Origin of the sequence: Ruegeria sp. (assembly GCF_965199275.1) — a bacterium.
In the GTDB taxonomy this organism is placed as follows: Bacteria; Pseudomonadota; Alphaproteobacteria; order Rhodobacterales; family Rhodobacteraceae; genus Ruegeria.
This window is the reverse complement of record NZ_CBDAQX010000002.1, coordinates 54,856-109,147: the sequence shown is the minus strand read 5'-3', so window position 1 is coordinate 109,147 and position 54,292 is coordinate 54,856. Positions and strand designations below refer to the sequence as shown.

The following is a 54,292-nucleotide window of genomic DNA, read 5'->3' as shown; positions in this document are numbered from 1 at the left end:
GATGAGGCACTGACGCAGTTCTTCTTCGAGGCCGAGACCTTCTTCCGGTTCCGCGACGCCTGCGAAAAAGCCGGGATCGACAAGCCGATCGTGCCGGGCATCCTGCCGATCGAAAATTGGAAAGGCGCGCGCGCCTTTGCCCAGCGCTGCGGTACACGGATACCCGATTGGGTCGATCACGCCTTTGAAAAAGCTATCCGCGATGACCGCGAGGATCTGCTGGCCACGGCCCTTTGCACCGAGCTTTGTTCGGACCTGCTGGAGGGCGGTGTGGACAAGCTGCACTTCTACACCCTGAACCGGCCCGAGCTGACCCGCGACGTGTGCTTCGCCCTTGGGATCACCCCGAAAGCCGAACTGCAGAACGTCGCCTGATCCCTCTCAACAAAGCCCAAATGCCCGCGCCATCCGAAAGCGCGGGCATTTTGCTTTGCCGCTGGAACAATGTCTGCACGGCCAGATCATTGTCCCCCGCAACTAGTTCAATCTTGAGAAGAATTTGACAAAATCCTGACCGTGCTCAAACTGGTCTTGTGTACGTTAGTGAGTGTTTTTGAGTATGAAACCTGTCGATAAGATCGCAGCGCGAAACAGCGCGCTGGCGGACCTTGGGTTGTCGCCCTCTGCCAGTTCCGACGAAATCCGCGAAGCTTGGCGTAATATTGCCTTCCGGGCGCATCCCGACCATATGCCAGGGGATTGCGAAGACTTCTCGCGCGCTAAGACTGCCTATGATTTTCTGCGCAAACAAGGGTTGGGCGCAAAAGGCGCATCGGGTCCGCAGATGCCGAAACGGCCACGCCTCAAAAAACGTGTGATCGAGTTGCCGTCCGAAGATATTGCCGCCTGCAAATCCATGCTGAACCCGACGCAAGCACTGCCGCATATGGCGGATTCGCCATCGCCTCAGGACGCAGATGTCGAACCGGCCGCGTCAGACCATGTGCCCGATGCCGTCGGATGCTACGGTCGTCACCTGACCTTTTTCGTGGCAACGCCGGTCACCGAAGGGGCGAACCGCATCGCCCTTCCGACCTCGGTGCTGAGCAACAGACGGCATGTCGAAACCGAGATTCTGAGTTTCAAGTCCAACAACGCCGGCCCGGGCGAGGTGGTGATTCCTGACACCATTTGCGAACGCAAATTTCCGGGGGCAAAGAGTGTCCGTATCCGTTTCGAAGCCAATCAGGACATGATCGACGAATTCTGGCTGGCTGGATAGTCAGCCAGAAAAAAGCCCGGCTCAGTGGGGGGAGCCGGGCTGGATTTTCTTCACGGCTGTGTCTGCGCGATCAGTTGCTGACAGGCCCTTCTGAAGTGAATTTCGGGATCACGCTTGTCGATGCGTCCGCGCTTTCGATACCGGGCCAGTTGCCTTCAGCCAGGTTGATGTTGCCGGGGATATCCTCTTCGAAGAATCCCACAACAACGTCAGTGATGTTCAGGTACAGCTTGTCATCAACGATGCGCCACAGGTTAGGGTTTGCCGGAACCTTGCCGCCTTTTGAGACGCCATAGGCGCAATGCCCGTCATATTGAGGCGCGTAGTAGGCCGGGTTTTCAAGAAACTTGTCGCGGTTCTCCTCCGATGTAAAAGCCCAAGTTGCGCCATTGTATTCCGCCGTGATGTCGGCATTGCCGCGTACACCTTCTGGCTGCGAGGTCCCCACCGGTGCCTGATCAAGGCCGCGGTAGGCGACAACATCATAGCCAGAGACCGCAAATCCGGTTCCGTCGACATATTGGGGGCCTGCAAAAGCCGGAATTGCCAGAGCCATGGCCGCAGCAAAAGACAGGGCAAAACGTTTCATGTGGTCATTCCTTTTTCGTGTATCGGGGGTGCCGTTTGGCTGACACCACAGACAATAAGCGATTCTGAGGCGCTTCGTAGGCCCGCTCGCGCCGGTGTGACCATCAACGAGATTTCGTGAGAGAATTATTACAGTTTCACGCGTCAAGCGGGGTTGGACTCGGGGATTTGCAACATTAGCTGTTAGCGCATCGGCTTTGCAGCCCTGCGATTGGCAAGAAAGGCATCAGATGAGCGATCAATCCACTTACACTCCCCCCAAAGTCTGGACCTGGGACAGCGAAAGCGGCGGGCGCTTCGCCAATATCAACCGCCCCATCGCCGGCGCAACCCATGACAAGGACCTGCCCATTGGCCGCCACCCCATGCAGCTTTATTCGCTGGCAACGCCCAATGGCGTCAAAGTGACAGTCATGCTCGAAGAGCTTTTGGCGTTGGGTCACGAAGAAGCCGAATACAATGCATGGCTAGTCAATATCGGCGAAGGGGATCAGTTCAGCTCGGGTTTTGTCGAGGCGAACCCGAACTCGAAAATCCCGGCGCTCTGGGATCGGTCGGGAGATGAACCAGTGCGTGTGTTCGAAAGCGCCTCAATCCTGTTCCATCTCGCTGAAAAGTTCGGAGCGTTCCTGCCCGCGTCAGGCCCTGAGCGGACGGAAGTTATGAATTGGGTGTTCTGGCAGATGGGCAGCGCGCCGTATCTGGGCGGCGGATTCGGCCATTTCTACGCCTATGCGCCCGAGAAATGGGAGTACCCGATCAACCGCTTCGCTATGGAGGCCAAGCGCCAACTGGACGTGCTGGACCGTCAACTGGCCGAAAACACCTTTATCGCAGGCGAGGATTACTCGATCGCGGATATGGCAATCTGGCCCTGGTATGGGCAGCTGGTTCTTGGGCGTCTCTATGATGCTGCCGAGTTCCTAGATGTGGAATCCTATGAAAACGTCATGCGTTGGGCCAAGGCGATTGACGCGCGTCCGGCCGTAAAGCGGGGCCGCATGGTCAACCGCGCGTTTGGCGAGCCGCACACGCAGCTTCATGAACGTCATGAGGCCAGCGATTTTGATACCCGCACGCAGGACAAGCTGGAAGCGGCGGCGGATTAATCTCTTCGAGGTTCCTTCGAAACATTTGGCGCGGTGCAAAAGACTGCACCGCGCTTATTTATTTAAGGATCGGCGGGTTTTCTGGATCGCTACCGGGCACAGGCCGCTTCAGGTCACGGGCCTCGGGTTGCGGCAGGTCGAACCGCAATCCAACCTTCGCCAAAGACGCGGCAGCGGGCGCTTCGGGCGCAAAGAACCCGACATCCATCGCTCCGGCCTCGATCCCCGAAAAGGTCAGCGCCTCGGACGCGGCCTTGGCCAGCGCCGATTGCGCCCCGTCCAACGCCCCGACAAAGCCCAGCAAGTGACCCGAAGCCCCGGTTTCGGATTTGGTGCCGACCAGATAGGCCGCCTGCGCCAGACCGACAGCAGTCGACAGCTTTGTATCCAACGCACGCAACAGGGTTTCCGGCAGGCCGGTCGGAGGCAAAAACTCGGCCAGTTTCTCTTCGACCTCGGCGGGCGCATGTTCCAGCGTTGACGCTAGCCAGCCCAGCGCCTCAGACGGGATCAGCATCGAGGATGGCGCGACCTCGAGGTTCAGGCCCAGACCGATCCCCTGCCCTGCCAGCATCGAAGACAGGATACGCCCCGAAAGCGCCGCATAAGGCACAGGTCGTCCGGCAAACTGCGCCAACCGATCCTCGCGATCAAAGGCCAGTACGAAGCGGCCATCGGCCACGTCGAACAGCTCGGGTAAGATATTCTCGCCCTGCGCTTCTTCGGTCAGCATCAGGAACAACTCACTATCGGCCAGCCGCTCAAAAAAGCGGAGCCGGGCGGCATCGTCTTGCGGAGCGGCTTCCATCGCGGAATGCGCTGTGTCCAGCGCCGTTGCTTCAGTCATATAGAACCTCTTGCACCCGTGCCCGCAAGGCCGGCAGCAGGTCGGTCTCGAACCACGGATTTTTCTTGATCCATGCCGTATTGCGCCAGGACGGATGAGGCAAGGCAAAGATGTACGGCGCGTGGTCCCGCCAATTGCGGACGGTTTCGGTGACTGAACTGCGCACTCCAAGATGGTACTTATGTGCGTGCCCCCCGACCAACACTGTCAGAGGGACCGGACCAAGCGCCTGAACGACCCGGTCATGCCAGGTTTTACGGCACAAGGCGGGCGGCGGAAGATCCGCTTTGCGGTCGTCATATCCAGGAAAGCAGAAGGCCATGGGCACAATGGACAGACGATCCCGATTGTAAAACACCCCCTCGTCGATCCCCAACCAATCCCGCAAGCGATCCCCCGACGGGTCTGTAAAAGGCCGCCCCGACTCATGTACCCGCGCGCCCGGAGCCTGCCCCGCAACCAGGATCGGAGTGCCAGCGCGGAACCAGACGACAGGACGCGGCGCGTGCTGCGTCGCGGTTTGCGCGAACGCATCCGCACACAGCCGACAGGCCGAGATTTCCTTTTGCAGATCACTCATAGCCGCTGTCTTGCCCCGAAATTGTGAGAATCAAAGGATGATAGCTACCCTCGAACTTGCCGCCAAAACATCTTTTCGTGTCGATGTTTGCCACGATGTGATCTGCACTTTGCGAAGGTGCATTGATCATTTGTTTCATAATTCGACATAATGTAGCCAACATGAGACGATAAAATTCGCATCCAAACGCTCACCAAAAAGAGCGATCAAACCAAAGGATTGAGCAGCAGGCCAAGCATGCTTGAGTTCGAGAATGTCAGTAAATCCTTCTGGACGGGGACGCGCCGCAAGGTGATCCTCGACCGGGCTTCGTTCCGGGTCGAACTCGGGACGTCGCTGGGTGTGCTTGCGCCGAACGGGACGGGAAAAACCACTCTGATCAATATGATGGCGGGTTTGGAAAAGCCCGATGAAGGGGTCATCCGGCGTGAGTGCAAGGTGTCTTTCCCGATGGGGTTTACCGGTGGTGTCTCCTCGAAGATGTCTGCATTGGAGAACGCACGCTATATCGCCAAAATCTACGGTATGGACCCCGACTATGTCGAAGCCTACTGCAGCTGGCTGTGCGGTCTCGGCGAGTATTTCAACCAGCCTATGGCCACCTATTCGTCAGGCATGAAGGCCAGATTCACCTTTGCGCTGATGCTTGCACTGGACTTCGACATGTATCTGATTGATGAGGGCATGCCCGCGTCTACGGATGTGGAATTCAACCATAAGGCCGGCGCGATCCTGCAGGAACGGTTGCGCACAACGACGCTGGTCATCGTATCGCATAGCCCCGCAACGCTGGAGAAGTTCGTGAAACAGGCGGCTGTTTTGGTCGACGGCCAGCTGCGCATGTTTGAAACCTTGGAAGAGGCAAAGCAGTTATATGACTACGAAACCCAAGGTTAGAAAATACAACTGGCGCCACAAGGCGCAATCAGGCACCTCGCCCGAGGCCCGCTCGGACGCGATGGCGCGCATCCGCAGCGCAACGCAGGCCTCGTCCGGCGAAACGCAGCCCGGGACCGAACTGGACGATATCAAGCGCGAAGGCCTGACCGGTCGGCAATTGCGTATTGCCCGGCGTCTGGCCAGCAAACACGGTCTGGCGGCGACTTCTGACTATGACGCGGTGCGCCTGCTACGCAAAAAAGGCATTGACCCATTCCGGCGCAGCAATCTGCTTGAGCTTGCCTCGGCCAACGCTTCGGCGAAAACGGATGGTGACGAAACCGCACCCGTCCAGTTGCCACAACCGGTGAGCGAGGCCCCTCAGACCCTGCCGGGACCAGAGATGAGCCCGGCCGAGCGGCGCGATCGCGAAATCGGTCAAATCCAGAAGGACATCGCCCTCCGCCGAAAAAAGAAACTGGCGGCGCTGTTCGCACGGCTTGCGGTGTTCGTCTTTCTGCCCACTTTTGTGGTTGGCTACTATTTCTATCGCGAAGCGACACCGATGTATGCCAGCGACTCGGCCTTTTCGATCCTGCAAGCTGACGGCGGCGGCGGAACGATTGGCGGCCTGTTGAGCGGAACCCAATATGCAACCGCTCAGGACTCGGTTTCCACCCAAGAGTTTCTCGAATCCAAGGACGCATTAGAGCGGTTGGAACGGGACATGGGCTTTTCTCAGATCTTCAAGCAGGAATGGATCGACCCGATCCAGAGGCTGCCTCAGGACGCCAGCCTGGAAGACACTCACAAGCTGTATAAACGTATGGTGACCATCGGATATGACCCAAGTGACGGGATTGTTCGGATGGAAGTCGCGGCCCCCGAACCTGAAATCGCTGTCGAACTGTCGCAACGCCTGATCTCTTACGCGGAAGAGCGGATCAACAGCCTGTCCGGCCTTAAGCGCGAGGATCAGATGCGCGACGCGCGCGAAGGCTTCGAGGCGGCCCAGTCAGAACGGCGCAAAGCTCAGGAGGCACTAATCGAGTTGCAGCTGCAAGGTGCTTTGCTGGACCCAGAAAACGTCATTGCCGGTCTTCGCGGTCGGATCAATGAGATCGAGGTCGCCATTCAGGATAAAGAGCTGGAACTGGCCGCCTTGCAAGACAACCGTCGCCCAAACCAAGCCAAGGTCGATGGCGTCAGTGCCGATATCGCCCGACTGGAGGTTGTCCTAGCCGAGTTGAACGCCGAAATGCTGGATGCATCCGCAGGCGAAAACTCGCTGGCGCGGTTGAGCGTCCGAATCCAGATGGCGCAGGCCGATCTGGCGGCACGCGATATGATGCTGCAAACGGCAATGCAACAAATGGAAACCACGCGGTCCGAGGCGAACCGCAAAGTGCGTTACCTAACGGTTTCGGTGAACCCGGTGGAGGCACAGGATCCGACCTATCCAAGGAAGTTCGAAAATACGATTTTGGCTTTCCTGTTGTTTGCTGGTATCTACCTGATGATCTCGCTTACCGCGTCGGTCCTTCGTGAACAGGTATCCTCGTAAGACATATGAAACATGTAAAAATCTCCGACCTTACGGTCGGCAACGACCTTCCGCTTACCATCATCGCCGGCCCCTGCCAGCTTGAGACGGCAGACCATGCCCAGATGATCGCGGGCGCCATGAAAGAAGCCTGCGACGCGGCTGGCGCGCAGTATGTATTCAAGGCGTCTTATGACAAGGCGAACCGAACCTCTTTGTCCGGCAAACGCGGCATGGGGATTGATGCAGGACTGAAGGTTCTGGATGACATCCGCAGCACCATGGGCATTCCGGTGCTGACCGATGTCCACACGGAAGCCCAATGCGCCATCGCGGCCGAGGCCGTCGATATTCTGCAGATCCCAGCTTTTCTGTGCCGCCAGACCGATATGCTTTTGGCGGCGGGCGCAACGGGTAAGGCTGTGAACGTCAAGAAAGGTCAGTTTCTCGCCCCCTGGGAAATGGGCAACATCGTCGACAAGATCGAAAGCACCGGGAACCAGAATATCCTCCTGACGGAACGTGGAACCTCGTTCGGGTACAATACTCTGGTGGCCGATATGCGGGGCCTGCCGCAAATGGCGAAGACGGGCTATCCGGTCGTGATGGACGCGACCCATTCGGTGCAACAGCCCGGTGGCAAGGGTGGCTCCTCGGGTGGGCAGCGCGAATTTGCGCCAGTGATGGCGCGCGCCGCCGTATCGCTGGGGATCGGAGCGGTGTTCATCGAAACGCATCAGGACCCCGACACAGCGCCGTCTGATGGCCCCAACATGATCCCTTTGGATCAGATGCCCCATCTTGTTGACACATTGATGCGTTTTGATGCGCTGGCCAAAGCGAACCCGATTCAGATTTAACGATTGAGACCAGTTATGAACAAACCCATTCCCGAGGTGACCCCAAACACCTGGAGCTTTCTGCGCGACCCGATGATCAAACCCACCGGGTTCCGCGAATATGATGCACGCTGGAAATACCCTGATGAGATCAACCTGCCGGGCATGACCGCCCTTGGCCTGGGGATCGGTACTCAGATGCACAAACGCGGCATCGCGCCGGTCATTGCAGTTGGCAATGACTATCGCGACTATTCTCTGGCCATCAAGAACGCGTTGATCCTTGGCCTGATGCAAGCCGGTATTCAGGTGAAGGACATCGGCCCTGCCCTCAGCCCGATGGCCTATTTCGCGCAGTTCCATCTGGATGTTCCGGCGGTGGCGATGGTTACCGCCAGCCACAACCCCAACGGCTGGACCGGGGTTAAAATGGGTTTCGACCGCCCGCTGACCCACGGCCCGGACGAGATGTCCGAACTGCGCGACATCGTGCTGGATGGCAAGACGGTGGCGCGTGAGGGCGGCTCGTATGAATTCGTCGATGGCGTTAAAGAAGCCTATATCGACGATCTGGTCGGTGATTTCAAAATGTCCCGCCCGCTTAAGGTGGTTTGCGCCACGGGTAATGGCACTGCCTCGGCATTTGCACCCGAGATTTTTGAGCGGATCGGTGTTGAGGTTGTGCCCAGCCACAACGAACTCGACTACACATTCCCGAACTACAACCCGAACCCCGAAGCCATGGAGATGTTGCATGACATGGCGGATGCGGTGAAATCCAGCGGTGCCGATCTGGCCTTGGGATTTGACGGTGACGGCGATCGCTGCGGTGTGGTCGATGACGAGGGCGAAGAGATCTTCGCCGACAAAGTCGGTGTCATCATGGCCCGCGATCTGGCCAAGCTGCATCCCGGCGCGACCTTCGTGGCCGACGTGAAATCCACTGGCCTGTTCGCCAGCGACCCGGAACTTCAGGCCCTTGGCGTCAAGGCGGACTATTGGAAAACCGGCCACAGCCATATGAAACGTCGGGTCAAAGAGATCGGAGCCCTCGCAGGGTTTGAGAAATCCGGTCACTACTTCCTCGCCGAACCTGTTGGGCGCGGATATGACTGCGGGATGCGCGTGGCGGTGGAAATCTGCAAATTGATGGACCGCAACCCGGATCAGAGCATGTCCGATTTGCGCAAAGCTCTGCCCAAGACATGGTCCACCCCGACCATGTCGCCCTACGCGGCGGATACCGAGAAATACGATATCCTTCAGCGTCTGGTGGACAAGCTGGTTGCCAAGGCCGACGTCGGCGATAGCTTTGCCGGACGCGCGATCAAAGAGGTCGTCACCGTCAACGGCGCGCGCGTCATTTTGGACAATGGCAGCTGGGGCCTAGTGCGAGCCTCGTCAAACACCCCAAATCTGGTGGTCGTCTGCGAAAGCAGCGAAAGCGAAGCAGAGATGCGGGCGATTTTTGCCGATATCGACGCTGTGATCCGGACCGAGCCCGGCGTCGGCGACTACGACCAAACAATCTAAATGAAAGGGGCGCCGATGTGCGCCCCGATCAATCCCCTCCGAACAGCTTGAGCAAGCCTTTCTTGGCTTCTTCCTCTAGCTTGTCCTTCAGCACATCTTCGATTTGATCAGTGTCTGTGATGGTCGTGTCCAGCTCTGATCCGACCTTTTCCAGAACCTTGGATTTAGCGTCGTTTTCCAGATCTTTCAGCTTTCCTTCCGCCGCTGCCTCGATGACCTTTGTCAGGTCCGGACGGATCGAAGGGTCACTCCACGGACCGACAATACGCACAGGCACAGCGATCCCTTCGCCTGAATTGGCGCGCAATGCGACCGGCGTGAACAGATAGTCGATATCGCGCGCACCGATCCCAACGCGCCCCGCGCCATCCGCCCTGAAATTATCCAGCGACATGAGCAGGTCGTTATTCGTCAGATTGCCGCCATCCATCGTGAAACTGGCCGTCAGGCTGTTGAACACCGTGGTCCCTCCGGACCCTTCGCCGCGCCCCATCAGCCGGTTCAGGTCGAAGCCGGAGATCACGCCTTTCCCGACCGCAATATCGCCCTTTCCAGACAGCGACCGCATGATCGCATCCTCTGTCTGTCCCACGCCCAGAAACTCCAGCGAGGCCGAGGCAGTACCTGTCAGCCTTTCAACTCCTCCGAGCGTCGACAGCGCCTGCTGCACATCAACCCCTTGAGCTTTGAAATTTCCACCGACGGACAGGCCGTTGCGATTGTTGGCCACCACTTGCCCGTTCAATTTCCCGGAAAACAGGGTCGCGGGTTGCATTTTCAGAACCGCACGCGATCGGTCGAGGATGAGCGTCAGGTCGCTTTGTCCAAGCGTCATGTCCGGCACGGCGATGGAGGACGCGGTGAGTCGAATCGAACCGTTTGCCAAGCCCAGCGCCGATGCGTCGATGGGCGTCGTCGACCACCCGTCACTGGCAGACGCCCCAGTGCCCCCGGAGCCTGTTTCGACGGTGTCTGCGAAGGTTGAAAAATTCAGATCCCCGGCCCGCAACCGGGCTGTGATCTGCGGAGGGTCTGAAATCACAATATCGGCCTCGCCATCGAACCGGTTGTGATCCAACACGGCGGTCATGTCTCGCAAAGAGATGCGACCGTCTCGAGTGTAGGTCATCTGCCCCGACACATCTGCCACGCGCCCAAGACCATTGGGCACCGCCACGCCCGCCTGCCCGAACGCGGCCAGCATGGCGTCGGTATTGCTGGTCTTGACCTCGGTCATGCCGTCCATCTCTCCTTCGATAGTGGCGCGCCCGTTGAAGGCGATACGCCCGCCCGGTGCTGTCATCGAAAGCTCTAGAGGTGCCGCGCCGCCCGAGGCAAAGGCTGGAAGATCAGGCAGTTTCAGATTCACCTGAACAGAGCCACCGGGCACGGCCATATTGGCCTCCATGATCATCGGGGCCGAGACATCCGGCCATTGCGCCGAGAGGCTGACGTCCCGGAAATTCCACTTGGTCGCTCCGTTTTCGATAAAGATCAGGCGCGCGTTACTCAGTTCCAGTCGGTCGAGTGTGATCGGTTGCGTCGCCTGAGGCGCGGGCGCTGTTCCTCCGCCGGTGCTGGCTGCAGAGGTGGGTGCGGTCAGTTCCCAATTGCCCCGGCCGTTGGCGTATTCCAGCCGCAGAACAGGGCTGTTAGCAAAGACCCGTTTGATCCGGATCTCGCCGCCCCACAGCGCCGCCGCATCCACACCGAATGACAGGCTTTCAGCGCTCAGCATCGGCTCAGACCCCGCCCAATCAGCATTGCCGAAGGTGACTGGCCCAGTTTCAAGGCCCAGAACTGGCCAGAATGAGATCGAAACATCGCCCGAGAAGGTCAGGTCACGCCCCGTTTCCGCCTTGACCTGTTCGGCCAGAAGCGCCCCCAGCTTGTCGCCGGGCATCAACAAAAGCGCGCCCACGACAAGGCCCACAACGGCCACCAAGATGAACAGGATACGTATCAGCCATTTCATCTAACTGCTCTCCGCCTTTTTTGGCTTGTGTTTGGGGTATCATTCAAACCCACGGCCGCATTTGCAAGGGGAACCAATCCAAACTATATGCGGCCACATGAGTAGCAATCCGCCAAACCTCCGCCCCGACCTAGCCCCGTCTGCCCGGATCACCGATACGCCGCGTTCAGGCCAGCCGACCATTGGTATGGTCTCATTGGGCTGCCCCAAAGCGCTGGTAGACAGCGAGCGCATCCTGACCCGGCTGCGCGCCGAAGGGTACGGCATTTCGCCCGATTATTCCGGGGCCGATGCCGTGATTGTGAACACTTGCGAGTTTCTGGACAGCGCCAAGGCCGAATCTCTGGACGCCATCGGCGAGGCACTGGTCGAAAACGGCAAGGTTATCGTGACCGGATGCTTGGGGGCAGAGCCGGACTATATCCGGGAACACCACCCGCGCATCATGGCCGTCACAGGCCCGCATCAATACGAGCAAGTTCTGGACGCGGTACATGTGGCGGTGCCGCCCGATCCGGACCCGTTCGTGGACCTGTTGCCAGCCAGCTCGGTGCAGCTGACACCGCGGCACTATAGCTATCTCAAGATTTCTGAGGGCTGTAACCACAAGTGCAAGTTCTGCATCATCCCCGACATGCGCGGCAAGCTTGCCAGCCGTCCGGCCCATGCGGTGCTGCGGGAGGCTGAAAAGCTGGTCGAAAACGGCGTGCGCGAGTTGCTCCTGACTTCCGACATTTTTTCGTATAAGTCATTGATATTATTATGCCTTGGTTGCCAAAAGGCACTACACGGACTTTTTTCGCCAGCGATTGTTTCGGAGTGTTGAGGGAGCTCAGGCTTTGGTCTGGCCAGTTTTTCGGGTGCGCCCGGGGGGTATCTTGAAAGGGGCTTCGTTCCAGGTCAGGCCGACGCAGGTGAGGATGCGTCTGGCATCGACCGTGGCATGGCTTGGCATGCCGTAGCGGTCAGGGGTGCCTTTGTGGCGCAGGATCGAGAGCTGCAATGCGTTCAACTCGTTGCGGATACGAGCCGGGCTCATCGGGTGTCCGAGCAGGTCCAGATGCTTGCGCAGGTGCTGCAGGCAGCAGAAGGCCATGTAGCAGATGGCGATATGGGCCCGGACCCGACGCGGCGACCAGTGATAGATGGGCCGGATTTTCAGATCGTGCTTGTTGGTGCGGAAGCAGGCTTCGATCTCCCACAACTGGTGATAGCGGGCAATGACGTCCTGTGCCTCCAGTTCGTCCGCACCATGAACAACAATGGCATGCAGCCCGTCCCATTGTGCCGCTGCCTTGATCTTTGCATCATCCAGCGTGACGTCCCCGCTGTCGGGGAAGGCCAGGAAGCGGCCATATCCCCGGCTGCTGAAGCTGCCGGGTTTGCGAGAGCGCTTGAGCTTCTTGTGCAGCTTTTCGATTGCCTTGTCGCGCTTGTGGGCATCATTGCGTGCCCGGGTGGGTGACCAGGTCACAATGACCCGCGCTCCCTCCTGGTCGATCACCTTGTACCAGCCCTTCTCGGTTGCCTCTTCAGAACCGTGTCCAGCCCAAGGCTGGCGTCCCTCCGGGCTCAAAATGTTCGCCTTCACGGCGGCCGGGGCGGACTTCATGCGATAGCCGAGGATGTAGGGCAGACCCTTGTTCTGCAACATCTGCTGGTTGTCCTTGCTGAGCATGGCGGCATCGGCCACGAACGTGACCCTGGCCACGTCGAAGCGTCCCTCCAACGCCTTCAGCGCAGCTTCCAGCGTATGACCTTCCCAGGTGTTTCCCGGGAAGAGTTCATAGCCCACAGGCAGCCCATCGGAGGTGACGATCAGCGCCAGCATGACCTGAGCGCGGTGATGCTTGCCATCCTTGCTGAAGCCCTTGGCCAGAAGATGATCCTGCTCGACCCCGTCCGCATCCTCGGCCGGGTCCTCGCGCTCGGTGTCAAAGGCCAGGGTCGTGCAATCGTAGAACAGCACGGTCACTGGCCCGCCCAGCAACTTCTCTGCCGCCGCGTGAGAGGTTTTGCAAATCCCGTCTATCACCGGCGTATTGATGTAATCCATGCTCCGATAGACCACGTCCAGATTGAGCGTGATGCCTGCCTGGTTCTCCAACGCCTCCACGGTCGCGCGCTTGCTCTCGGGCTGTGCGATCCGCGCCATAACCAGCTCTTTCACAATGCGATTGGCACTTTTACGCGCCGCCCCCAGAAGGGCCCCCCAACCCAGTTGGTCATACATCGTCCCCATGACATCCCGCAGACCCAGAGAGACCCGCGCCTCCTCACGGCACTCGGCAAGATCAACGCCAAGCTTGTCCGGCCGCGGAGCGCGGCGCACCAGCGCCTGCAGATCGGCATATTCCGTGGGCGTGAACAGTTCCATTTGCGGCGAGCGATCAATGCGTAATTGCTCCATCAAGCGGCCCGCCAGACGCTTGATATCCTCAATCTCGCTGTCGTTATGGGCCACACCCACATGGCGCAGGATCTTCTGGCGTACCTTGGAGCCGGTGCGGACGGATTCAACGATCTGGATCCGTGTGCGGTTGAGCTTTGCGTCATGTTTGGTGCGGATGAACATGGGCGAAGAGGTTAGCCATCTGAAGGCCCATGTCAATACTTTTTATAATAATGGGGCACTACAACGCGCCTCTGAGCAACCACACCTGAAAACAAACCAAAAACCCAGTCAGATCAACAAAAAGGTCGGAAGTCAGGAATACGAGCAAGTTCTGGACGCGGTACATGTGGCGGTGCCGCCCGATCCGGACCCGTTCGTGGACCTGTTGCCAGCCAGCTCGGTGCAGCTGACACCGCGGCACTATAGCTATCTCAAGATTTCTGAGGGCTGTAACCACAAGTGCAAGTTCTGCATCATCCCCGACATGCGCGGCAAGCTTGCCAGCCGTCCGGCCCATGCGGTGCTGCGGGAGGCTGAAAAGCTGGTCGAAAACGGCGTGCGCGAGTTGCTGGTGATCAGTCAGGATACCTCGGCCTATGGGTTGGACCGGAAATACGATGTGAACCCGTGGAAAGATCGCGAGGTGCGTAGCCACATTACCGATCTGGCGCGCGAATTGGGGCAGCTCGATGCCTGGGTCCGGCTGCACTATGTCTACCCCTACCCGCATGTACGTGAGTTGATCCCGCTGATGGCGGATGCGGGCTGCAATGTGCTGCCCTATCTGGATATCCCCTTTCAACACGCCCACCCGGACGTGCTCAAGCGCATGGCCCGTCCGGCGGCAGCCGCCAAAACACTCGATGAGATCAAGGCCTGGCGCGAGATCTGCCCGGACATCACTCTGCGCTCGACCTTCATTGTTGGATATCCGGGCGAGACCGAGGCCGAATTCCAGACCCTGCTGGACTGGATGGACGAGGCGCAATTGGATCGTGTTGGTTGTTTTCAGTACGAAAACGTCGATGGCGCGCGCTCGAACGATCTGCCCGATCATGTAGCCCCCGAGGTCAAGCAGGACCGATGGGACCGTTTCATGGAGAAAGCGCAGGCGATCTCTGAGGCCAAATTGGAAGCCAAGGTCGGTCAGACCCTTCAGGTCATCGTGGATGAGGTCGACGACGAGGCCGCCACCTGCAGAACCAAGGCCGACGCGCCCGAGATTGACGGCAACCTGTTCATTGATGATGGTTTCAAAACCCTCAAACCCGGTGACCTCGTTATGGTCGAGGTCGACGAAGCGGGTGAGTATGACTTGTGGGGCAAACGGGTTTGAACACCCTTAACCCTATGATCTGAAATCTACAAATCAGTTGAGGCAAGCGTGAGCCGAGTTTATTGGCGCTTGCCCGACAAAGCCGCGATGCTTAACTCGACACTGGTTGGAGGGTTTCATGTTTCGGTTTCCGACAATTTCATCGCATTTCAAAATGATGGCGGTGGCAGCCATGATGCTGGCGCCGCCGGCGGCGGCGCAGCACGTGCATGGCGGAGCGGTCAAGATCTTGTCAGTCGGTGGCAACAAGCTGGTGATTCACAAGCGCAGCAAGCATTTTGTACACCGGCATCAGGTGGCTCCGGTTATCAAACACAAGGTCAAACCGGCCAAGCGTGTCCTGCATCCGCATCGTAAACTGGTTCTCAAGCATCACAAGCCGCGGCATCTGAAACACGGATCATTTGGTCTGCGTCACAAGATACATCGCAAGTTTCGCTGAACGCTCTACAGCGTTTCGAGCACAACGTAACCCGGTCTAGATCAGGCCAATCAGCGCCACCGCCCAGGCAATCCCGGCGGCAATCGCGGTCAATGCAACGGCCGCGCTCGCAGCATCTTTGGCCTGCCCCGCCAGCGGGTGATGGTCGGTCGACGTATAATCAACCGCGCGTTCGATGGCCGTATTGAATAGCTCGGCCACAAGCACCAGAACACCCATGACAAGGATCAACGCACGCTCGGCCCCGCTGATCGGCAGCCACACAGCAAGCACCGCCGAGATCAGGTTGGCATAGCCCCAGACGCGAAAAGAATACTCATCCCGCCAGGTGGCGACCAATCCTTGCCAGCTCCATTTGGTGCGGTCCTTTAGGCGGGAAAAGAAATTGAGCATGGGTCCTCGGGCGATTGCTTTCGTGCCGTTCTGAAGGGTTGGCAAGCGCAGTGCAATGGGCAAGAAAAAACCGCCCCAAGGGCGGCATCCACTTCGTTTGATGTGCAGACGGCCCGCATTGGGGCCGCCTGCAAAACCTTTATTGTATCGGGTCACAGACAGTCTGGCCTGCTTCGGTTGTTGCCAGCTGATACCCGCCCGGGCAGCTTGGTGTGCCAGCTTTATCATAGCTCGGCTGAACGTATACTGGGGTCGGTTCTTCCTGCTGCGCACAAGCAGTCAGGATCAGAGCAAACGCACCAACGGCGGCAAACTTCAGTTTCATGTCCATCATTCCTTTATTACTTTGCTGATATTGCCCAATTTTCGGGGCCACGACCAGAATACGGGCTGACAAGCAATCTGGCAACAGAATTGTCGCTAACACGCGATATGTCCGGTGTATGTAACATGCGATCTGTCCGGTTCTATTCTGTCTCTGAGAGGAGGCGTTATGAACCGAGCAGAAGTGTTACAGGAAGTTCGACTGATGAAGTTTGAAGATGTGTATTCGCGGCGAAGCGCGAACAAGCTGACGCAAGAACAGGCGGCTGAGATACTGGGTGTATCCGTGCGCACCGTCAGGCGTTGGGAGGATCGATTTGAGGCGGATGGTGCAGAAGGTCTGTACGACCGTCGGCTTGGCAAACTGGCCAACAATCGTGTTGCCACGGATAAGGTCATGGAGATGCTTGAACTGTTTGATACCAAGTACTGGGATTACACGCCGAAGCATTTCCACGAGAAGCTGGTGGCCCACCATGGTTTCACACAGAGCTACAACTGGGTGCGGCTTACACTGCAGCGCCACGGCCGGGTTCAGGCAGCACCCCGACGAGGTGCCCATCGGCGCAAGCGGCCCCGCCGTCCGATGGTTGGCATGATGTTGCATCAGGACGGCTCCAGCCATGAATGGGTTCCGGGTCAGTGGTGGGATCTGATCGTCACCATGGACGATGCCACCAACCGGGTTTATTCGGCATTCTTTGTCGAGGAAGAAGGGACGATGAGCAGTTTTCAGGGGCTGACAGAGGTGATCGAGGCGCAAGGTCTGTTTTGCTCGCTCTATGCCGATCGGGGCTCTCATTACTGGCATACGCCCGAAGCGGGCGGCAAAGTGGACAAGGACAATCTGACCCAGGTCGGGCGCGCCTTGCAGCAACTCGGCATTGAGCTGATCCCGGCCTATTCACCGCAGGCCCGTGGACGGTCTGAACGCATGTTTGGCACGTTCCAGAACCGATTGCCGCAGGAACTGCGGTCCCATGGGATCACAACCATTGAAGAGGCCAATCAGTTCCTGAAAGAGGTCTATCTTCCCGAACACAATGCCCTGTTTGCAAGGGAGCCGGAGGATACGACCTCGGCCTTCGTGCCGTTTACAGGCAATGTGCGCGACACCCTGTGTGTGCAGGAAGACCGCGTCGTCGGCAACGACAATACGGTGCGCTACAAGGGCCTGGTCATGCAGATCGCGGCAGACAGGCACCGTCATCATTTCGTCAAGGCGAAGGTCAGGGTCCACGAATACCCCGATGGTCAACTGGTCATCTTCCACGGCCCGAGATGCATTGGCCGCTACCAGCCTGACGGATCACCCATCACACAGGAGGATAGCAAACACAAAGTCGCGTGACCCGCTTCGACGTGGCGCGAACGCGGTGGCCCAAATCTACGGTCGCCTACGGCTCCCTCCGAATTGGGCCACCGCGCAATCAACTGAACCGGACAGATCGCATGTTACCTACACCGGACAATTCAGAATGTTCTCGACACAGAATCAATCACAAAACCGTGAAACGCAGCGATTCCATGCCAGCATGACCGGCAATTTGCGACTTACTCGCCAAGACAGGCTACCTTTTTCGAAACATAACCCTAGACTTTTTTCAGACATCAGCCAAAGGACGGAGTAGCCAAATGTCTCAATCCCCGATCATCGCCCAAGACTCGCCCATTCCCGTCGAGGTCGAAGAAGGGAAAAGCTATTTCTGGTGCTCCTGCGGCCAGTCTAAGCGGCAACCTTTCTGCGATGGCTCCCACAAAGGCAGCACGTTCGAGCCAGTCAAATACACCGCTGAGGCCAGCAAAAAGGTGTTCTTCTGTGGGTGTAAACATACGTCCAAGCAACCCCTGTGCGACGGGTCGCATTCCAAGCTCTGAAAGGCATTTCAGGTCCTGAGACTTCAGGCCTGTTCTGTTTGCGCGGCCTTGAGCGCGGCAAATTTCGCCCGATTCGGACAGGTCTGCGGTGCGTCTGTGCCCGCGGCCTGCCGATCCATCCATTCGGGGCAATCCTGCGCAGATGAGCACCCCCGGCAGAACTGGATCATCTCGGCCCATTCCTCTTGGCTAAGCTTGCCGGACCGATGCGCATGAACAAGGTCTGCGCCGGTTGTCTGCCCCATGCGCAGGACCAGACGGAAGTGGGTCATGATGTTTCCCAGATGCGGCATCCTACTAACCCGCGCTAGGGCATCAGTTTATGCAGCAAGTCTTTGTTGCGGCAGTATTCAGGGGTCCGGCTTAGAGACGACGCTTGAGCCAGCAGCGTTTGGCAATTGTCAGGATTGGGGCAATCGGTGCAGCGCAGTACCGCCTCTGAAAGCTGGTCCATGGACACATCGCCTCGGATAGTGGCTTCCTCTAGATCGACATCCAGCATGTTTGCCATGTCGTCCACCAAACCGGCATGCAATCGCAGTGATTTCAGGCTGGGCATGTTGCGTCCTTTCCCTGTCGCGCTGGTAAACAGGGTAGCAAGCATGGGCCAAAGGACTTTGATTCAGGTCAAGTCGGGGCGCTGATCCGATCCAGATAGGCGCGCGTGGCGTCCTGAACGCGACGAAAGCGGTCTCCGCCCAGTTTCTTGCCGCCATACCAGCGGGTGACGATGATCACATGATTGCGCAGGCCTTCACGCTCCAACATACGCAGGATCACCATGCCAGCGCCGCTTTCGCCATCGTTCGCCTTCAACCCGCCGGTCGACAAAACCGCCGCCCATGTATTATGCGTGGCCTTGGCATAGCTTTTGTCCGAACGCAGCGCGTCCAGCACCGCATCAATCTCGGCCCGCGATTCGACATGCGCGCCCGAGACCGCGTATTTCGAGCCCCGATCCGTCAGGACGACCCCCATCCGAAACACGCCCGTCATTGGGTCAATCCAAGCTGCCGGGCCGTTTCCTGAACGATCTGCACGCGCTGCGCGTTGGGCGGATGTGTGCTGAGGAACTTGTCCGCGGGATCCGGAATGCGGTCGAAATACTTGGCACCGACCAGAGGGTTATAACCGGCATTATAGGTAATGATGGTACCCAGTTGATCGGCCTCAAGCTCGAAGGTCTGGACATAGGCCTGCACGCCCACTTTGGCGCCCAGTTTCTGCGCCTCTTCAATCTCTGCATCGGTGCCGCCACGCAGCCGCGCAAGATCTCCGAATTTCGCGGCACTGGCGCTAGCGTTTTCGCTTTGGCGGGCGATATGACTCAGAACGTGATGCGCCGCCTCATGGCCCATGACAAAGGCCAGCTCATCCGCGTTCTGGGCAGATTGAATCATCGAGCGGGTAAAAATGATAACCGGCTGCTTTTTGTCGTCCAGTGTCTGAAACGCATTGGCCGGAGCCTTGGGATTCAAGTCTACCAAAATCCGGAAGTCGCAGTTCTGGCCCCTGGAGGCGCGCAGACACTGCGCGCGTGCTTCGTCACCGATTGCCTAGCTCACCTCACGGAAGGTCTCAACCGTCACGGGCGCGTCCGAGGCCTCCCACTCGGCGACGGATTGCTCACGCAGGGTTTCTGCGCTGCATGCCGCCAGAAACAGTGCAATCACCAGAAGAATGAGTCGACGCATCACGTTTCCTTCAAGCGGTCAGGCCTTAAGGGGAACATAGCGCGCGCGTGACGACACGACCATACCCGGATCGCGCCCAAACGACTTGCATTGCGAGGCGGTCGCGCGCACTCTGAACTCATGTTTTCGATTGAGCATGAATTCGACTCGACGGTGATTACTCTGGTGGATGAAGGCGACAAGCCTTTGAACGAGGACGTTGTCATCAACAGCTTCGCGGAATGTGTAACGTTGGAGCAATTCGATCCCCGCACCGGTGAGGTCCAGAAAATAACACTGTCGCCTGAACAGGTACGTGATCTGGCAGCCGCGCTGGATCTGCCCGAAGGCGTCTATCAAATTCGCGAAACGCAGGATTAAGGCCCTCAAAGAGCGCGCATGGACGGCGACACACCCATGCCTTAGATATCCCAAATGTAGCCATTCAAACCCCTTTTCCGTAGGCCCCACCGTCCGGCCAGAAAAGACCCAGCGAACTTGACCTGCCCCTTGAAACCCAAGCCGTGGCAACCAAATTACAAACCGCTGATGTAAAGGAAGTTAACATATGTCGCTGAAAAACCCCGCCGCGCTGGAATTTCTGCAGGTGCGCCGTTCTCGTCCGGCGAAAACGCTGATCGCGCCGGCTCCGACGCGGGATGAGTTGGTTCCGCTGCTGACCGCAGCCGCACGCAGCCCTGATCATGGCAAGCTTGAGCCTTGGCGGTTCATCGTGCTGGAAAAAGGCGCCATGGTGCGCCTGGCTAGCCTGACCGAGGAATGCGGCATCGCTTTGGGCAAAAGCCCCGAAGACATCGCAAAGGCGCGCAGCCAGTTCGATTTGGGACATCTGGCCGTGGCCGTGATTGAGGTTCAGAAGCCGTCCGAGAAAATCCCCGCCATCGAACAGACCTATTCGGCGGGCGCGGTCTGTCTGGCGCTGTTGAACGCGGCATTGGCCGCCGGATGGGGGGCCAACTGGCTGTCCGGTTGGCAGACCCATGACCGTACCTTCTGTCAGAAGGCATTTGGGCTGGCCGACAATGAAAGCGTCGCAGGCCTGATTCACATAGCCACCGAAGGCAGCGCCCCGCCCGAGCGCCCACGGCCTGATGTTGCCGCCCTGACGGAATGGGTCGCGGAATGATCATCCTCAACGCGTTTTTTGCAGCGCTGGGTCAGATCGGAGACCCAAAATTCCGCTCTGTCCTGTTTCGGGGCATCGGGCTGACGGTTCTTTTGCTGATCCTTGCCTGCGCAGGCGCGATCTGGTTCATCAATTCGCTATCCGGCAACGAGATTTCACTGCCATTTGTTGGCACGGTTTCCTGGTTGAACGACGTGCTGAATTACTCGGGCATTTTTCTGGTGCTGGTGTTGCCGGTGTTCTTAATGGTGCCGGTCGCCTCGGCCATCACCTCGATCTTTCTCGAAGACGTGGCGCAGGCCGTCGAGGACAAGCATTATCCAACCCTGCCCAAAGCCCCAAGGATACCGGTATCCGAGGCTGTCATGGATGGGTTGGGCTTTTTGGGCGTTCTGATCCTGGCTAATATTTTGGCGCTGATCCTCTACGCGATCTTCCCACCCTTCGCGCCCTTCATTTTCTGGGCGATGAACGGGTTTCTGCTGGGTAGAGAGTACTTTACGCTGGCAGCGATGCGCCGTTTGGGCCGTGACGGGGCACGCAAGCTACGCGCCAAACACGTCACCACAATCTGGGCTGCAGGAACGCTGATGGCGATCCCGCTCTCCGTTCCATTGGTGAACCTGGTGATCCCGATCCTCGGGGCGGCCACGTTCACCCATATCTACCACAAGCTTTCGGACACCTGAGGTTAGCGCGGCTCCAACTGGTTCAACCAGTCGAAGTCGCGCACCGAAATCGCGCCCGACAGAATGATCCCGGCAATGATCGCCCAAAGAACGATCGAGATACCGGTGGTGATCCACATCTTCTTTTTCATGTGATGCTCTTCCGGCGCACCCGCGTGGGTGCCCGGAACGATATCCCCCAGATCGCCCTGCGTCTTGATACGAATAGGCAAAACGATCAGCAGCGTCATGAACCAGATAACGGCAAACAGAACCAAAGCGGCAGTGATAGTCATGTCAGGCCCTCCGGGCTGGCGTTACACCTGTTCCAACTCGACAAGGCAACCGTTGAAATCTTTGGGGTGAAGGAACAGCACCGGTTTGCCATGGGCACCGATCTTGGGCTCGCCGGAGCCTAGCACGCGCGCGCCGGTTTCCTTCAGGTGGTCACGCGCGGCGATGATATCGTCGACCTCATAACAAACGTGGTGGATGCCTCCAGCGGGGTTCTTTTCCAGAAACCCGTTGATCGGGCTGTCATCACCCAGCGGGTACAGAAGCTCGATCTTCGTGTTGGGCAGTTCGATGAAGACAACCGTCACACCATGATCGGGTTCATCCTGAGGCGCGCCCACCTTGGCCCCCAGCGCATTGCGGTATTGATCCGATGCGGCCTCAAGGTCCGGAACGGCGATGGCGACGTGGTTCAGGCGTCCAATCATGATAGTCTCCTCTGTCCTGCGTTGCTTGGGTTATGGGGGCTGCCCGGTCAAAGAACAAGTGCGCCAAATTGCCCGTTAACCCTGTGTTAGCCAGAAGTTCCTAGCGTGAGGCATCTGCTGGATAGGAGAGCTGCCATGGACGATTCGGGACCATTGACCACCATTGCCACACCCACCGCGACCCGGCCTTTGCGGGGACAGACCATTCTGGTTGTCGAAGACAGTCGATACTCTTGCGACGTGATCCGCCTGATGTGCCTGCATAGCGGCGCGCGGATCCGGCGTGCCGATTGCCTGAAATCGGCACGGCGTCACCTGCAGATCTATCGCCCCTCGATCATCGTCGTGGATATGGGGCTGCCGGATGGCTCGGGCGCCGATCTGATTGCCGAACTGACGCAGGCCACCCCTCGGATCGGCGTAATCCTGGGCATGTCCGGCGATGACTGCACCCGCGAACAGGCGATGCAGGCTGGTGCAGATGGATTTCTGGACAAGCCAATCAAATCCATGGCCTTCTTTCAAAGAACCATTCTCGAACTGCTGCCCGAAGACCGCCGCCCCAGCGAGCTGCACGCGGTCCGGGATGAGCAGATCCACCCCGACCCCCTCGCCTATCAGGATGATATGGCCCATATCGCCGACGTGCTGGCCGGTCCGAATGATCACCGCACGCTGGACTATGCAGCCCAGTTTCTCGGCAGCGTCGCGCGTGAGGCCAATGATCTGGTCCTGATCAAGGCCGCAAAGGACCTTGCCGCATCGCGATCCGAGGGTACGCCGATCACGGCCCGCGCCGCGCAAGTTGCCGGGATCGTTCAAGACAGATTGCAGCAGAAAGAGGCTATCTGAATTGATCACCGCCTATTTCCTGACTTCCGACCTTTTTGTTGATCTGACTGGGTTTTTGGTTTGTTTTCAGGTGTGGTTGCTCAGAGGCGCGTTGTAGTGCCCCATTATTATAAAAAGTATTGACATGGGCCTTCAGATGGCTAACCTCTTCGCCCATGTTCATCCGCACCAAACATGACGCAAAGCTCAACCGCACACGGATCCAGATCGTTGAATCCGTCCGCACCGGCTCCAAGGTACGCCAGAAGATCCTGCGCCATGTGGGTGTGGCCCATAACGACAGCGAGATTGAGGATATCAAGCGTCTGGCGGGCCGCTTGATGGAGCAATTACGCATTGATCGCTCGCCGCAAATGGAACTGTTCACGCCCACGGAATATGCCGATCTGCAGGCGCTGGTGCGCCGCGCTCCGCGGCCGGACAAGCTTGGCGTTGATCTTGCCGAGTGCCGTGAGGAGGCGCGGGTCTCTCTGGGTCTGCGGGATGTCATGGGGACGATGTATGACCAACTGGGTTGGGGGGCCCTTCTGGGGGCGGCGCGTAAAAGTGCCAATCGCATTGTGAAAGAGCTGGTTATGGCGCGGATCGCACAGCCCGAGAGCAAGCGCGCGACCGTGGAGGCGTTGGAGAACCAGGCAGGCATCACGCTCAATCTGGACGTGGTCTATCGGAGCATGGATTACATCAATACGCCGGTGATAGACGGGATTTGCAAAACCTCTCACGCGGCGGCAGAGAAGTTGCTGGGCGGGCCAGTGACCGTGCTGTTCTACGATTGCACGACCCTGGCCTTTGACACCGAGCGCGAGGACCCGGCCGAGGATGCGGACGGGGTCGAGCAGGATCATCTTCTGGCCAAGGGCTTCAGCAAGGATGGCAAGCATCACCGCGCTCAGGTCATGCTGGCGCTGATCGTCACCTCCGATGGGCTGCCTGTGGGCTATGAACTCTTCCCGGGAAACACCTGGGAAGGTCATACGCTGGAAGCTGCGCTGAAGGCGTTGGAGGGACGCTTCGACGTGGCCAGGGTCACGTTCGTGGCCGATGCCGCCATGCTCAGCAAGGACAACCAGCAGATGTTGCAGAACAAGGGTCTGCCCTACATCCTCGGCTATCGCATGAAGTCCGCCCCGGCCGCCGTGAAGGCGAACATTTTGAGCCCGGAGGGACGCCAGCCTTGGGCTGGACACGGTTCTGAAGAGGCAACCGAGAAGGGCTGGTACAAGGTGATCGACCAGGAGGGAGCGCGGGTCATTGTGACCTGGTCACCCACCCGGGCACGCAATGATGCCCACAAGCGCGACAAGGCAATCGAAAAGCTGCACAAGAAGCTCAAGCGCTCTCGCAAACCCGGCAGCTTCAGCAGCCGGGGATATGGCCGCTTCCTGGCCTTCCCCGACAGCGGGGACGTCACGCTGGATGATGCAAAGATCAAGGCAGCGGCACAATGGGACGGGCTGCATGCCATTGTTGTTCATGGTGCGGACGAACTGGAGGCACAGGACGTCATTGCCCGCTATCACCAGTTGTGGGAGATCGAAGCCTGCTTCCGCACCAACAAGCACGATCTGAAAATCCGGCCCATCTATCACTGGTCGCCGCGTCGGGTCCGGGCCCATATCGCCATCTGCTACATGGCCTTCTGCTGCCTGCAGCACCTGCGCAAGCATCTGGACCTGCTCGGACACCCGATGAGCCCGGCTCGTATCCGCAACGAGTTGAACGCATTGCAGCTCTCGATCCTGCGCCACAAAGGCACCCCTGACCGCTACGGCATGCCAAGCCATGCCACGGTCGATGCCAGACGCATCCTCACCTGCGTCGGCCTGACCTGGAACGAAGCCCCTTTCAAGATACCCCCCGGGCGCACCCGAAAAACTGGCCAGACCAAAGCCTGAGCTCCCTCAACACTCCGAAACAATCGCTGGCGAAAAAAGTCCGTGTAGTGCCTTTTGGCAACCAAGGCATAATAATATCAATGACTTATACGAAAAAATGTCGGAAGTCAGGATTCTGGTTGTCGAAGACAGTCGATACTCTTGCGACGTGATCCGCCTGATGTGCCTGCATAGCGGCGCGCGGATCCGGCGTGCCGATTGCCTGAAATCGGCACGGCGTCACCTGCAGATCTATCGCCCCTCGATCATCGTCGTGGATATGGGGCTGCCGGATGGCTCGGGCGCCGATCTGATTGCCGAACTGACGCAGGCCACCCCTCGGATCGGCGTAATCCTGGGCATGTCCGGCGATGACTGCACCCGCGAACAGGCGATGCAGGCTGGTGCAGATGGATTTCTGGACAAGCCAATCAAATCCATGGCCTTCTTTCAAAGAACCATTCTCGAACTGCTGCCCGAAGACCGCCGCCCCAGCGAGCTGCACGCGGTCCGGGATGAGCAGATCCACCCCGACCCCCTCGCCTATCAGGATGATATGGCCCATATCGCCGACGTGCTGGCCGGTCCGAATGATCACCGCACGCTGGACTATGCAGCCCAGTTTCTCGGCAGCGTCGCGCGTGAGGCCAATGATCTGGTCCTGATCAAGGCCGCAAAGGACCTTGCCGCATCGCGATCCGAGGGTACGCCGATCACGGCCCGCGCCGCGCAAGTTGCCGGGATCGTTCAAGACAGATTGCAGCAGAAAGAGGCTATCTGAATTGATCACCGCCTATTTCATCACCGCATCTTTGTTGTGTCTGTGGATATACCTACAAGCCCGCAGCTCGGCTCGAGCCATCCGCACGAAACGGATCGGGGTGGCCAATCCTCTGGACTAAAGCGTTTCGCGTTTCACCTGAATCATCAAGTGACACGAATGTCCCGAGAACGCTGAAAGCGTGGCAGGGTATTCGTTTCACAGTTTTAACCCGAAGCGATCTAGTTCAGGTTTGCTTGAAGCATTGAGCGGCACCACCGTCCCGAGAACGTCACAGGCATATCCTGGGATTGAGGTGGCGAGACAAAACGGAAATACACACGCATTCTCGCCTCCAGTGATCGGCCCGATCAGGTGATACGCAGTAATTGCTTGGTTTCGCCCCCTCAAAAGCAAACCGCCCGCTTGAAGCGGGCGGTTGTTGTCTAGTCCTGCGGGATGATACGAAGCCCCAGCTCCATCAATTGATCCGAGCTTGGATCGGATGGCGCATCCATCATCAAATCTTCGGCGCGTTGGTTCATCGGGAACATCATGACCTCGCGAATGTTGGCTTCATCCGCCAGCAGCATCACGATCCGGTCGATGCCCGCAGCACAACCACCGTGTGGCGGCGCGCCGTAGTGGAACGCGTTGAACAGGGCACCAAAGCGGGATTTCACTTCGTCCTCACCATAGCCTGCCAGCTCAAAAGCTTTCAGCATGATTTCCGGTTTGTGGTTCCGGATCGCGCCCGAGACCAGCTCATACCCGTTACAAGCAAGATCGTACTGATAGCCGCGCACGTCCAGAGGATCGCCGTTCAGCGCCTCCATACCGCCCTGCGGCATTGAGAACGGGTTGTGTTCAAAGTCGATCGCGCCGGTTTCCTCGTCCTGCTCGTAGATCGGGAAATCCACAATCCAGGCAAAGGCAAAACGATCTTTCTCGGTCAGGCCCAACTCATCGCCAATCACATCGCGCGCCTTGCCCGCGACCTTTTCAAAGGCCTTCGGCTTACCACCCAGGAAGAACGCGGCATCGCCGACGCCCAGACCCAGTTGCTGACGGATCGCCTCGGTGCGCTCGGGACCGATGTTCTTGGCAAGCGGGCCAGCGGCCTCCATCCCTTCGCCCTGATCGCGCCAGAAGATGTAACCCATCCCCGGCAGACCCTCTTTCTGCGCAAAGGCGTTCATACGGTCACAGAACTTGCGGCTACCGCCCGTCGGCGCTGGGATGGCGCGGATTTCAGTGCCGTCCTGCTCCAACAGCTTCGCGAAAATCGCAAAGCCAGACCCGCGGAAGTGGTCGGAGACCACTTGCATTTTAATAGGGTTCCTCAGATCGGGCTTGTCGCTACCGTACCACAGGGCCGCATCCTTATAGGAAATCTGCGGCCAGTCCTGATCCACCTTACGGCCGCCACCGAACTCCTCGAACACGCCAGTCAGAACGGGCTGGATCGTGTCGAACACGTCCTGCTGTTCAACAAAGGACATCTCGAGGTCGAGCTGGTAGAAATCGGTGGGCGAGCGATCAGCGCGTGGGTCTTCGTCGCGGAAGCACGGCGCGATCTGGAAATACCTGTCGAAGCCCGACACCATGATCAGCTGTTTGAACTGCTGAGGCGCCTGAGGCAACGCGTAGAATTTGCCCGGATGCAGACGCGAGGGCACCAGAAAGTCACGCGCGCCCTCAGGCGACGAGGCGGTGATGATCGGTGTCTGATATTCACGGAAGCCCTGATCCCACATGCGGCGCCGCATCGAGGCCACCACATCCGACCGCAAGGTCATGTTCTGCTGCATCGCCTCGCGGCGCAGGTCCAGATAGCGATAGCGCAGGCGGGTTTCCTCAGGGTATTCCTGATCGCCGAATACCATCAGGGGCAGCTCATCGGCGGCCCCCAGAACCTCAAGCTCACGCACGTAAACCTCGATCTCACCGGTGGGCAGTTTCGGGTTCACCAGATCGGCGTCACGCGCTTTGACGGTACCGTCGATGCGGATACACCATTCCGAGCGCACTTTTTCAAGCTCGGCAAAAGCCGCGCTGTCGCCATCGCAGAGAACTTGTGTCACACCGAAATGGTCGCGCAGGTCGATGAACAGCACGCCGCCATGATCTCGGACCCGATGCACCCAACCGGACAGGCGGACGGTTTCACCGACATTGGCGGCGGTCAGAGCGGCGCAGGTGTGGCTGCGATAGGCGTGCATGGAATATCCCTTCGGGCGCAGAATTCGTCGCGCCGATACACCCTGTCAGGCTTGGAAAGTCAAGGCGGGTCGCGCCGTCAAAACGGCCTTTGAACGTTGCCGGAATAGAAATACACGCCCAGGCCCACGGCAAAAATGATATTCCCCGCAATCGCGTGCAACAACACCGCGTAGAAGAAGGACCCTCGTTTGCGATAGGCCCAGCTAAACAGCAGGCCGCCAACAAAAGTCATGACGGCGACGATCCAGCTCCAGTACATCAGATGGGCGAAGGAAAAGATGGCCGCGTTCAGGAGGTCGGCCTTGTGGCCGTCAGGTAGGATCCCATGGTAGCGGCGGTAAAACAGCGGGCGGAACAACAGCTCTTGCGGTAGCGCAGACAGTAGCGGATAGCCGACCCAGATAAACGCCAGCATCTCGGGCCGGTGCATCAAAAGGAAAAAGGCGGCGTCCGGGCGGGTTAGGTAGATCAGCGCCGTGCAGAACAGTGCTGTAGCAGCCGTGAAAGCGGCCAGTTCGCGGACCGACCAGTTTGCCCAATTGTAGCGAAGTTCGGCCCATTGGAAGCCTGGTGTGGCATGCAAGAGGACAATGCCCAGTCCAGTGAATGCGAACAAGGCCGGGAACATCCAGTTGGGCGGAAACAGGACTGCAATCAGCAGAGGGACCGCAACAAAGAACGCACCGAATTCAAGCCGCAGACGCCCAATCGCCACCGGGCGGTGGTCCAATGCGCTGTCGTTGCTCATAGCGCCACCATATTTGCGGGGATTAGACCGCGCAGAGAGTTGCCCATATAAATCGCCTTGGCGGAACTCAGATCATTCATGGTTAGAACGGCCTCGGCCCAACCCTCCTCCAAAAGCTGTTCGCGCAGAATGCCCGGCAAAAGACCGCAGGACACAGGAGGCGTAAGCCTGCGCCCGTCCGGCCTTTCAATGAACAGATTGGTGATGGTTCCTTCGCACAGCTCTTCCCGCTCGTTGAAGAACAGCAGCTCGTCAATGCCATCCGGCAGGGAGGCTCGGGCAGTATCATAAACCACGCGGCGCGTGGTTTTGTGCTGCAACCATATGTCGTCCGAGTTCAGCCGGGTCTGAGAAATCCCCAACCGCCAGATCTCAGGGTTGCCAGCTAACGCGGCCGCGGTCAGGTCAAAGCCTCCGTGGACATCCATGGTCAACCGACACCGCAAGGGGGCATCGCTGGTAACGCCGGAAAATATCGCAAGCGCCGCATTGCGGTCGAAGGACAGCGCCAAGTCCTTTGCCGTGCGCGCCATGCGGTCAAGGTGCCGATCACGCCGCACGAAGCCCTGATCGGGTTGAAAGCCAAGGGTTTCGATTAGGCGGAAATCAGGCTCAACTGGTGGGCGAAGCGGGCTTTCCATAGGGCCTCCTCGTATTCAGATGGGGCTGTGCTGTCCCAAACCACGCCGCCGCCGACATTCAGGGTGGCGTTTCCATCGTCCAACATCAGTGTGCGGATGGCGACGTTGAATTCCGACCGGCCATCCGGCGCGGCCCAGCCGATGGTTCCGCAATAGATATCACGCGCCCAGGGCTCCAGCTCGGACAGGATCTCCATCGCACGGATCTTGGGCGCGCCGGTGATGGAACCACAAGGGAACAGAGCCGTGATGATGTCGGACAGCCCGGCCCCGACCTGCAGCTGCGCCCGCACCAGCGAGACCATCTGATGCACCGTGGCATAGGTTTCGACCTTGAACAACTCGGGCACATGAACAGAACCGGGGAGCGCCACGCGGCTGATATCATTGCGCAGCAGGTCAACGATCATCAGGTTCTCGGCTCGGTTCTTCTCATCCCAGGACAGGAAGTTGCGACGGCGGGCGTCCTCGGCCATGTCCTCGCAACGCGGTTGGGTGCCCTTCATAGGCCGCGTTTCGATTCGACCGGTTTCATCCGTGCGGAAGAAAAGCTCGGGCGAGCGACTAAGAAGGTCCGGCAGACCGTCCTGTTGAACCAGCGCTCCATGGCCGACCGGTTGGCCGGATGTCAGCGCCGCGTAGAGCGCCGCGCTTTCTCCATCGACCGTCAGATCAATCGGGAAGGTCAGGTTCGCCTGATAGATATCCCCTGCCCCGATGGCATCATGCACTGCCCTGAAGGCCTGACTGTAGCGGGTCTCATCCCAACGCGGCTGAAACGTGGATACGCCGCCATCGGCTTTGGGTAGCGCGCTTTGATCCGGTGCGTCATAGACGCCGAAACACAGCAGCGGCAGTTTGCGGTCATTCGGCAGCAGTCCAAGCAGTTTAGGTTCCAGCACATAGCCCAGTTCATAACTGGCGTAGCCCGCCAGCCAGCTGCCCGCCGCGCGCGCGTTGTCGAGGGCCGCCAACGCCTGTGGCACCTCGTCCGCGGCATCCGCCCGGATGATGTGGGATGGCCGGTCGAACCGGGTTCCCGGACCGGCAGGTCCCTGATCAAAACGAATACGCAAGTGCATCCTCATAAGCCGTGATGCGCGATATAGAGAATACTCTGCCAAGGGAAAGGGGGGAAAGCGGCAATTTCACCTCTGTTCCCGATACCTCTTGCACCTTTTCGCGCGGTCCCTATAACGCAGGACAATTTGGGCGCTGGGGCGGTGCCCTGACTCGCTGACAATCGAAGGAACAAGGCCATGCCGAGAAGAACCGACATCCAGTCGATCATGATCATTGGGGCGGGCCCCATTGTTATCGGACAAGCCTGCGAGTTTGACTATTCCGGAGCTCAGGCCTGTAAGGCGCTGCGCGAGGAAGGGTACCGGGTCATCCTGGTGAACTCGAACCCCGCGACGATCATGACCGACCCGGGTCTGGCCGATGCGACTTATATTGAGCCGATCACCCCCGAAGTGGTCGCCAAGATCATCGAGAAAGAGCGCCCCGATGCCCTGCTGCCCACCATGGGTGGCCAAACGGGCCTGAACACCTCGCTCGCGTTGGAAGAGATGGGTGTGCTGGACAAGTTCGGCGTCGAGATGATTGGCGCCAAGCGCGACGCCATCGAAATGGCCGAAGACCGAGCCCTGTTCCGCGAGGCGATGGACCGTCTGGGTCTTGAAAACCCCAAGGCGACCATTGTGACCGCCCCCAAGCGCGAAGACGGCTCCACCGATCTGGACGCCGGTGTGCAAATGGCGCTGGATGAGCTGGAAGAGATCGGCCTGCCCGCCATCATCCGCCCTGCATTTACCTTGGGCGGCACAGGCGGCGGTGTAGCCTATAACCGTGAGGATTATATCCATTTCTGCCGCTCGGGCATGGATGCCTCGCCGGTAAACCAGATCCTCGTCGATGAAAGCCTGCTGGGCTGGAAAGAATACGAGATGGAGGTGGTGCGCGACACTGCCGACAACGCCATCATCGTCTGCTCCATCGAAAACGTCGATCCGATGGGCGTACACACCGGTGACTCGATCACCGTGGCCCCTGCCCTGACGCTGAAGGACAAGGAATATCAGATCATGCGCAACGGCTCGATTGCCGTTCTGCGCGAGATCGGGGTTGAGACCGGTGGCTCGAACGTACAGTGGGCGATCAACCCTGAAGATGGCCGCATGGTCGTCATCGAGATGAACCCTCGGGTTTCCCGGTCGTCCGCGCTGGCATCAAAAGCGACCGGTTTTCCGATTGCCAAGATCGCCGCGAAGCTGGCCGTCGGCTACACGCTGGACGAGCTGGACAATGACATCACCAAGGTCACCCCCGCCTCGTTCGAGCCGACCATCGACTATGTCGTCACCAAGATCCCGAAATTCGCCTTCGAGAAATTCCCAGGCTCCGAGCCCTACCTGACCACCGCGATGAAGTCGGTGGGTGAGGCGATGTCCATCGGCCGCACCATCCACGAATCGATGCAGAAGGCTCTGGCCTCGATGGAATCGGGCCTGACCGGCTTTGATGAGATCGAAATCTCCGGCCTGAACGTCGGCGTTTGGGAGGAAGCGGACGACAAGGCTGCCGTGATCAAAGCAATCAGTAAGCAGACTCCCGACCGTCTGCGCACGATTGCGCAAGCAATGCGTCACGGTCTTTCCGATGATGAGATTTTCGGCGTCACCAAATTCGATCCTTGGTTCCTGGCCCGCATCCGCGAGATCATCGAGGCCGAACGCCCGGTCCGCAAAGACGGCCTGCCGGTCACCGAGGCCGGCATCCGAAAACTGAAAATGCTGGGCTTCACCGACGCACGTCTGGGCAACCTGACTGGCCGTGACGAAGACAACGTCCGCCGCGCCCGCCGCAATCTGGGCGTAAAGGCCGTGTTCAAACGCATTGACACCTGCGCCGCCGAATTCGAAGCGCAGACACCTTATATGTACTCGACCTACGAAGCTCCGATGATGGGTGAAGTCGAGTGTGAGGCGCGTCCAAGCGACCGCAAAAAGGTCGTCATCCTCGGCGGTGGTCCGAACCGGATCGGTCAGGGCATCGAGTTCGACTATTGCTGCTGTCACGCCTGCTTCGCACTGACCGATACGGGTTATGAGACCATCATGGTCAACTGCAACCCCGAGACGGTCTCGACCGACTATGACACCTCGGATCGTCTGTATTTTGAGCCGCTGACTTTTGAGCACGTGATGGAAATCCTGACGAAAGAGCAGGAAAACGGCACCTTGCACGGCGTCATCGTCCAGTTCGGCGGCCAGACTCCGCTGAAACTGGCGAACGCGCTTGAGGCCGAAGGCATTCCGATCCTCGGCACCACGCCAGACGCGATCGACCTGGCCGAAGACCGGGAACGCTTCCAGGCGCTGGTCAACGAGCTGGGCCTGAAGCAGCCGAAAAACGGCATCGCTTCGACCGATGAACAGGCGCTTGAGATCGCCGAAGAGATCGGCTTCCCGCTGGTGATCCGCCCTTCTTACGTTCTGGGTGGCCGCGCGATGGAGATCGTGCGCGATATGGATCAGCTCCGGCGCTACATCAACGAGGCTGTTGTGGTCTCGGGCGACAGCCCGGTTCTGCTGGACAGCTATCTGGCCGGTGCGGTTGAGCTGGACGTGGACGCTCTGTGCGATGGCACCGACGTTCACGTTGCAGGCATCATGCAGCATATTGAAGAGGCCGGCGTTCACTCGGGCGACTCGGCCTGTTCACTGCCGCCCTATTCGCTTTCGAAAGAGATCATCGAGCAGATCAAAGAACAGGCGTTCAAACTGGCCAAGGCTTTGAACGTGGTCGGCCTGATGAACGTTCAGTTCGCGATCAAGGATGGTGAGATCTATCTGATCGAAGTAAACCCGCGCGCCTCGCGTACCGTTCCCTTCGTCGCCAAAGCCACAGACAGCGCGATTGCGTCCATCGCAGCGCGGGTCATGGCGGGTGAGAAACTGGCGGACTTCCCGAAACGCCCGCCCTACAAGACAGTGGACGACAGCAAGATCGCCGACCAGATGACACTGGCTGACCCGGACATGCCGTGGTTCTCGGTGAAAGAGGCAGTGTTGCCCTTCGCCCGCTTTCCCGGCGTCGATACCATTCTGGGCCCGGAAATGCGCTCTACTGGTGAGGTCATGGGCTGGGATCGCGACTTCCCACGCGCCTTCCTGAAGGCACAGATAGGCGCTGGCATGGTGCTGCCCTCATCCGGCCGCGCATTCATCTCGATCAAGGATGCCGACAAAGGGCCGGACATGTTGGAGGCCGCGCGCGTTCTGGTCGATCAGGGCTTTGAACTGGTCGCCACACGCGGCACGCAAACCTGGTTGGACACGCAGGGCGTACCTTGCGAAGTGGTCAACAAGGTATATGAAGGACGCCCCGATGTGACTGACCTGATGAAAGACGGCGGTGTTCAGCTGGTGATGAACTCAACCGAAGGCGCACAGGCGGTGGAAGACAGCCGCTCGATCCGCTCAATCGCTCTGTATGACAAGATCCCCTATTTCACCACCGCCGCAGCCAGCCATGCGGCAGCGTTGGCAATTAAGGCGCAGGCCGAAGGCGACGTCGAGGTGAAATCGCTGCAGGGCTGACGTGCAGCACCAAGGAAAAAGCAAAACCCCCGGTCTTTGACCGGGGGTTTTTCATTCAAGCGGTAACCGCTTGTCGTTTCTCATCTCGCTGAAAAAACAGCATATAGAAGACCGGGGCCGCGACCATGGTCAGGACCGTGGCAAAAGCCAACCCGCCCATGATGGTGACTGCCATCGAGACAAAGAACGCGTCGGTCAGCAGCGGGGCCATCCCAAGGATCGTTGTAATCGCCGCCAGCATCACCGGTCGCAGACGCGAGACGGATGCTTCGATGATCGACTCCTGTAGCGGTTTGCCCGCTGCGCGGACCAGATCAATCTCTTCGACCAAAACGATACCATTCTTGATCAGCATCCCCGACAGGCTGAGCAAACCCAGAAGCGCCGTAAAGGTGAACGGCAGCCTGGTGCCCAGCAAACCGATGACCACACCGTTCACCGACATGGGCACCAACAGCCAGATGATGACCGGCTGGCGGATCGCATTGAACAAAAGGACCGAGATCAGCACCATGATCAACAGGCTCAGTGGCAATTGCCTACCAAGGCTTTCCTGGGCATCGCCCGAGTCCTCGAACTCACCGCCCCATTCCATACGATAGCCGGGTGGCAGATCCATCTCTTCGATGGTTGCGCGTACCTCGGAATGCACCTGAGCGGCGGTCACGTCCGGCGGGATATCTGCGCCAACGGTGATGGTAAGCACTCGGTTGCGCCGGTGGACCTCGGTGTTGAGCAGCTGGTATTCGAACCCATCCACCATCTGTTCGATGGGTACGAATTGACCTGACTGATCGGAATACACGACCTGATCGACAATCGAATAGTCACCCTCTGCAGGGCGGCGCAGAATAATCGGGATCAGGCGGTCGCGCTCGCGCAGGACGCCACCGGTGATGCCGTCGGTCGAGAATTGCAGCGTGGCCGCAATATCTTCACGCGAAACACCGGCTGTCTGCGCGCGTTCGGTTGCGTAGATCGGTTGAACCGCCAGTTCTTTTTCGCGCCAGTCATGATGGACGTTGAGTGCGTTCGGCGTAGCAGCCGCCATGCGTTGAACTGCTTCGTCCGCCAACTGCCGCAGCACGGCTGGGTCGCTACCCGAGAAGCGGGCTTGGATCGGGGTGCCTCCACCCGGACCAAAAACCAGACGTTTGGTGCGAAACTCGCTTTCAGGGAACTGAGCCACCCCAAAGGCCTAAAGCTCGGCCTGCAGCACTGGGATATCCTCAAGCGTTTCCGTCCGAATGATCATATGACCGTAGCTTGGGTTCGGGTCCTCCGCGCTGTAGGTCAGCATGAAACGAGTCGCGCCTTGCCCGACAAATGTGGTGACGGACACCACATCGTCACGTTCCGCCAGCCAATCCTCGACCACGGCCATATCCGCGGAGGTACGTGAGATTGGAGTACCCTGAGGCAGTTTGTAGTGGACAAAGAACAGCGGCGTATTCGAGTCCGGGAAGAACTGCTGCTTCATCAGGCCAAAGCCCGCATAACAGGCCACCGTCACAGCGATCAGCCCGGCCACAACGAGCCAGCGGAACCGCAACGCCCAGCGCAGGATCGCGCTGTAAACGCGGAACAGAAGGCTGCCATAGGCGTCAACCTCACTCTCTTTTCCCTGCTTGAAGAAGTAGTGCGCCAACATTGGGGTTACGGTGATTGCCAGAACCCAGCTGAGCAGCAACGAGATCCCGATAACTGCAAAAAGCGAGAACAGAAACTCTCCAGTCGCGCCAGGGCTGAGACCGATGCCCGCAAAGGCCATGATGCCGATGACAGTCGCGCCCAGCAGCGGGATCTGCGTTTTCGAAGCCACCTCATCCGCCGCATCGCGCGAGGACTTGCCGCGCAGCATCGCGATCTGCATGCCCTCGGCCACTACGATGGCATTGTCCACCAACATCCCCATCGCAATGATCAGGGCACCCAGCGAGATGCGCTCCATCTCAATCGAGAAAAGCGCCATAAACAGCAGCGTGCCAACCACGGTCAGCAGCAACGTCGACCCGACCACTATGGCGGCGCGCCATCCCATGAAAATGCCCAGAACAGCGACCACAATGATCACCGACATGGCCAGGTTCACAAGAAAGTCGTTCGAGGCTTGCTCGACCACCACGTGTTGCTGGTAGATGGGCAGAATTTCCACGCCAAAGGGGATTTGCGTATCCAGTTCCGCAAATTTGGCATCCGCGCGTTTGCCGACTTCGACGATGTTCTCGGCGGCCAACCCGGCAATGCCCAGCGTAAAGGCCTCGGTCCCATCGAAACGGATCATGATATCAGGGTCGGTCTGACGGGCGCGGTAAACGTTGGACATGTCAAACAGGTTGATGACCTGCCCTTGCGAGCCGACCGACAATCCGGCGATGGCCGATACGCTATCCGACCCTTCGGCTGTCAAAATGGTGGTGCGGTCGTTCTCGGACCGAACCGAGCCGGAGGAGTTGACCGAATCCGCGTTGGCAATTGCCTCGTTTATGGCTTGGATGGGGACATTCTGGTTCACCGAGATGGACAGATCCGGTTCGATGAAGATCGCCTCTTGCGGTAAACCCTGAACTTCGACATCGGCAACGCCGTCGACCGTTAACAGCTCACGCCGCAGAAACGTCGCCAATTCGTGCTTTTCGGCGTCCGAGAACCCCTCGGCCGTGACTGCGTAGAATAAGCCGAACACGTCGCCGAAACCGTCATTGACGAAGGGCTGGTTTACACCGGATGGCAGGCCCCGCGCCGCGTCACGCACCTTGGCGCGCAAGCGGGTCCAGATGGCGGGCAATTCGCTGCCGTCATATGTGGATTTGATCTCCTGACTTCCGACATTTTTTCGTATAAGTCATTGATATTATTATGCCTTGGTTGCCAAAAGGCACTACACGGACTTTTTTCGCCAGCGATTGTTTCGGAGTGTTGAGGGAGCTCAGGCTTTGGTCTGGCCAGTTTTTCGGGTGCGCCCGGGGGGTATCTTGAAAGGGGCTTCGTTCCAGGTCAGGCCGACGCAGGTGAGGATGCGTCTGGCATCGACCGTGGCATGGCTTGGCATGCCGTAGCGGTCAGGGGTGCCTTTGTGGCGCAGGATCGAGAGCTGCAATGCGTTCAACTCGTTGCGGATACGAGCCGGGCTCATCGGGTGTCCGAGCAGGTCCAGATGCTTGCGCAGGTGCTGCAGGCAGCAGAAGGCCATGTAGCAGATGGCGATATGGGCCCGGACCCGACGCGGCGACCAGTGATAGATGGGCCGGATTTTCAGATCGTGCTTGTTGGTGCGGAAGCAGGCTTCGATCTCCCACAACTGGTGATAGCGGGCAATGACGTCCTGTGCCTCCAGTTCGTCCGCACCATGAACAACAATGGCATGCAGCCCGTCCCATTGTGCCGCTGCCTTGATCTTTGCATCATCCAGCGTGACGTCCCCGCTGTCGGGGAAGGCCAGGAAGCGGCCATATCCCCGGCTGCTGAAGCTGCCGGGTTTGCGAGAGCGCTTGAGCTTCTTGTGCAGCTTTTCGATTGCCTTGTCGCGCTTGTGGGCATCATTGCGTGCCCGGGTGGGTGACCAGGTCACAATGACCCGCGCTCCCTCCTGGTCGATCACCTTGTACCAGCCCTTCTCGGTTGCCTCTTCAGAACCGTGTCCAGCCCAAGGCTGGCGTCCCTCCGGGCTCAAAATGTTCGCCTTCACGGCGGCCGGGGCGGACTTCATGCGATAGCCGAGGATGTAGGGCAGACCCTTGTTCTGCAACATCTGCTGGTTGTCCTTGCTGAGCATGGCGGCATCGGCCACGAACGTGACCCTGGCCACGTCGAAGCGTCCCTCCAACGCCTTCAGCGCAGCTTCCAGCGTATGACCTTCCCAGGTGTTTCCCGGGAAGAGTTCATAGCCCACAGGCAGCCCATCGGAGGTGACGATCAGCGCCAGCATGACCTGAGCGCGGTGATGCTTGCCATCCTTGCTGAAGCCCTTGGCCAGAAGATGATCCTGCTCGACCCCGTCCGCATCCTCGGCCGGGTCCTCGCGCTCGGTGTCAAAGGCCAGGGTCGTGCAATCGTAGAACAGCACGGTCACTGGCCCGCCCAGCAACTTCTCTGCCGCCGCGTGAGAGGTTTTGCAAATCCCGTCTATCACCGGCGTATTGATGTAATCCATGCTCCGATAGACCACGTCCAGATTGAGCGTGATGCCTGCCTGGTTCTCCAACGCCTCCACGGTCGCGCGCTTGCTCTCGGGCTGTGCGATCCGCGCCATAACCAGCTCTTTCACAATGCGATTGGCACTTTTACGCGCCGCCCCCAGAAGGGCCCCCCAACCCAGTTGGTCATACATCGTCCCCATGACATCCCGCAGACCCAGAGAGACCCGCGCCTCCTCACGGCACTCGGCAAGATCAACGCCAAGCTTGTCCGGCCGCGGAGCGCGGCGCACCAGCGCCTGCAGATCGGCATATTCCGTGGGCGTGAACAGTTCCATTTGCGGCGAGCGATCAATGCGTAATTGCTCCATCAAGCGGCCCGCCAGACGCTTGATATCCTCAATCTCGCTGTCGTTATGGGCCACACCCACATGGCGCAGGATCTTCTGGCGTACCTTGGAGCCGGTGCGGACGGATTCAACGATCTGGATCCGTGTGCGGTTGAGCTTTGCGTCATGTTTGGTGCGGATGAACATGGGCGAAGAGGTTAGCCATCTGAAGGCCCATGTCAATACTTTTTATAATAATGGGGCACTACAACGCGCCTCTGAGCAACCACACCTGAAAACAAACCAAAAACCCAGTCAGATCAACAAAAAGGTCGGAAGTCAGGAAACGTCGCCAATTCGTGCTTTTCGGCGTCCGAGAACCCCTCGGCCGTGACTGCGTAGAATAAGCCGAACACGTCGCCGAAACCGTCATTGACGAAGGGCTGGTTTACACCGCCTGACTTCCGACATTTTTTCGTATAAGTCATTGATATTATTATGCCTTGGTTGCCAAAAGGCACTACACGGACTTTTTTCGCCAGCGATTGTTTCGGAGTGTTGAGGGAGCTCAGGCTTTGGTCTGGCCAGTTTTTCGGGTGCGCCCGGGGGGTATCTTGAAAGGGGCTTCGTTCCAGGTCAGGCCGACGCAGGTGAGGATGCGTCTGGCATCGACCGTGGCATGGCTTGGCATGCCGTAGCGGTCAGGGGTGCCTTTGTGGCGCAGGATCGAGAGCTGCAATGCGTTCAACTCGTTGCGGATACGAGCCGGGCTCATCGGGTGTCCGAGCAGGTCCAGATGCTTGCGCAGGTGCTGCAGGCAGCAGAAGGCCATGTAGCAGATGGCGATATGGGCCCGGACCCGACGCGGCGACCAGTGATAGATGGGCCGGATTTTCAGATCGTGCTTGTTGGTGCGGAAGCAGGCTTCGATCTCCCACAACTGGTGATAGCGGGCAATGACGTCCTGTGCCTCCAGTTCGTCCGCACCATGAACAACAATGGCATGCAGCCCGTCCCATTGTGCCGCTGCCTTGATCTTTGCATCATCCAGCGTGACGTCCCCGCTGTCGGGGAAGGCCAGGAAGCGGCCATATCCCCGGCTGCTGAAGCTGCCGGGTTTGCGAGAGCGCTTGAGCTTCTTGTGCAGCTTTTCGATTGCCTTGTCGCGCTTGTGGGCATCATTGCGTGCCCGGGTGGGTGACCAGGTCACAATGACCCGCGCTCCCTCCTGGTCGATCACCTTGTACCAGCCCTTCTCGGTTGCCTCTTCAGAACCGTGTCCAGCCCAAGGCTGGCGTCCCTCCGGGCTCAAAATGTTCGCCTTCACGGCGGCCGGGGCGGACTTCATGCGATAGCCGAGGATGTAGGGCAGACCCTTGTTCTGCAACATCTGCTGGTTGTCCTTGCTGAGCATGGCGGCATCGGCCACGAACGTGACCCTGGCCACGTCGAAGCGTCCCTCCAACGCCTTCAGCGCAGCTTCCAGCGTATGACCTTCCCAGGTGTTTCCCGGGAAGAGTTCATAGCCCACAGGCAGCCCATCGGAGGTGACGATCAGCGCCAGCATGACCTGAGCGCGGTGATGCTTGCCATCCTTGCTGAAGCCCTTGGCCAGAAGATGATCCTGCTCGACCCCGTCCGCATCCTCGGCCGGGTCCTCGCGCTCGGTGTCAAAGGCCAGGGTCGTGCAATCGTAGAACAGCACGGTCACTGGCCCGCCCAGCAACTTCTCTGCCGCCGCGTGAGAGGTTTTGCAAATCCCGTCTATCACCGGCGTATTGATGTAATCCATGCTCCGATAGACCACGTCCAGATTGAGCGTGATGCCTGCCTGGTTCTCCAACGCCTCCACGGTCGCGCGCTTGCTCTCGGGCTGTGCGATCCGCGCCATAACCAGCTCTTTCACAATGCGATTGGCACTTTTACGCGCCGCCCCCAGAAGGGCCCCCCAACCCAGTTGGTCATACATCGTCCCCATGACATCCCGCAGACCCAGAGAGACCCGCGCCTCCTCACGGCACTCGGCAAGATCAACGCCAAGCTTGTCCGGCCGCGGAGCGCGGCGCACCAGCGCCTGCAGATCGGCATATTCCGTGGGCGTGAACAGTTCCATTTGCGGCGAGCGATCAATGCGTAATTGCTCCATCAAGCGGCCCGCCAGACGCTTGATATCCTCAATCTCGCTGTCGTTATGGGCCACACCCACATGGCGCAGGATCTTCTGGCGTACCTTGGAGCCGGTGCGGACGGATTCAACGATCTGGATCCGTGTGCGGTTGAGCTTTGCGTCATGTTTGGTGCGGATGAACATGGGCGAAGAGGTTAGCCATCTGAAGGCCCATGTCAATACTTTTTATAATAATGGGGCACTACAACGCGCCTCTGAGCAACCACACCTGAAAACAAACCAAAAACCCAGTCAGATCAACAAAAAGGTCGGAAGTCAGGAAAAAGGTCGGAAGTCAGGAAACGTCGCCAATTCGTGCTTTTCGGCGTCCGAGAACCCCTCGGCCGTGACTGCGTAGAATAAGCCGAACACGTCGCCGAAACCGTCATTGACGAAGGGCTGGTTTACACCGGATGGCAGGCCCCGCGCCGCGTCACGCACCTTGGCGCGCAAGCGGGTCCAGATGGCGGGCAATTCGCTGCCGTCATATGTGGATTTGATCTCAACCTCGATCAGGGATTGCCCCGGCTGGTTCAAAGAGGTGATCGTATCCACCTCGCCCATTTGCTGGATCGCCGATTCCAGAGGCTCAGAGACTTCCAGCGCCACCTGCTCGGCCGTAGCGCCGGGGTATTGCGTGACGATCACTGCGTTTTTGATTGTAAAAGCCGGGTCCTCCAGACGCCCCAGGGAAAGGAAGCCCCAAATACCGCCAAACAAGGCGATCAGGATGATCAGCCACGTGTAGAGAGGCCGGTCGATAGATGCGCGTGCAATTCTCATCCGCCCGCCCCTTAGTTCGAGAAGCCGGTGAAACGGCGCACGCTCTGGCCGTCTGTCAACGCTGAGCCACCTGCGACAACAACTTCATCGCCGTCTGACAAGCCGGTCAGAACCCGGACTTCGCCGGTCTGAGTTGGCTCAATGGTTACGGGTGCTAAGCGTACCGTGCCCTCGTCTGCTCCAGCCGGAGAGAAGACCATCACGCCCAGCGCGCCATCCGCGCCAGCGACGATGGCTGACGCCGGTAGAACGATTCCCGTGCGGCCATCCCTGACATGCACGTTCACCGACACGGACGAACCGGGCAGAATCTGCAGCCCCTCTGGCGGGGTCAGACCGAACTGAATACGGAATGTCTGTCCAACACTCGAAGTCTCGGCGTCGAACTCACGGATTTCCAGCGGGAAGACTTCATCGCTTACGGGGAATTTGGCCGTGATCGTGATGTCATCCTGCTGACCCGAGCGTTGGAACAGGATCTCGGGGACGTCCACCTCGATCCGCAGTTCCGACATGTCGTGGATGCGCACGATCGGAGTTCCCGCCGACACGGTGGTAAAGGCCTCAACTGCGCGGCTTGATACAAGCGCGTCGAACGGCGCCGTCAGCGTTGCGTGTTCCAGCTCGTATTCCGCGTCGCGGAGGGCGATAGCGGCCAGTTGCGCTTCGGTTTCGGAATCATCGACCGCCACTTGGCTGGCGGTTGTGCCGCGCAACCGCGACAGGCGCGCGACGGTTCGGTCAGCTTGTTCTTTCTGCAACCGGGCGCGATCCAGCCTGAGTTCGAACGGTTCCTGATCCAGTCGGGCAATCAGACCGTCCTTCGGGATGACGAACCCTTCGGTGACAGGCATCTCAACAATCAGCCCTGGAACCTGAAATGCCAGATCAACGGTCTGACGCGCAGCGACGCGGCCGAAAAACTGTCGAGTGAAACCCGGAGCCGTTTCCTGCACCTGCATTAGCTTGACCGGTTTCGCGGTCTCTTGCGCGACAAGCGGCGTCGCCAAAACGGCCAATAGCAGGCCCAGAGAAGTCAGCTGTTTCATTTCTTCAATCCCTCGGGAATTCCCGTTTTCAGTACGTTGTCACGAATCTTGCTCGCCATCCGAGCGAACTCGGCTGTTTCTTCTGCGTTCAGGCCAGAGGCCTTGTGAAACAGATCACCGGCTGCTGACACCAACATATCTCGCGCGCTCTCGCCTTGTTCGGTCAGCACCAGCAACCAGGCACGGCGATCGTTGGGATCGCGCTGGCGCGCCAGATAGCCAGCTTCTTCCAGAGCATCCGCAGTGGCCGTAATGGTGGATGGCACGCTGAGCATATCGGCTGCCAGAACACCCATTCTCTTGGGTTCATCTAGCTTGATCAGCATATGGCATTCCGGGTGGCTCAGGTCAGTTTCGATGGTGTCGAAGGTCTCTTCGAGTTTCCAATAGAGAGCATAGACGCCCATGATGGCCTGAATTTCAGGGCTCAGGCGGCCAAGCCTGTCGCTGATACTGTCTGACATTGAAGAGACTCCGAGACGTCGTTGCGGGTCATATACTTCAAATTATGAACTATTCAATAACTGAAGTGGAGAATCATCCTCGGGCCTAGCTTCCCTCGGGTAACCAAGACTTGATCAAATGCCCCTGTGACTGCATTTTGAGCAAATCCAAAGGGAATTATATACTTAAGTAACATTTATGATTGACGGACTCCGACGCATTTGTTACATTTTAATAACATTCAGGAGTGTAAAAATGACAAAAGCACCGGGAAAATCAAACCGCAAGGGCCTGACCTTCCTACAGGTTGCTGCAATGTTCGGTAATGAAGAAAAGTCGCGTAAGTGGATTGAGGAACTACATTGGCCAGATGGTCCGTTTTGCCCGCATTGCGGTTCTTTCAACGTGCAGTCAGGCATCAGGCATCCAAGCATGACGCACAGGTGTCGTGAGTGCTCCAAAAAACCCATGTTTACGGTTCGGGTCGGCACGATCCTTGAGAATACCCGGCTACCATATCGCACATGGGCCATTGGTATTTACTTGTTCACAACTAACCTTAAGGGCGTATCTTCGATGAAGTTGCACCGTGAGCTTGGTGTTACGCAGAAGTCCGCGTGGTTCATGCTGCATCGTCTTCGGGCTGCAATGGAGGCAAACATGCCTTGGTTTAATGGCCCAGTCGAAGCAGATGAAACCTACATAGGCGGCAAGGAAGGCAACAAACACGCGAAGAAGAAACTCAAGGCTGGACGTGGCGCTGTTGGCAAGGCTGCTGTTGCTGGTATCAGGGATCGCGAAACGGGTCAGGTTGTTGCCAAAGTGGTAGAGAGCACAGACAAAGAGACCTTGCAGGGGTTTGTGAACGAGCATGCCGTCGAAGGAGCAACACTCTATACCGATGAGGCTAGTGCCTACAAGGGCATTGACAGGCCGCATGAGGTGGTAAAGCACTCAGTGGGTGAATATGTCCGCGATCAGGCGCACACCAACGGGCTGGAAAGCTTTTGGGCTCCTATGAAGCGGGGTTATAATGGCGTCTATCACAAGATGTCGCCCAAGCATCTGCAACGCTATGTGGACGAGTTTCAGCACCGTCACAACAACAGGCCAAAGGATACAATCGACCAAATGGGCGGCGTTGTGCATGGGATGGCTGGAAAGAACCTGCCTTACAAGAAGCTAATCGAGGATAACGGATTGAATAGCGGAGCGCGGTCATGAGCGTCGGAACTTCGCAAAGTACTGCCGGGGTATTTTCCAACACGCGCACGGTGACCGTGCCAAAGCTGGTGCTTCCCGATGTCCTTAAGCCCAACACGCGCCTTAAGATGGACGGTCTTGAGTTCCTTTCCGCTATACCTGCGGACGCAGTTCCAGTCGCATTCTTCGATCCCCAATACCGTGGCGTGCTTGAAAAGCTGGCATATGGGAACGAAGGCAAAGTTCGTGGAAAACGCCGCAGCGCCCTACAGCAAATGCCGGAGGAGGCCATCGCCAATTTTATTCGCGGAATAGATCGTACGCTTATCCCATCAGGCCATCTCTTTTTATGGGTGGATAAGTTTCACCTTTGCCAAGGTATTCACCCGTGGCTGGACGGAACGAGGCTGGACATTGTGGATCTTTTAACGTGGAACAAGGGTACATTTGGTATGGGCTATCGCACTCGGCGCAGAGGAGAATACTGCATAGTACTACAGAAACAGCCGCGTAAGGCAAAAGGCGTGTGGAAAATACATAACATTCCAGATGTAATTCAAGAACAAGTATCCCAGCGGGATCACCCACATTCCAAACCAATAGACATACAAGGTCAACTCATGGCCGCCGTGAGCCACGAAGGCGATTTTGTAATTGATCCGGCTGCCGGGTCGTTTTCGGTTCTGCAAGCGGCACGAAACCATGGCCGCACCTTCCTTGGTTGCGACTTGAACGGTTAGATTATGGCACGATTACGGGATGCCAAACCAAAGAACACATCTGGTTCTTACGCCCGGTTGTTTGGGAATGAAGCGTTAGGTGAATTGGCCAGCAAGATACAGTCAGCTGTAATCTCATCGGGGTCAGAACTGGAATCGATGATCGTGGAAGCTGTTCCCAACATCCCTAATCTGGACACCTTTTTGGAACAAGAAATCATGCCTGAGGGCGTGTTGCTTGCCCGAAAACGTGAAATTAAACGAAGTCGGACCTTGGATTTTTCGGGATCAGAGCCTGACTTTATGGTTTTCAAGCGCCGAAAAGGCGAGCAAAACTGCCATATAGTTGAGTTGAAGGACGGTCATGTGTTCGACACAAAAAAAGCTAGCGCAGAGAGGCAGTCAATGCACGGGTTCATTCAACGCAACGCCCAGCATATTCAATATCGGTTCCAGGCACACTTTTGTGCTTTCAATCAAGAAGACAAGCAAGCGATCTGGGAAGGATTCAAGAAGAGAATTTCAATCGATGAGGCAATGACAGGTCGGGAGTTTTGTGATTTGTTGGAAATTGATTACGACAGTATTGTGCGGGCGCGTCAGGCCGACGGCCCCGACAACGTAGAGTTTTTGTTGACCGAACTGGCTAAAATTGAACCAATCCAAACCCGCTTGCGAGAACTTCTCGGCTAAAACCAATGTATTCAATTTAGGAATTCGCATGACAAACCAACGTTACAATGCAGACCTGCCTGAACCCGCCGATCTGCACATCAGATCGAACAAATATCAACCGACCAAGGCTGAGTTGGAAGAAGAAATCGACATGCCTGAAATGTCATTGGATGAAATCAGGGCTGCATTCATGCGGCCAATGAGTATCAAGAAGCCTGATTAAAGAGAGCGCAGAGTGCTAAAATACCTTGCGCGGTTTTCGTTTTTATCGCGTCAATATGCGACAGTCCACTATAAAAATGTTACTTAAGTATATAATTCCCAATCCAAAACGTTCAGGACTTGCCATGTATATCCCTGCAATCACCGGTACAGGCGTTTTCACGCCGGAAAACGTCATCACCAATGCCGAGCTGGTGCAAGCCTTCAACGCCTATGCCGACAAGGTGAATGCAGAGAACGCCCAGGCAATCGAGGCCGGGCAGATGGAGCCGATGCAGCATTCCTCCGAGGAGTTCATCGTCAAGGCGTCCGGCATCGAAAACCGCTATGTGATGGATAAATCCGGCGTGCTGGACCCCGACACCATGCACCCCGCTTTGCGCCAGCGCAGCGATGACGAGCCGGGGATCATGACCGAAATGGCGGTGGATGCCTGCAACAAAGCTCTGGCGCAGGCTGGTCGGACAGCGGCAGATGTCGATCTGGTGATCTGCGCGGCGTCGAACCACGAACGCGCCTACCCGGCCATCGCCATCGAGATACAGCAGGCTCTGGGCATCAATGGCTTTGGTTTTGACATGAATGTCGCCTGTTCCTCGGCCACATTTGGCATTCAGGCGGCGGCGGATATGGTGCGGTCGGGTTCGGTTCGGGCCGCATTGGTGGTGAACCCCGAGATCTGCTCGGGCCATCTGGAATGGCGCGACCGGGATTGTCATTTCATCTTCGGCGACGTGGCCACGGCCACCCTGATCGAACGCATCGAAGACGCGCAAGGCCCGCATTTTGAGGTCCTGTCGACCCGCTGCGCCACGAGTTTCTCGAACAATATCCGCAACAATAACGGCTTTCTACGCCGCTCACGACCTGATGGGATGATCGACCGGCGCGACATGCAGTTCATGCAGAACGGGCGCAAGGTCTTCAAGGAAGTGCTCCCCATGGTCAGCCAGCATATCAGCGACCACATGGAGGCCGAGGGCATCAGCAGCGACGACCTGACACGCCTGTGGCTGCATCAGGCCAACAAGACCATGAACGATTTCATCGGCAAGAAGGTCCTTGGACGTGTGCCCGAGGCGGGTGAGCAACCCAACATCTTGCAGGATTATGCCAACACCTCCTCAGCCGGGTCGATTATCGCCTTCTCCAAATACTCCGACGACCTTGAGGACGGGGATATCGGGCTGATCTGCTCGTTCGGGGCTGGCTATTCGGTTGGGTCCGTCATCGTGAAACGGAAATCCTGATCCGACGCTGTATTGGAGAAGCCGTCAGGTGGCAGCGCAGTCAGTGCGTTCAAACAACGACGTCCAAAAGGCGCCCGATGCCAGCTTTTAACTGACGCTTTCTTCTTCGAGATGCAGTTTCATCTCAATCAGAACCTGCTGCAAAAGGCTGGTTTCCTTCAGCAGGCGCTTGGCTTCGTTGACGGTGATGATCCCGTCTTCGATGGCCGCCTGATACTCGGTCATCAGCATGGCAAACCGCTGGCTCAGGGCGATGACATCAGCGTTTACGCCACCTGTACGCGGAGAATCCGTGTTGCGATCCCCGTAGGACAGAGTGATGTTCTTCAGGTCCGCCAGCGCCGAGGTAACATGCGGATAGTTAGCCGCATTCTCTAGCCGTGCCACTGCGTCAACGGGCATGAACCGATCCGCGTGCTCCGAATTATCCGAATAGTAGCGGCCGAGCGTCGCCTTGGATTTGCCCGTGATCTCACACGCGGCTTCGATCCCGACATCTTTCACCAAGGCTTCGGTGTGTTTCTTAAGATAGGCCCCGATATCTGCCATAGTTCTACCTTTGCTACCTGCACGCGCCGCCCCTTCTATCCGTTTTGGGGGAAAGCATAGGGAAATTTCCCATAACCGAGTCATAATTGAAATGCCATAAATTGACTATCCCTCAGATATGCGAGGGTTTTGTGAGTGAGTGGCGGCCGTTCAGTGCCGGTAATGAGTAATCGTGAGGCAATATTGTTCAGCCTCACTCCGTTTTGGTCACATGTTGACCGATGGCGTCGCTGTTGCATGCGCAAGGTTCCATCCCCAAAGAGCATCTGCTCGGCCTCTGCAATGGTAACGGCGACGTCGCTTCCCCCTGAAAGATTGATGGGTTGTTCGATTGGCGTCGGCGCTTCAGACCCGCCGCATGGCTAAACTGTATTTCAACTACTCGACCATGAATGCGGGCAAATCGACCGTATTGCTGCAGGCCTCGCACAATTACCGTGAGCGCGGCATGAAGACCTATCTGATGACCGCTGCCGTGGACGGGCGCGCCGGTGTGGGGCGGATCGCCTCGCGTATCGGGATTTCCGAAGAAGCCGATACCTTCCGCCCGGACGATGACGTTTTTGCCATGATCGAAAAGCGCCAGAAGGCCGATCAGATCGCCTGTGTCTTTGTGGACGAGGCCCAGTTCCTGTCCGAGGATCAGGTTTGGCAACTGGCCCGCGCCGTGGATGACCTGAAGCTCCCAGTGCTGGCTTATGGCTTAAGGGTAGATTTTCAGGGCAAACTCTTCCCCGGTTCAGCCGCCCTGCTGGCCTTGGCCGATGAGATGCGCGAGGTCCGCACGATCTGCGAATGCGGTCGCAAAGCCACGATGGTGATTCGGCAGGACGAGAATGGCCGTGCGATCACCGAGGGTGCTCAGGTTCAGATCGGCGGGAACGAGACATATGTCTCGCTCTGCCGCAAACACTGGCGCGAGGCGGTCGGCGACTAGACCGGATTCGGCAAGTCGCGCCCGGCGACAAAGGCGGCCACATTGTCCAGAGCCATGTGCCCCATGCCGGTTCGCACCTCTTCGGTGGCAGTGCCGAGATGCGGTAGAAGGGTGACGTTCTGCATGTCGCGCAGTGCCTGCGGCACGGCTGGCTCGAACTCGTAGACGTCCAGCCCGGCCCCTGCGATCTGGCCCGCTTGCAACGCGCTGATCAGAGCGGCCTCGTCCACCACTTCGCCCCGCGCGATGTTTACCAGAATGGCCGAGGGGTTCATGGCCTCAAGCACTGCGGCATTGATCAGATGGCGCGTTTCTGCCCCGCCCGGAACGGCCAGAACCAGAAAATCGACCGAGGCCGCAAGTGCCGAGAGATCGGGGATGAACTCGGCCTCAAAATCCAGCTGCTTGGCACTGCGGGATTGATAAGCGACCTGCATGCCGAACCCGAGGTGACAGCGCCGCGCGATGGCCTGACCGATACGGCCCATGCCTACGATGCCGACCCGCTTGCCGGTGACATGATGCCCCAGCATCTGGGTGGGATGCCAACCCTGCCAGTGTTCAGCCCGCACCAAACGCTCCCCCTCACCCGCGCGCCGCGCGGTCGAGAGGAGCAAGGTCATGGCGATATCGGCGGTCGCATCTGTGACCGCTCCGGGCGTGTTGGTGACGGCAATGCCCAAGGCGCGCGCGGCCTCGACATTGATGTGATTGTAGCCGACACCGAAATTGGCCAACAGCTTGCAGCGCGGCTCGGGCACTTTGGCGAAGATCTGCGCCGAGAATAGGTCGCCCAGAGTGGGCACAACCACGTCATACTCCTGCAACGCCCTCACCATCTCATCCTCGGAAAGCGAAGTGGTTGCGGGGCGAATCTCAACATCGAACTCCGCGGCTGCCCGTTCTTCGACCGCTGAAGTCATCGAGCGCGTGATCCAGAGTTTCATCAGTGCATCCTTCCGCCAACGGGGACTTTGCCATCCGGGCCGATCAACACGATCTCACCTTTTTCATCCGGCAGGCCCAGCACCAGAACCTCGGACATGAATTTCCCGATCTGGCGCGGCGGGAAGTTGATCACAGCCATCACCTGTTTGCCGATCAGCGTCGACGGATCGTAATGCGCGGTGATCTGGGCCGAGGTCTTGCGCTCACCAATTTCGTCGCCGAAATCGATCCACATCTTGATCGCGGGCTTGCGGGCTTCGGGATAGGGCTCGGCGCGGATGACCTCACCGACGCGGATGTCGACTTTCAGGAAGTCGTCGAAGGAAATCTCACTCACGGCCCAACTCCTTGGAACGGTCGGTCGCAGCCTTGACGGCCCGGTGCAGTAGATTCGGGAAACCCTCTGCTTCGTGCATCAGAACCTCTAACGCGGCCTGTGTAGTGCCATTGGGCGAGGTCACGTTGACCCGCAGCTGCGAGGGGTCTTCCTCGGCGGCCATGGCCAAGGCACCGGCACCTGCTACCGTGGATTTCGCAAGTTTCATGGCCAGCTCATGCGGCAGACCCTGCGCCTGCCCTGCGGCGGCCAGCGTTTCGATCAAGTGGAATACATAGGCCGGGCCAGAACCGCTAACCCCGGTGACCGCATCTATCTGAGCCTCGTCCGACAGACGCACGGTCTCGCCTATCGCCGACAGCAAGTTTTCCGCGAGGTCCAAATCGTCACCGGACACATGTGCGTTGCCGATCATCGCCGTGATACCCTGACGGATCGCCGCCGGTGTGTTCGGCATTGCCCTCACAATCGGGGTGCCTTCGCCCAGCACGTCTTCGAACGTTGCAATCGAGGTGCCCGCTGCAACGGAAACGAACAGGCTGCCACCGCCACCGAGGGTCTGGATCGCAGGCAGCGCCTCACCCATCATTTGCGGTTTGCCGGCCACCAACACGACTGCGGTGGATTCGGGCAGTGGCGTGTTGATGTTGACGCCCTGCGCTTTCAGCCAGTCCGAGGGGTAAGGATCAATCACCCAAACGGAAGCGGCGGGCAGACCGTGATCCAGCCAACCCGCCAACATCGCGGATCCCATCTTTCCGCAACCCAATAACACAAGGCCCTGCTCGGCCACGCGCGACATGTCCATCTGTGCCCCTCCCCTATTCAACGGTTCAGGGCAAAGGTTTACGCTCGGCCATAGGCCTCTGCAATGGCGACTTGCATCGCCTCTTCCGGATCGCGATTGCCCCAGGTGACCAGCTGAATCGCCGGGTAGTAGCGCTCGGCGCTCAGCACCGCGGCGTTGATCATCGTGTCGATCTGATCGGGGCTTGCGGTCTGACCACCGGCCAGAACCAGGCCGTAGCGATAGACCATCAGCTTCTGGTTCGCCCAATAGGTGAACGCGCCCGCCCAGCACTGATCATTCATTTTGTTGAGCAGCTCATACAACTCACTCTCACGCTCGGCCGGAGGCTCCATCTCGAATGAGCAAACCATGCGCAGCGTTTCGTCATAGTTGGACCAGGCCAACGTGATCGAATAGGTTCGCCACTGTCCTTCGACGGCCATGGCGATCTGATCGTCACCGATGCGGTCAAAATCCCAGTCGTGATGTTCGGCCAGATGTTCAACAATATCGATTGGATGAAGGTCTTCTTCGAGAAACTGCTCGGAAAGGGCCATAATGCCACCTCACTACTCTCTAGCATTTCGGGGCTGGCAGCGCCCCAGCGCTAGTTGCCTGCTCTACAAGCCGGGCTTCCCCCGTAGGCCTGTACCAAATATGGTGCGCCGCAAGAGGGTGTCTGGCAACCCCATTTCTTGGGGATAACAGCAATAAGTTGTGGACAGTCGGCAACGACGATCAAAATATTGGCGACTTGTGCAGCTTTGTCTTGATTAATTTCTGCAAGGCGGCATGATACACAACACCGCACAATCCGTCATTGGATTGCGCGGCGCTAAACTTGGTTTCAAAATCTGGGTACGGGCGTTATTTGTCCAGTTTCGCCTCAAGTGCGGCGATGCGCGCCTCAAGCGCGGCGTTCTCTTCGCGGGCCTTTTGGGCCATGGCGCGCACGGCGTCGAATTCTTCACGCGTGACGAAGTCGCGGTCGGCCAGCCAACGGTCGATCATCGACTTCATCGCATTCTCGGCCTCTTCGCGTGCGCCCTGCGCCACACCCATGGCGTTGGTCATCAGCTGGGAAACGTCGTCGAGGATCTTGTTGCGGGTTTGCATGGCTTTTCTCCGAAATCGCGGTTGTTCCCTATATGGGGAAGGATTGGCGCAGGCTCAAGGTTGACTTGCCCTGCAAACCCCGGGCAATGAGACGCACATGCAGGCTGTTCTGAATTTCCCCGATCTGTCGCCCGAGCTGTTCTCGATCTCACTGTTCGGGATGGAGTTCGCGCTCAGGTGGTACGCGCTGGCATATATTGTCGGCATCCTGATTGCCTGGCGTCTGGCCGTGATGGCCCTGCGGCGTCCGGTTCTGTGGCGCAATGAGACGCCACCCATGAAGCCCGAACAGTTGGATGACCTGCTGACCTGGATCATCATCGGCGTCATTCTCGGTGGGCGGCTGGGTTTTGTGCTGTTCTATCAACCGGCGTACTACTTATCGCACCCGGCGGATATCCTGAAGGTCTGGCAAGGCGGCATGGCCTTTCACGGCGGGCTGCTGGGGGTGATCGTCGCCTCATACCTCTATGGTCGCCGTCACAACATTCCGACCCTGTCGTTGGGCGATCTGGTGGCCTACACCGTCCCGCCCGGCCTGTTGCTGGGGCGGCTTGCCAATTTCATCAACGCCGAACTTTGGGGCCGACCAAGCGAATTGCCCTGGGCCGTGATCTTTCCCGGCTTCGCGGCGCAGGACTGCCCCGGCGTCGTGGCCGGTATGTGCGCCCGTCACCCCTCGCAACTATACGAAGCCGCGCTAGAGGGTGTCTTATTGGGCGCAGTCCTTCTGTGGCTGGTCTACCGGCGCGGCGCGTTTCGGAAACCCGGCCTGATCATGGGCGTTTTCCTCGCAGGCTACGGGGCATCCCGCTTCGTGGTCGAGTTCGTCCGTCAGCCCGACGCGCAGTTCATCTCGCCCGGCAACCCGCTTGGGCTGGCGTGGCATATCGGCGGCTACGGCCTGACAATGGGGCAAATCCTGTCCCTGCCGATGATCGCGCTTGGGCTATGGTTCGCCCTGCGCGCCCGGCGAACGGCATGAGCCTGCACGATCTTCTGATCGCCCGAATCCGGCAGGACGGCCCGATGACGCTGGCCGACTATATGACCGAGTGCCTACTGCACCCAACTTGGGGCTACTATTCCACGCGCGACCCGTTAGGTGCGCAGGGAGATTTCGTCACTGCACCGGAAATCAGTCAGATGTTCGGCGAGTTGATCGGGCTGTCACTTGCGCAAAGCTGGATGGATCAGGGGCAGCCATCCACGTTTGCGCTCGCCGAACTAGGACCGGGTCGCGGTACGCTGATGGCGGATATCCTGCGGGCGACCCGCTCGGTACCCGGTTTCCATGCGGCGGCCAAGGTTGTTCTGCTGGAAGCCTCGGAAACGCTTCGCAACGTGCAAAAGGCAACCCTGAAAGATCACAACCCGCAGTGGATCAGCGATGTGGCGGAACTGCCGGACTTGCCGATGTTTCTGGTGGCGAATGAGTTCTTTGACGCCCTACCCATCCGCCAATTCTTGCGTGAAGGCGCCGCTTGGTGCGAACGATTGATCGGAGAGGCCGATGGCACGCTGAGTTTTGGCCTTGGCCCCGCCGCACCACAAACGGCACTGCAAGACAGGCTATCCGATACGCGAGACAGGGATCTGGTTGAACTCTGCGCACCTGCCGTTCCGATTCTGACCATCCTCGCCAGCCGAATCGCACAGAACGGAGGGGCCGCTCTGATCGTGGACTATGGTGACTGGCGCTCGCTTGGCGATACGCTTCAGGCCCTAAAGGCGCATGAGCGTGTGGACCCTCTGCAAACCCCCGGTCAGGCCGATCTGACCGCGCATGTGGATTTTGAGCCCCTGGCGCTGGCAGCAAAGGCGGCAGGCTGTGCTCATACCCGCCTGACACCACAGGGTATTTTTCTGGAACGTCTGGGAATCACCGCCCGCGCACAGGCTTTGGCCAAGGGTATAAGCGGCTCCAAGCTTGATGAGCTGGTGGCCGCACATCGCCGGTTGACGCATCCCGATGAAATGGGAAATCTGTTCAAAGTGCTGGGCCTCTACCCGCCCCAAGCTGCGCCTCCACCGGGACTGGAACCATGACCTTGGAAATTCTCACGTCGGATATGCTGGCCCCCGTAAAACACGGCTTTTTCAGCCGTAGAGGCGGCGCATCCTCAGGTGTCTTTGCGGGATTGAACTGTGGCTATGGCTCATCCGATCAGACCGAGATCGTCGCCCTGAATCGCCGACGGGTGGCCGACGCGATGGATGTCACGCCCGAGGCGCTGGTTGGTATTCATCAGGTGCACTCGCCCGATGTGCTGACGGTGGATGCGCCCCTTACGGGCAAAAAACCCAAGGCGGATGCGCTTGTGACCGCTACGCCCGGGTTGGCGCTGACCATTCTGACCGCGGACTGCCAACCTGTGCTTTTCTGCGACCCTGACGCAAACGTGATCGGCGCCGCCCATGCAGGCTGGCGCGGCGCATTGGACGGCGTGTTGGAGGCCACATTGGACGCGATGGAGGCACTGGGGGCCACGCGCGAAAACACGCGCGCCGTGATCGGGCCATCCATTTCGCAGGCGGCCTATGAGGTCGGCCCCGAGTTTCTGGATGCGTTTATGGCAGAGTCCTCGGAAAACAGCCGATTCTTCGCCAATGGCACCGAGGACCGGATGCAATTCGACCTGCCTGCCTTTGGCCTGCATAAACTGCGCCAAGCGGGTGTCGGTCAGGCAGAATGGACCCGGCATTGCACGTATTCCGACCCGGATCGCTTTTATTCATACCGCCGGACGACACACGCGAAAGAAGCGGATTACGGGCGGTTGATTTCGGCGATCAGATTGTAGATTAGGCCCCAATTAAGGCAAAACCGCCACCTTTCC

General features: G+C 58.4%; 59 protein-coding genes and 2 pseudogenes (1 of these 61 cut by a window edge). 30 read left to right on the top strand and 31 right to left on the bottom strand.

All coding sequences use genetic code 11. The features are described from left to right. Window positions 1-375: the 3' portion of a methylenetetrahydrofolate reductase [NAD(P)H] gene (gene metF / locus ACOERD_RS00770; RefSeq protein WP_170374773.1), read on the top strand. The gene continues 492 nt to the left of window position 1, outside the view; 375 of the gene's 867 nt are visible here — the last part of the coding sequence; its start codon lies beyond the left edge, outside the window; its stop codon occupies window positions 373-375. A 184-nt stretch (window positions 376-559) separates the two neighbouring features. Next, a complete protein-coding gene (locus ACOERD_RS00765) occupies window positions 560-1,222 on the top strand; it encodes a J domain-containing protein (protein WP_419737704.1) in 663 nt (220 codons plus the stop codon). 70 nt (window positions 1,223-1,292) lie between these two features. Here the strand turns inward: ACOERD_RS00765 and ACOERD_RS00760 are convergent, their stop codons facing one another. After that, entirely contained in the window at window positions 1,293-1,811 is a 519-nt protein-coding gene (locus ACOERD_RS00760; protein ID WP_419737717.1) for a YHS domain-containing (seleno)protein, read from the bottom strand. Window positions 1,812-2,040: 229 nt separating this feature from the next. On the opposite strand from ACOERD_RS00760, the gene yghU reads away from it, so the two are divergent. Then, the gene (gene yghU, locus ACOERD_RS00755) at window positions 2,041-2,919 is read left to right on the top strand and encodes a glutathione-dependent disulfide-bond oxidoreductase (protein WP_419737703.1); all 879 of its coding nucleotides are present in this window, start codon (window positions 2,041-2,043) and stop codon (window positions 2,917-2,919) included. A 58-nt stretch (window positions 2,920-2,977) separates the two neighbouring features. Here yghU and ACOERD_RS00750 read toward each other — a convergent pair whose 3' ends face one another. Together ACOERD_RS00750 and ACOERD_RS00745 are read right to left on the bottom strand one after the other, a co-directional pair. Beyond that, window positions 2,978-3,766 (bottom strand): SseB family protein, encoded by a 789-nt coding sequence (locus ACOERD_RS00750; protein WP_419737702.1) that lies wholly within the window; start codon window positions 3,764-3,766, stop codon window positions 2,978-2,980. Then, window positions 3,759-4,346: a uracil-DNA glycosylase family protein gene (locus ACOERD_RS00745; RefSeq protein ID WP_419737701.1), complete on the bottom strand. Its 588-nt coding sequence runs from the start codon at window positions 4,344-4,346 to the stop codon at window positions 3,759-3,761. The genes ACOERD_RS00750 and ACOERD_RS00745 overlap by 8 nt, the downstream gene beginning before the upstream one ends. Before the next feature lie 237 nt (window positions 4,347-4,583). Here ACOERD_RS00745 and ACOERD_RS00740 point away from each other — a divergent pair, with 237 nt between their 5' ends. Genes ACOERD_RS00740 through ACOERD_RS00725 form a run of 4 tightly spaced genes read left to right on the top strand, consistent with a single transcriptional unit; the run spans window position 4,584 to window position 9,140 of the window. Then, a complete protein-coding gene (locus ACOERD_RS00740) occupies window positions 4,584-5,243 on the top strand; it encodes an ABC transporter ATP-binding protein (protein ID WP_419737700.1) in 660 nt (219 codons plus the stop codon). Then, on the top strand, window positions 5,221-6,789 hold the full coding sequence (locus ACOERD_RS00735) for a capsule biosynthesis protein (protein ID WP_419737699.1): 1,569 nt from the start codon (window positions 5,221-5,223) through the stop codon (window positions 6,787-6,789). Before ACOERD_RS00740 ends, ACOERD_RS00735 begins: the two co-directional genes overlap by 23 nt. 5 nt (window positions 6,790-6,794) lie before the next feature. Continuing rightward, on the top strand, window positions 6,795-7,628 hold the full coding sequence (gene kdsA, locus ACOERD_RS00730; RefSeq protein WP_170689277.1) for a 3-deoxy-8-phosphooctulonate synthase: 834 nt from the start codon (window positions 6,795-6,797) through the stop codon (window positions 7,626-7,628). 15 nt (window positions 7,629-7,643) lie between these two features. Beyond that, window positions 7,644-9,140 (top strand): phosphomannomutase/phosphoglucomutase, encoded by a 1,497-nt coding sequence (locus ACOERD_RS00725; protein ID WP_419737698.1) that lies wholly within the window; start codon window positions 7,644-7,646, stop codon window positions 9,138-9,140. Between the two features lie 28 nt (window positions 9,141-9,168). On the opposite strand, the gene ACOERD_RS00720 is transcribed toward ACOERD_RS00725, so the two are convergent. Continuing rightward, window positions 9,169-11,115, bottom strand: coding sequence for an AsmA family protein (locus tag ACOERD_RS00720; RefSeq protein ID WP_419737697.1), 1,947 nt, complete (start codon window positions 11,113-11,115; stop codon window positions 9,169-9,171). A 97-nt stretch (window positions 11,116-11,212) separates the two neighbouring features. On the opposite strand from ACOERD_RS00720, the gene ACOERD_RS00715 reads away from it, so the two are divergent. After that, complete coding sequence (locus ACOERD_RS00715) at window positions 11,213-11,941, top strand: radical SAM protein (protein ID WP_419737696.1); 729 nt, start codon at window positions 11,213-11,215, stop codon at window positions 11,939-11,941. A gap of 6 nt (window positions 11,942-11,947) precedes the next feature. On the opposite strand, the gene ACOERD_RS00710 is transcribed toward ACOERD_RS00715, so the two are convergent. Further along, window positions 11,948-13,690 carry an IS1634 family transposase gene (locus ACOERD_RS00710; protein ID WP_419737624.1) on the bottom strand — a complete coding sequence of 581 codons (1,743 nt, stop codon included), beginning with the start codon at window positions 13,688-13,690 and terminating at the stop codon, window positions 11,948-11,950. On the opposite strand from ACOERD_RS00710, the gene rimO reads away from it, so the two are divergent. Next, entirely contained in the window at window positions 13,683-14,846 is a 1,164-nt protein-coding gene (gene rimO, locus ACOERD_RS00705) for a 30S ribosomal protein S12 methylthiotransferase RimO (RefSeq protein WP_419737695.1), read from the top strand. The two genes, ACOERD_RS00710 and rimO, sit on opposite strands and share 8 nt — an antisense overlap. Before the next feature lie 172 nt (window positions 14,847-15,018). After that, a complete protein-coding gene (locus ACOERD_RS00700; protein ID WP_419737694.1) occupies window positions 15,019-15,288 on the top strand; it encodes a hypothetical protein in 270 nt (89 codons plus the stop codon). Window positions 15,289-15,324: 36 nt separating this feature from the next. Here the strand turns inward: ACOERD_RS00700 and ACOERD_RS00695 are convergent, their stop codons facing one another. Continuing rightward, a complete protein-coding gene (locus ACOERD_RS00695) occupies window positions 15,325-15,744 on the bottom strand; it encodes a diacylglycerol kinase (RefSeq protein ID WP_419737693.1) in 420 nt (139 codons plus the stop codon). Window positions 15,745-15,820: 76 nt separating this feature from the next. Further along, the gene (locus ACOERD_RS00690; protein WP_419737692.1) at window positions 15,821-16,108 is read right to left on the bottom strand and encodes a hypothetical protein; all 288 of its coding nucleotides are present in this window, start codon (window positions 16,106-16,108) and stop codon (window positions 15,821-15,823) included. A 66-nt stretch (window positions 16,109-16,174) separates the two neighbouring features. On the opposite strand from ACOERD_RS00690, the gene ACOERD_RS00685 reads away from it, so the two are divergent. After that, entirely contained in the window at window positions 16,175-17,356 is a 1,182-nt protein-coding gene (locus tag ACOERD_RS00685; RefSeq protein ID WP_419737600.1) for an ISNCY family transposase, read from the top strand. 284 nt (window positions 17,357-17,640) lie between these two features. Next, window positions 17,641-17,883, top strand: coding sequence for a CDGSH iron-sulfur domain-containing protein (locus ACOERD_RS00680; protein WP_170689272.1), 243 nt, complete (start codon window positions 17,641-17,643; stop codon window positions 17,881-17,883). Between the two features lie 23 nt (window positions 17,884-17,906). Here the strand turns inward: ACOERD_RS00680 and ACOERD_RS00675 are convergent, their stop codons facing one another. From ACOERD_RS00675 to ACOERD_RS00655, 5 genes are all read right to left on the bottom strand, one after another. Beyond that, a complete protein-coding gene (locus ACOERD_RS00675) occupies window positions 17,907-18,176 on the bottom strand; it encodes a DUF6455 family protein (RefSeq protein WP_170468240.1) in 270 nt (89 codons plus the stop codon). 14 nt (window positions 18,177-18,190) lie between these two features. Beyond that, window positions 18,191-18,442 (bottom strand): DUF6455 family protein, encoded by a 252-nt coding sequence (locus ACOERD_RS00670; RefSeq protein ID WP_170492215.1) that lies wholly within the window; start codon window positions 18,440-18,442, stop codon window positions 18,191-18,193. Window positions 18,443-18,510: 68 nt separating this feature from the next. Further along, the gene (locus ACOERD_RS00665; protein WP_419737691.1) at window positions 18,511-18,879 is read right to left on the bottom strand and encodes a YigZ family protein; all 369 of its coding nucleotides are present in this window, start codon (window positions 18,877-18,879) and stop codon (window positions 18,511-18,513) included. Continuing rightward, entirely contained in the window at window positions 18,876-19,370 is a 495-nt protein-coding gene (locus tag ACOERD_RS00660; protein WP_419737690.1) for a M48 family metallopeptidase, read from the bottom strand. Before ACOERD_RS00660 ends, ACOERD_RS00665 begins: the two co-directional genes overlap by 4 nt. Window positions 19,371-19,439: 69 nt before the next feature. Beyond that, window positions 19,440-19,577 (bottom strand): hypothetical protein, encoded by a 138-nt coding sequence (locus tag ACOERD_RS00655; RefSeq protein ID WP_419737689.1) that lies wholly within the window; start codon window positions 19,575-19,577, stop codon window positions 19,440-19,442. Window positions 19,578-19,697: 120 nt separating this feature from the next. Here ACOERD_RS00655 and ACOERD_RS00650 point away from each other — a divergent pair, with 120 nt between their 5' ends. The 3 genes from ACOERD_RS00650 (at window position 19,698) to ACOERD_RS00640 (ending at window position 21,392) form a co-directional block, all read left to right on the top strand. Next, on the top strand, window positions 19,698-19,937 hold the full coding sequence (locus ACOERD_RS00650; protein ID WP_170460576.1) for a hypothetical protein: 240 nt from the start codon (window positions 19,698-19,700) through the stop codon (window positions 19,935-19,937). Window positions 19,938-20,124: 187 nt separating this feature from the next. After that, on the top strand, window positions 20,125-20,703 hold the full coding sequence (locus ACOERD_RS00645; protein WP_419737688.1) for a nitroreductase family protein: 579 nt from the start codon (window positions 20,125-20,127) through the stop codon (window positions 20,701-20,703). Beyond that, entirely contained in the window at window positions 20,700-21,392 is a 693-nt protein-coding gene (locus ACOERD_RS00640; protein ID WP_419737687.1) for an EI24 domain-containing protein, read from the top strand. The genes ACOERD_RS00645 and ACOERD_RS00640 overlap by 4 nt, the downstream gene beginning before the upstream one ends. 2 nt (window positions 21,393-21,394) lie before the next feature. Here the strand turns inward: ACOERD_RS00640 and ACOERD_RS00635 are convergent, their stop codons facing one another. Next, window positions 21,395-21,667 carry a DUF1467 family protein gene (locus ACOERD_RS00635; protein WP_170374730.1) on the bottom strand — a complete coding sequence of 91 codons (273 nt, stop codon included), beginning with the start codon at window positions 21,665-21,667 and terminating at the stop codon, window positions 21,395-21,397. A gap of 21 nt (window positions 21,668-21,688) precedes the next feature. Next, window positions 21,689-22,093: a methylmalonyl-CoA epimerase gene (gene mce / locus ACOERD_RS00630; RefSeq protein ID WP_170374728.1), complete on the bottom strand. Its 405-nt coding sequence runs from the start codon at window positions 22,091-22,093 to the stop codon at window positions 21,689-21,691. Window positions 22,094-22,228: 135 nt separating this feature from the next. Between mce and ACOERD_RS00625 the strand changes: the two genes are divergently transcribed. Continuing rightward, window positions 22,229-22,945 (top strand): response regulator, encoded by a 717-nt coding sequence (locus tag ACOERD_RS00625; protein ID WP_170460561.1) that lies wholly within the window; start codon window positions 22,229-22,231, stop codon window positions 22,943-22,945. On the opposite strand, the gene ACOERD_RS00620 is transcribed toward ACOERD_RS00625, so the two are convergent. Further along, window positions 22,938-23,108, bottom strand: a complete 171-nt coding sequence (locus ACOERD_RS00620) for a hypothetical protein (protein WP_419737686.1) — start codon at window positions 23,106-23,108, stop codon at window positions 22,938-22,940. The genes ACOERD_RS00625 and ACOERD_RS00620 overlap by 8 nt on opposite strands. On the opposite strand from ACOERD_RS00620, the gene ACOERD_RS00615 reads away from it, so the two are divergent. Both ACOERD_RS00615 and ACOERD_RS00610 read left to right on the top strand, forming a co-directional pair. Then, complete coding sequence (locus ACOERD_RS00615) at window positions 23,101-24,843, top strand: IS1634 family transposase (protein WP_419737624.1); 1,743 nt, start codon at window positions 23,101-23,103, stop codon at window positions 24,841-24,843. The two genes, ACOERD_RS00620 and ACOERD_RS00615, sit on opposite strands and share 8 nt — an antisense overlap. A 97-nt stretch (window positions 24,844-24,940) precedes the next feature. Then, window positions 24,941-25,603 (top strand): response regulator, encoded by a 663-nt coding sequence (locus ACOERD_RS00610; protein ID WP_419737685.1) that lies wholly within the window; start codon window positions 24,941-24,943, stop codon window positions 25,601-25,603. A 425-nt stretch (window positions 25,604-26,028) separates the two neighbouring features. On the opposite strand, the gene aspS is transcribed toward ACOERD_RS00610, so the two are convergent. The 4 genes from aspS to ACOERD_RS00590 form a co-directional block, all read right to left on the bottom strand. Then, window positions 26,029-27,804, bottom strand: coding sequence for an aspartate--tRNA ligase (gene aspS / locus ACOERD_RS00605; RefSeq protein WP_419737684.1), 1,776 nt, complete (start codon window positions 27,802-27,804; stop codon window positions 26,029-26,031). Between the two features lie 77 nt (window positions 27,805-27,881). Further along, the gene (locus ACOERD_RS00600) at window positions 27,882-28,553 is read right to left on the bottom strand and encodes a CPBP family intramembrane glutamic endopeptidase (RefSeq protein WP_170680406.1); all 672 of its coding nucleotides are present in this window, start codon (window positions 28,551-28,553) and stop codon (window positions 27,882-27,884) included. Beyond that, window positions 28,550-29,194, bottom strand: coding sequence for an aminotransferase class IV family protein (locus tag ACOERD_RS00595; RefSeq protein ID WP_170680404.1), 645 nt, complete (start codon window positions 29,192-29,194; stop codon window positions 28,550-28,552). The genes ACOERD_RS00600 and ACOERD_RS00595 overlap by 4 nt, the downstream gene beginning before the upstream one ends. Then, the gene (locus tag ACOERD_RS00590; protein WP_419737683.1) at window positions 29,149-30,276 is read right to left on the bottom strand and encodes an aminodeoxychorismate synthase component I; all 1,128 of its coding nucleotides are present in this window, start codon (window positions 30,274-30,276) and stop codon (window positions 29,149-29,151) included. Before ACOERD_RS00590 ends, ACOERD_RS00595 begins: the two co-directional genes overlap by 46 nt. A 177-nt stretch (window positions 30,277-30,453) precedes the next feature. Here ACOERD_RS00590 and carB point away from each other — a divergent pair, with 177 nt between their 5' ends. Then, window positions 30,454-33,798: a carbamoyl-phosphate synthase large subunit gene (gene carB, locus ACOERD_RS00585; protein ID WP_419737682.1), complete on the top strand. Its 3,345-nt coding sequence runs from the start codon at window positions 30,454-30,456 to the stop codon at window positions 33,796-33,798. A 55-nt stretch (window positions 33,799-33,853) separates the two neighbouring features. Here carB and ACOERD_RS00580 read toward each other — a convergent pair. Both ACOERD_RS00580 and ACOERD_RS00575 read right to left on the bottom strand, forming a co-directional pair. Further along, window positions 33,854-36,616, bottom strand: a pseudogene (locus ACOERD_RS00580) (efflux RND transporter permease subunit); the annotation flags it as partial. A gap of 111 nt (window positions 36,617-36,727) precedes the next feature. After that, the gene (locus ACOERD_RS00575; RefSeq protein ID WP_419737624.1) at window positions 36,728-38,470 is read right to left on the bottom strand and encodes an IS1634 family transposase; all 1,743 of its coding nucleotides are present in this window, start codon (window positions 38,468-38,470) and stop codon (window positions 36,728-36,730) included. On the opposite strand from ACOERD_RS00575, the gene ACOERD_RS00570 reads away from it, so the two are divergent. Continuing rightward, window positions 38,463-38,657, top strand: a complete 195-nt coding sequence (locus ACOERD_RS00570; protein WP_419737681.1) for a hypothetical protein — start codon at window positions 38,463-38,465, stop codon at window positions 38,655-38,657. The two genes, ACOERD_RS00575 and ACOERD_RS00570, sit on opposite strands and share 8 nt — an antisense overlap. 174 nt (window positions 38,658-38,831) lie before the next feature. Here ACOERD_RS00570 and ACOERD_RS00565 read toward each other — a convergent pair whose 3' ends face one another. Beyond that, entirely contained in the window at window positions 38,832-40,574 is a 1,743-nt protein-coding gene (locus tag ACOERD_RS00565; protein WP_419737624.1) for an IS1634 family transposase, read from the bottom strand. On the opposite strand from ACOERD_RS00565, the gene ACOERD_RS00560 reads away from it, so the two are divergent. Then, on the top strand, window positions 40,567-40,788 hold the full coding sequence (locus tag ACOERD_RS00560) for a hypothetical protein (protein WP_419737680.1): 222 nt from the start codon (window positions 40,567-40,569) through the stop codon (window positions 40,786-40,788). The two genes, ACOERD_RS00565 and ACOERD_RS00560, sit on opposite strands and share 8 nt — an antisense overlap. On the opposite strand, the pseudogene ACOERD_RS00555 reads toward ACOERD_RS00560, so the two are convergent. The 3 genes and pseudogenes from ACOERD_RS00555 to ACOERD_RS00545 form a co-directional block, all read right to left on the bottom strand. Next, window positions 40,731-41,213 (bottom strand): annotated as a pseudogene (locus ACOERD_RS00555) (efflux RND transporter permease subunit); the annotation flags it as partial. The gene ACOERD_RS00560 and the pseudogene ACOERD_RS00555 sit on opposite strands and share 58 nt — an antisense overlap. Window positions 41,214-41,224: 11 nt before the next feature. Further along, the gene (locus ACOERD_RS00550; RefSeq protein WP_419737679.1) at window positions 41,225-42,262 is read right to left on the bottom strand and encodes an efflux RND transporter periplasmic adaptor subunit; all 1,038 of its coding nucleotides are present in this window, start codon (window positions 42,260-42,262) and stop codon (window positions 41,225-41,227) included. Then, window positions 42,259-42,726, bottom strand: coding sequence for a MarR family transcriptional regulator (locus ACOERD_RS00545; RefSeq protein ID WP_170637450.1), 468 nt, complete (start codon window positions 42,724-42,726; stop codon window positions 42,259-42,261). Before ACOERD_RS00545 ends, ACOERD_RS00550 begins: the two co-directional genes overlap by 4 nt. A 235-nt stretch (window positions 42,727-42,961) precedes the next feature. Here ACOERD_RS00545 and ACOERD_RS00540 point away from each other — a divergent pair, with 235 nt between their 5' ends. The 5 genes from ACOERD_RS00540 to ACOERD_RS00520 all read left to right on the top strand — a co-directional run bounded on the left by ACOERD_RS00540 (window position 42,962) and on the right by ACOERD_RS00520 (window position 46,775). Beyond that, window positions 42,962-43,930: an IS1595 family transposase gene (locus ACOERD_RS00540; RefSeq protein ID WP_419737678.1), complete on the top strand. Its 969-nt coding sequence runs from the start codon at window positions 42,962-42,964 to the stop codon at window positions 43,928-43,930. Next, the gene (locus ACOERD_RS00535; protein ID WP_419737677.1) at window positions 43,927-44,649 is read left to right on the top strand and encodes a DNA methyltransferase; all 723 of its coding nucleotides are present in this window, start codon (window positions 43,927-43,929) and stop codon (window positions 44,647-44,649) included. The genes ACOERD_RS00540 and ACOERD_RS00535 overlap by 4 nt, the downstream gene beginning before the upstream one ends. Before the next feature lie 3 nt (window positions 44,650-44,652). Next, a complete protein-coding gene (locus ACOERD_RS00530; RefSeq protein ID WP_419737676.1) occupies window positions 44,653-45,321 on the top strand; it encodes a hypothetical protein in 669 nt (222 codons plus the stop codon). A gap of 28 nt (window positions 45,322-45,349) precedes the next feature. Further along, the gene (locus tag ACOERD_RS00525) at window positions 45,350-45,526 is read left to right on the top strand and encodes a hypothetical protein (protein ID WP_419737675.1); all 177 of its coding nucleotides are present in this window, start codon (window positions 45,350-45,352) and stop codon (window positions 45,524-45,526) included. A 124-nt stretch (window positions 45,527-45,650) separates the two neighbouring features. After that, window positions 45,651-46,775 carry a beta-ketoacyl-ACP synthase III gene (locus tag ACOERD_RS00520; RefSeq protein ID WP_419737674.1) on the top strand — a complete coding sequence of 375 codons (1,125 nt, stop codon included), beginning with the start codon at window positions 45,651-45,653 and terminating at the stop codon, window positions 46,773-46,775. A gap of 87 nt (window positions 46,776-46,862) precedes the next feature. Here the strand turns inward: ACOERD_RS00520 and ACOERD_RS00515 are convergent, their stop codons facing one another. Beyond that, window positions 46,863-47,324 carry a hypothetical protein gene (locus ACOERD_RS00515; protein WP_170374695.1) on the bottom strand — a complete coding sequence of 154 codons (462 nt, stop codon included), beginning with the start codon at window positions 47,322-47,324 and terminating at the stop codon, window positions 46,863-46,865. Between the two features lie 358 nt (window positions 47,325-47,682). Between ACOERD_RS00515 and ACOERD_RS00510 the strand changes: the two genes are divergently transcribed. After that, window positions 47,683-48,261: a thymidine kinase gene (locus ACOERD_RS00510; protein WP_419737673.1), complete on the top strand. Its 579-nt coding sequence runs from the start codon at window positions 47,683-47,685 to the stop codon at window positions 48,259-48,261. Here ACOERD_RS00510 and ACOERD_RS00505 read toward each other — a convergent pair. The 5 genes from ACOERD_RS00505 to ACOERD_RS00485 form a co-directional block, all read right to left on the bottom strand. Then, a complete protein-coding gene (locus ACOERD_RS00505; protein WP_419737672.1) occupies window positions 48,258-49,208 on the bottom strand; it encodes a 2-hydroxyacid dehydrogenase in 951 nt (316 codons plus the stop codon). The genes ACOERD_RS00510 and ACOERD_RS00505 overlap by 4 nt on opposite strands. After that, window positions 49,208-49,546: a tRNA-binding protein gene (locus ACOERD_RS00500; protein WP_419737671.1), complete on the bottom strand. Its 339-nt coding sequence runs from the start codon at window positions 49,544-49,546 to the stop codon at window positions 49,208-49,210. Before ACOERD_RS00500 ends, ACOERD_RS00505 begins: the two co-directional genes overlap by 1 nt. Further along, window positions 49,539-50,354 carry a pyrroline-5-carboxylate reductase gene (gene proC, locus ACOERD_RS00495; protein WP_419737670.1) on the bottom strand — a complete coding sequence of 272 codons (816 nt, stop codon included), beginning with the start codon at window positions 50,352-50,354 and terminating at the stop codon, window positions 49,539-49,541. Before proC ends, ACOERD_RS00500 begins: the two co-directional genes overlap by 8 nt. Window positions 50,355-50,392: 38 nt before the next feature. Then, a complete protein-coding gene (locus ACOERD_RS00490; RefSeq protein WP_170468281.1) occupies window positions 50,393-50,893 on the bottom strand; it encodes a YbjN domain-containing protein in 501 nt (166 codons plus the stop codon). A 310-nt stretch (window positions 50,894-51,203) separates the two neighbouring features. Beyond that, window positions 51,204-51,452, bottom strand: a complete 249-nt coding sequence (locus ACOERD_RS00485) for an accessory factor UbiK family protein (RefSeq protein WP_050604795.1) — start codon at window positions 51,450-51,452, stop codon at window positions 51,204-51,206. Between the two features lie 97 nt (window positions 51,453-51,549). On the opposite strand from ACOERD_RS00485, the gene lgt reads away from it, so the two are divergent. Genes lgt through pgeF form a run of 3 tightly spaced genes read left to right on the top strand, consistent with a single transcriptional unit; the run spans window position 51,550 to window position 54,256 of the window. Further along, window positions 51,550-52,437: a prolipoprotein diacylglyceryl transferase gene (gene lgt, locus ACOERD_RS00480; protein ID WP_419737669.1), complete on the top strand. Its 888-nt coding sequence runs from the start codon at window positions 51,550-51,552 to the stop codon at window positions 52,435-52,437. Then, window positions 52,434-53,501: a class I SAM-dependent methyltransferase gene (locus tag ACOERD_RS00475; protein WP_419737668.1), complete on the top strand. Its 1,068-nt coding sequence runs from the start codon at window positions 52,434-52,436 to the stop codon at window positions 53,499-53,501. The genes lgt and ACOERD_RS00475 overlap by 4 nt, the downstream gene beginning before the upstream one ends. Beyond that, entirely contained in the window at window positions 53,498-54,256 is a 759-nt protein-coding gene (gene pgeF / locus ACOERD_RS00470; RefSeq protein WP_419737667.1) for a peptidoglycan editing factor PgeF, read from the top strand. The genes ACOERD_RS00475 and pgeF overlap by 4 nt, the downstream gene beginning before the upstream one ends. Window positions 54,257-54,292: the final 36 nt, after the last annotated feature.

What these genes read in the sequence shown, in the direction of transcription:
- ACOERD_RS00765 (WP_419737704.1), top strand. Translation starts at nt 560, where the DNA reads ATGAAACCTGTCGATAAGATCGCAGCGCGAAACAGCGCGCTGGCGGAC.
- ACOERD_RS00760 (WP_419737717.1), bottom strand. Translation starts at nt 1,811, where the DNA reads ATGAAACGTTTTGCCCTGTCTTTTGCTGCGGCCATGGCTCTGGCAATT.
- yghU (WP_419737703.1), top strand. Translation starts at nt 2,041, where the DNA reads ATGAGCGATCAATCCACTTACACTCCCCCCAAAGTCTGGACCTGGGAC.
- ACOERD_RS00750 (WP_419737702.1), bottom strand. Translation starts at nt 3,766, where the DNA reads ATGACTGAAGCAACGGCGCTGGACACAGCGCATTCCGCGATGGAAGCC.
- ACOERD_RS00745 (WP_419737701.1), bottom strand. Translation starts at nt 4,346, where the DNA reads ATGAGTGATCTGCAAAAGGAAATCTCGGCCTGTCGGCTGTGTGCGGAT.
- ACOERD_RS00740 (WP_419737700.1), top strand. Translation starts at nt 4,584, where the DNA reads ATGCTTGAGTTCGAGAATGTCAGTAAATCCTTCTGGACGGGGACGCGC.
- ACOERD_RS00735 (WP_419737699.1), top strand. Translation starts at nt 5,221, where the DNA reads ATGACTACGAAACCCAAGGTTAGAAAATACAACTGGCGCCACAAGGCG.
- kdsA (WP_170689277.1), top strand. Translation starts at nt 6,795, where the DNA reads ATGAAACATGTAAAAATCTCCGACCTTACGGTCGGCAACGACCTTCCG.
- ACOERD_RS00725 (WP_419737698.1), top strand. Translation starts at nt 7,644, where the DNA reads ATGAACAAACCCATTCCCGAGGTGACCCCAAACACCTGGAGCTTTCTG.
- ACOERD_RS00720 (WP_419737697.1), bottom strand. Translation starts at nt 11,115, where the DNA reads ATGAAATGGCTGATACGTATCCTGTTCATCTTGGTGGCCGTTGTGGGC.
- ACOERD_RS00715 (WP_419737696.1), top strand. Translation starts at nt 11,213, where the DNA reads ATGAGTAGCAATCCGCCAAACCTCCGCCCCGACCTAGCCCCGTCTGCC.
- rimO (WP_419737695.1), top strand. Translation starts at nt 13,683, where the DNA reads ATGAACATGGGCGAAGAGGTTAGCCATCTGAAGGCCCATGTCAATACT.
- ACOERD_RS00710 (WP_419737624.1), bottom strand. Translation starts at nt 13,690, where the DNA reads ATGTTCATCCGCACCAAACATGACGCAAAGCTCAACCGCACACGGATC.
- ACOERD_RS00700 (WP_419737694.1), top strand. Translation starts at nt 15,019, where the DNA reads ATGATGCTGGCGCCGCCGGCGGCGGCGCAGCACGTGCATGGCGGAGCG.
- ACOERD_RS00685 (WP_419737600.1), top strand. Translation starts at nt 16,175, where the DNA reads ATGAACCGAGCAGAAGTGTTACAGGAAGTTCGACTGATGAAGTTTGAA.
- ACOERD_RS00680 (WP_170689272.1), top strand. Translation starts at nt 17,641, where the DNA reads ATGTCTCAATCCCCGATCATCGCCCAAGACTCGCCCATTCCCGTCGAG.
- ACOERD_RS00675 (WP_170468240.1), bottom strand. Translation starts at nt 18,176, where the DNA reads ATGCCGCATCTGGGAAACATCATGACCCACTTCCGTCTGGTCCTGCGC.
- ACOERD_RS00670 (WP_170492215.1), bottom strand. Translation starts at nt 18,442, where the DNA reads ATGCCCAGCCTGAAATCACTGCGATTGCATGCCGGTTTGGTGGACGAC.
- ACOERD_RS00665 (WP_419737691.1), bottom strand. Translation starts at nt 18,879, where the DNA reads ATGACGGGCGTGTTTCGGATGGGGGTCGTCCTGACGGATCGGGGCTCG.
- ACOERD_RS00655 (WP_419737689.1), bottom strand. Translation starts at nt 19,577, where the DNA reads ATGCGTCGACTCATTCTTCTGGTGATTGCACTGTTTCTGGCGGCATGC.
- ACOERD_RS00650 (WP_170460576.1), top strand. Translation starts at nt 19,698, where the DNA reads ATGTTTTCGATTGAGCATGAATTCGACTCGACGGTGATTACTCTGGTG.
- ACOERD_RS00645 (WP_419737688.1), top strand. Translation starts at nt 20,125, where the DNA reads ATGTCGCTGAAAAACCCCGCCGCGCTGGAATTTCTGCAGGTGCGCCGT.
- ACOERD_RS00640 (WP_419737687.1), top strand. Translation starts at nt 20,700, where the DNA reads ATGATCATCCTCAACGCGTTTTTTGCAGCGCTGGGTCAGATCGGAGAC.
- ACOERD_RS00635 (WP_170374730.1), bottom strand. Translation starts at nt 21,667, where the DNA reads ATGACTATCACTGCCGCTTTGGTTCTGTTTGCCGTTATCTGGTTCATG.
- mce (WP_170374728.1), bottom strand. Translation starts at nt 22,093, where the DNA reads ATGATTGGACGCCTGAACCACGTCGCCATCGCCGTTCCGGACCTTGAG.
- ACOERD_RS00625 (WP_170460561.1), top strand. Translation starts at nt 22,229, where the DNA reads ATGGACGATTCGGGACCATTGACCACCATTGCCACACCCACCGCGACC.
- ACOERD_RS00615 (WP_419737624.1), top strand. Translation starts at nt 23,101, where the DNA reads ATGTTCATCCGCACCAAACATGACGCAAAGCTCAACCGCACACGGATC.
- ACOERD_RS00620 (WP_419737686.1), bottom strand. Translation starts at nt 23,108, where the DNA reads ATGAACATGGGCGAAGAGGTTAGCCATCTGAAGGCCCATGTCAATACT.
- ACOERD_RS00610 (WP_419737685.1), top strand. Translation starts at nt 24,941, where the DNA reads ATGTCGGAAGTCAGGATTCTGGTTGTCGAAGACAGTCGATACTCTTGC.
- aspS (WP_419737684.1), bottom strand. Translation starts at nt 27,804, where the DNA reads ATGCACGCCTATCGCAGCCACACCTGCGCCGCTCTGACCGCCGCCAAT.
- ACOERD_RS00600 (WP_170680406.1), bottom strand. Translation starts at nt 28,553, where the DNA reads ATGAGCAACGACAGCGCATTGGACCACCGCCCGGTGGCGATTGGGCGT.
- ACOERD_RS00595 (WP_170680404.1), bottom strand. Translation starts at nt 29,194, where the DNA reads ATGGAAAGCCCGCTTCGCCCACCAGTTGAGCCTGATTTCCGCCTAATC.
- ACOERD_RS00590 (WP_419737683.1), bottom strand. Translation starts at nt 30,276, where the DNA reads ATGCACTTGCGTATTCGTTTTGATCAGGGACCTGCCGGTCCGGGAACC.
- carB (WP_419737682.1), top strand. Translation starts at nt 30,454, where the DNA reads ATGCCGAGAAGAACCGACATCCAGTCGATCATGATCATTGGGGCGGGC.
- ACOERD_RS00570 (WP_419737681.1), top strand. Translation starts at nt 38,463, where the DNA reads ATGAACATGGGCGAAGAGGTTAGCCATCTGAAGGCCCATGTCAATACT.
- ACOERD_RS00575 (WP_419737624.1), bottom strand. Translation starts at nt 38,470, where the DNA reads ATGTTCATCCGCACCAAACATGACGCAAAGCTCAACCGCACACGGATC.
- ACOERD_RS00560 (WP_419737680.1), top strand. Translation starts at nt 40,567, where the DNA reads ATGAACATGGGCGAAGAGGTTAGCCATCTGAAGGCCCATGTCAATACT.
- ACOERD_RS00565 (WP_419737624.1), bottom strand. Translation starts at nt 40,574, where the DNA reads ATGTTCATCCGCACCAAACATGACGCAAAGCTCAACCGCACACGGATC.
- ACOERD_RS00550 (WP_419737679.1), bottom strand. Translation starts at nt 42,262, where the DNA reads ATGAAACAGCTGACTTCTCTGGGCCTGCTATTGGCCGTTTTGGCGACG.
- ACOERD_RS00545 (WP_170637450.1), bottom strand. Translation starts at nt 42,726, where the DNA reads ATGTCAGACAGTATCAGCGACAGGCTTGGCCGCCTGAGCCCTGAAATT.
- ACOERD_RS00540 (WP_419737678.1), top strand. Translation starts at nt 42,962, where the DNA reads ATGACAAAAGCACCGGGAAAATCAAACCGCAAGGGCCTGACCTTCCTA.
- ACOERD_RS00535 (WP_419737677.1), top strand. Translation starts at nt 43,927, where the DNA reads ATGAGCGTCGGAACTTCGCAAAGTACTGCCGGGGTATTTTCCAACACG.
- ACOERD_RS00530 (WP_419737676.1), top strand. Translation starts at nt 44,653, where the DNA reads ATGGCACGATTACGGGATGCCAAACCAAAGAACACATCTGGTTCTTAC.
- ACOERD_RS00525 (WP_419737675.1), top strand. Translation starts at nt 45,350, where the DNA reads ATGACAAACCAACGTTACAATGCAGACCTGCCTGAACCCGCCGATCTG.
- ACOERD_RS00520 (WP_419737674.1), top strand. Translation starts at nt 45,651, where the DNA reads ATGTATATCCCTGCAATCACCGGTACAGGCGTTTTCACGCCGGAAAAC.
- ACOERD_RS00515 (WP_170374695.1), bottom strand. Translation starts at nt 47,324, where the DNA reads ATGGCAGATATCGGGGCCTATCTTAAGAAACACACCGAAGCCTTGGTG.
- ACOERD_RS00510 (WP_419737673.1), top strand. Translation starts at nt 47,683, where the DNA reads ATGGCTAAACTGTATTTCAACTACTCGACCATGAATGCGGGCAAATCG.
- ACOERD_RS00505 (WP_419737672.1), bottom strand. Translation starts at nt 49,208, where the DNA reads ATGAAACTCTGGATCACGCGCTCGATGACTTCAGCGGTCGAAGAACGG.
- proC (WP_419737670.1), bottom strand. Translation starts at nt 50,354, where the DNA reads ATGGACATGTCGCGCGTGGCCGAGCAGGGCCTTGTGTTATTGGGTTGC.
- ACOERD_RS00490 (WP_170468281.1), bottom strand. Translation starts at nt 50,893, where the DNA reads ATGGCCCTTTCCGAGCAGTTTCTCGAAGAAGACCTTCATCCAATCGAT.
- ACOERD_RS00485 (WP_050604795.1), bottom strand. Translation starts at nt 51,452, where the DNA reads ATGCAAACCCGCAACAAGATCCTCGACGACGTTTCCCAGCTGATGACC.
- lgt (WP_419737669.1), top strand. Translation starts at nt 51,550, where the DNA reads ATGCAGGCTGTTCTGAATTTCCCCGATCTGTCGCCCGAGCTGTTCTCG.
- ACOERD_RS00475 (WP_419737668.1), top strand. Translation starts at nt 52,434, where the DNA reads ATGAGCCTGCACGATCTTCTGATCGCCCGAATCCGGCAGGACGGCCCG.
- pgeF (WP_419737667.1), top strand. Translation starts at nt 53,498, where the DNA reads ATGACCTTGGAAATTCTCACGTCGGATATGCTGGCCCCCGTAAAACAC.